General features: G+C 73.2%; 56 protein-coding genes. 26 read left to right on the forward strand and 30 right to left on the reverse strand.

Annotated elements, in window-relative coordinates; translation table 11 throughout:
• Positions 1-594: 594 nt before the first annotated feature.
• Entirely contained in the window at positions 595-2,220 is a 1,626-nt protein-coding gene (locus AB0M28_RS21560) for a cation acetate symporter (RefSeq protein WP_365407131.1), read from the reverse strand.
• Positions 2,217-2,540 (reverse strand): DUF485 domain-containing protein, encoded by a 324-nt coding sequence (locus AB0M28_RS21565; RefSeq protein ID WP_365407271.1) that lies wholly within the window; start codon positions 2,538-2,540, stop codon positions 2,217-2,219. The genes AB0M28_RS21560 and AB0M28_RS21565 overlap by 4 nt, the downstream gene beginning before the upstream one ends.
• A 327-nt stretch (positions 2,541-2,867) precedes the next feature.
• On the opposite strand from AB0M28_RS21565, the gene AB0M28_RS21570 reads away from it, so the two are divergent.
• Positions 2,868-4,391, forward strand: a complete 1,524-nt coding sequence (locus tag AB0M28_RS21570; RefSeq protein WP_365407134.1) for a S8 family serine peptidase — start codon at positions 2,868-2,870, stop codon at positions 4,389-4,391.
• 18 nt (positions 4,392-4,409) lie between these two features.
• On the opposite strand, the gene AB0M28_RS21575 is transcribed toward AB0M28_RS21570, so the two are convergent.
• Both AB0M28_RS21575 and AB0M28_RS21580 read right to left on the reverse strand, forming a co-directional pair.
• A complete protein-coding gene (locus AB0M28_RS21575) occupies positions 4,410-5,051 on the reverse strand; it encodes a lysoplasmalogenase (RefSeq protein WP_365407274.1) in 642 nt (213 codons plus the stop codon).
• A gap of 164 nt (positions 5,052-5,215) precedes the next feature.
• Positions 5,216-6,106, reverse strand: a complete 891-nt coding sequence (locus AB0M28_RS21580; RefSeq protein WP_365407137.1) for a sterol desaturase family protein — start codon at positions 6,104-6,106, stop codon at positions 5,216-5,218.
• Positions 6,107-6,245: 139 nt separating this feature from the next.
• On the opposite strand from AB0M28_RS21580, the gene AB0M28_RS21585 reads away from it, so the two are divergent.
• Positions 6,246-7,241, forward strand: coding sequence for a helix-turn-helix domain-containing protein (locus AB0M28_RS21585; protein WP_365407140.1), 996 nt, complete (start codon positions 6,246-6,248; stop codon positions 7,239-7,241).
• A gap of 81 nt (positions 7,242-7,322) precedes the next feature.
• A complete protein-coding gene (locus AB0M28_RS21590; protein ID WP_365407143.1) occupies positions 7,323-7,928 on the forward strand; it encodes an isochorismatase family protein in 606 nt (201 codons plus the stop codon).
• 48 nt (positions 7,929-7,976) lie between these two features.
• Here the strand turns inward: AB0M28_RS21590 and AB0M28_RS21595 are convergent, their stop codons facing one another.
• Entirely contained in the window at positions 7,977-9,659 is a 1,683-nt protein-coding gene (locus tag AB0M28_RS21595; protein WP_365407145.1) for a hydrogenase maturation protein, read from the reverse strand.
• A 336-nt stretch (positions 9,660-9,995) separates the two neighbouring features.
• On the opposite strand from AB0M28_RS21595, the gene AB0M28_RS21600 reads away from it, so the two are divergent.
• Positions 9,996-12,047, forward strand: a complete 2,052-nt coding sequence (locus tag AB0M28_RS21600) for a phosphocholine-specific phospholipase C (protein WP_365407148.1) — start codon at positions 9,996-9,998, stop codon at positions 12,045-12,047.
• Between the two features lie 52 nt (positions 12,048-12,099).
• Here the strand turns inward: AB0M28_RS21600 and AB0M28_RS21605 are convergent, their stop codons facing one another.
• From AB0M28_RS21605 to AB0M28_RS21620, 4 genes are read right to left on the reverse strand one after another with little or no spacing between them, the layout of a single operon-like run.
• A complete protein-coding gene (locus AB0M28_RS21605) occupies positions 12,100-13,338 on the reverse strand; it encodes an amidohydrolase family protein (protein WP_365407151.1) in 1,239 nt (412 codons plus the stop codon).
• On the reverse strand, positions 13,335-14,612 hold the full coding sequence (locus AB0M28_RS21610; RefSeq protein WP_365407154.1) for an amidohydrolase family protein: 1,278 nt from the start codon (positions 14,610-14,612) through the stop codon (positions 13,335-13,337). The genes AB0M28_RS21605 and AB0M28_RS21610 overlap by 4 nt, the downstream gene beginning before the upstream one ends.
• 13 nt (positions 14,613-14,625) lie before the next feature.
• Positions 14,626-15,510 (reverse strand): SDR family NAD(P)-dependent oxidoreductase, encoded by an 885-nt coding sequence (locus AB0M28_RS21615; protein ID WP_365407157.1) that lies wholly within the window; start codon positions 15,508-15,510, stop codon positions 14,626-14,628.
• Positions 15,510-16,316 carry an acetoacetate decarboxylase family protein gene (locus AB0M28_RS21620; protein WP_365407160.1) on the reverse strand — a complete coding sequence of 269 codons (807 nt, stop codon included), beginning with the start codon at positions 16,314-16,316 and terminating at the stop codon, positions 15,510-15,512. Before AB0M28_RS21620 ends, AB0M28_RS21615 begins: the two co-directional genes overlap by 1 nt.
• Positions 16,317-16,408: 92 nt before the next feature.
• On the opposite strand from AB0M28_RS21620, the gene AB0M28_RS21625 reads away from it, so the two are divergent.
• Complete coding sequence (locus AB0M28_RS21625; RefSeq protein WP_365407163.1) at positions 16,409-17,011, forward strand: TetR family transcriptional regulator; 603 nt, start codon at positions 16,409-16,411, stop codon at positions 17,009-17,011.
• A gap of 74 nt (positions 17,012-17,085) precedes the next feature.
• Complete coding sequence (locus tag AB0M28_RS21630; RefSeq protein WP_365407166.1) at positions 17,086-17,460, forward strand: hypothetical protein; 375 nt, start codon at positions 17,086-17,088, stop codon at positions 17,458-17,460.
• 12 nt (positions 17,461-17,472) lie between these two features.
• Here the strand turns inward: AB0M28_RS21630 and AB0M28_RS21635 are convergent, their stop codons facing one another.
• Positions 17,473-18,126, reverse strand: a complete 654-nt coding sequence (locus tag AB0M28_RS21635) for a class I SAM-dependent methyltransferase (protein ID WP_365407169.1) — start codon at positions 18,124-18,126, stop codon at positions 17,473-17,475.
• 193 nt (positions 18,127-18,319) lie between these two features.
• Between AB0M28_RS21635 and AB0M28_RS21640 the strand changes: the two genes are divergently transcribed.
• From AB0M28_RS21640 to AB0M28_RS21665, 6 genes are all read left to right on the forward strand, one after another.
• Positions 18,320-19,510, forward strand: coding sequence for a sensor histidine kinase (locus AB0M28_RS21640; RefSeq protein WP_365407172.1), 1,191 nt, complete (start codon positions 18,320-18,322; stop codon positions 19,508-19,510).
• Positions 19,507-20,178: a response regulator transcription factor gene (locus tag AB0M28_RS21645; RefSeq protein WP_365407175.1), complete on the forward strand. Its 672-nt coding sequence runs from the start codon at positions 19,507-19,509 to the stop codon at positions 20,176-20,178. The genes AB0M28_RS21640 and AB0M28_RS21645 overlap by 4 nt, the downstream gene beginning before the upstream one ends.
• A gap of 45 nt (positions 20,179-20,223) precedes the next feature.
• Positions 20,224-21,186, forward strand: coding sequence for a DEDDh family exonuclease (locus AB0M28_RS21650; RefSeq protein WP_365407178.1), 963 nt, complete (start codon positions 20,224-20,226; stop codon positions 21,184-21,186).
• A gap of 118 nt (positions 21,187-21,304) precedes the next feature.
• A complete protein-coding gene (locus AB0M28_RS21655; RefSeq protein ID WP_365407181.1) occupies positions 21,305-21,538 on the forward strand; it encodes a hypothetical protein in 234 nt (77 codons plus the stop codon).
• 105 nt (positions 21,539-21,643) lie between these two features.
• Positions 21,644-22,519 (forward strand): SURF1 family protein, encoded by an 876-nt coding sequence (locus AB0M28_RS21660; RefSeq protein WP_365407183.1) that lies wholly within the window; start codon positions 21,644-21,646, stop codon positions 22,517-22,519.
• 51 nt (positions 22,520-22,570) lie between these two features.
• Entirely contained in the window at positions 22,571-23,326 is a 756-nt protein-coding gene (locus AB0M28_RS21665; RefSeq protein ID WP_365407186.1) for an SDR family oxidoreductase, read from the forward strand.
• Positions 23,327-23,380: 54 nt separating this feature from the next.
• Here the strand turns inward: AB0M28_RS21665 and AB0M28_RS21670 are convergent, their stop codons facing one another.
• Positions 23,381-23,818, reverse strand: a complete 438-nt coding sequence (locus AB0M28_RS21670) for a MarR family transcriptional regulator (RefSeq protein ID WP_365407189.1) — start codon at positions 23,816-23,818, stop codon at positions 23,381-23,383.
• Positions 23,819-23,917: 99 nt separating this feature from the next.
• On the opposite strand from AB0M28_RS21670, the gene AB0M28_RS21675 reads away from it, so the two are divergent.
• Positions 23,918-24,502: a class I SAM-dependent methyltransferase gene (locus AB0M28_RS21675; RefSeq protein ID WP_365407192.1), complete on the forward strand. Its 585-nt coding sequence runs from the start codon at positions 23,918-23,920 to the stop codon at positions 24,500-24,502.
• 7 nt (positions 24,503-24,509) lie between these two features.
• Here the strand turns inward: AB0M28_RS21675 and amaP are convergent, their stop codons facing one another.
• The 5 genes from amaP to AB0M28_RS21700 are packed head-to-tail and all read right to left on the reverse strand — an operon-like array spanning position 24,510 to position 26,784.
• The gene (amaP, locus tag AB0M28_RS21680; protein WP_365407195.1) at positions 24,510-25,088 is read right to left on the reverse strand and encodes an alkaline shock response membrane anchor protein AmaP; all 579 of its coding nucleotides are present in this window, start codon (positions 25,086-25,088) and stop codon (positions 24,510-24,512) included.
• 16 nt (positions 25,089-25,104) lie between these two features.
• A complete protein-coding gene (locus AB0M28_RS21685) occupies positions 25,105-25,725 on the reverse strand; it encodes a DUF6286 domain-containing protein (protein ID WP_365407198.1) in 621 nt (206 codons plus the stop codon).
• Complete coding sequence (locus AB0M28_RS21690; protein ID WP_365407201.1) at positions 25,722-26,069, reverse strand: hypothetical protein; 348 nt, start codon at positions 26,067-26,069, stop codon at positions 25,722-25,724. Before AB0M28_RS21690 ends, AB0M28_RS21685 begins: the two co-directional genes overlap by 4 nt.
• Positions 26,070-26,075: 6 nt before the next feature.
• Complete coding sequence (locus AB0M28_RS21695) at positions 26,076-26,270, reverse strand: hypothetical protein (protein ID WP_365407203.1); 195 nt, start codon at positions 26,268-26,270, stop codon at positions 26,076-26,078.
• A gap of 49 nt (positions 26,271-26,319) precedes the next feature.
• Entirely contained in the window at positions 26,320-26,784 is a 465-nt protein-coding gene (locus tag AB0M28_RS21700) for an Asp23/Gls24 family envelope stress response protein (RefSeq protein WP_365407277.1), read from the reverse strand.
• Positions 26,785-26,880: 96 nt separating this feature from the next.
• Here AB0M28_RS21700 and AB0M28_RS21705 point away from each other — a divergent pair, with 96 nt between their 5' ends.
• Entirely contained in the window at positions 26,881-27,471 is a 591-nt protein-coding gene (locus AB0M28_RS21705; RefSeq protein ID WP_365407206.1) for a hypothetical protein, read from the forward strand.
• 148 nt (positions 27,472-27,619) lie between these two features.
• On the opposite strand, the gene AB0M28_RS21710 is transcribed toward AB0M28_RS21705, so the two are convergent.
• The 3 genes from AB0M28_RS21710 to AB0M28_RS21720 all read right to left on the reverse strand — a co-directional run bounded on the left by AB0M28_RS21710 (position 27,620) and on the right by AB0M28_RS21720 (position 30,721).
• Positions 27,620-28,411: an enoyl-CoA hydratase/isomerase family protein gene (locus tag AB0M28_RS21710; RefSeq protein WP_365407208.1), complete on the reverse strand. Its 792-nt coding sequence runs from the start codon at positions 28,409-28,411 to the stop codon at positions 27,620-27,622.
• A gap of 83 nt (positions 28,412-28,494) precedes the next feature.
• Positions 28,495-28,716 (reverse strand): helix-turn-helix domain-containing protein, encoded by a 222-nt coding sequence (locus AB0M28_RS21715; protein ID WP_323377788.1) that lies wholly within the window; start codon positions 28,714-28,716, stop codon positions 28,495-28,497.
• 406 nt (positions 28,717-29,122) lie between these two features.
• A complete protein-coding gene (locus AB0M28_RS21720; protein WP_365407210.1) occupies positions 29,123-30,721 on the reverse strand; it encodes an ABC-F family ATP-binding cassette domain-containing protein in 1,599 nt (532 codons plus the stop codon).
• A gap of 209 nt (positions 30,722-30,930) precedes the next feature.
• Between AB0M28_RS21720 and AB0M28_RS21725 the strand changes: the two genes are divergently transcribed.
• A complete protein-coding gene (locus AB0M28_RS21725; protein ID WP_365407213.1) occupies positions 30,931-31,821 on the forward strand; it encodes a neutral zinc metallopeptidase in 891 nt (296 codons plus the stop codon).
• 27 nt (positions 31,822-31,848) lie between these two features.
• Here the strand turns inward: AB0M28_RS21725 and AB0M28_RS21730 are convergent, their stop codons facing one another.
• From AB0M28_RS21730 to AB0M28_RS21745, 4 genes are all read right to left on the reverse strand, one after another.
• Positions 31,849-32,241, reverse strand: coding sequence for a VOC family protein (locus tag AB0M28_RS21730; RefSeq protein WP_365407216.1), 393 nt, complete (start codon positions 32,239-32,241; stop codon positions 31,849-31,851).
• Positions 32,242-32,338: 97 nt separating this feature from the next.
• On the reverse strand, positions 32,339-33,724 hold the full coding sequence (locus tag AB0M28_RS21735; protein ID WP_365407219.1) for a hypothetical protein: 1,386 nt from the start codon (positions 33,722-33,724) through the stop codon (positions 32,339-32,341).
• Positions 33,725-33,889: 165 nt separating this feature from the next.
• Positions 33,890-35,041, reverse strand: coding sequence for a hypothetical protein (locus tag AB0M28_RS21740; RefSeq protein WP_365407222.1), 1,152 nt, complete (start codon positions 35,039-35,041; stop codon positions 33,890-33,892).
• Positions 35,042-35,127: 86 nt separating this feature from the next.
• Entirely contained in the window at positions 35,128-35,802 is a 675-nt protein-coding gene (locus AB0M28_RS21745) for a class II aldolase/adducin family protein (RefSeq protein WP_365407224.1), read from the reverse strand.
• A gap of 303 nt (positions 35,803-36,105) precedes the next feature.
• Here AB0M28_RS21745 and AB0M28_RS21750 point away from each other — a divergent pair, with 303 nt between their 5' ends.
• The gene (locus tag AB0M28_RS21750; RefSeq protein WP_365407227.1) at positions 36,106-37,290 is read left to right on the forward strand and encodes an inorganic phosphate transporter; all 1,185 of its coding nucleotides are present in this window, start codon (positions 36,106-36,108) and stop codon (positions 37,288-37,290) included.
• A gap of 19 nt (positions 37,291-37,309) precedes the next feature.
• The gene (locus tag AB0M28_RS21755; protein ID WP_365407230.1) at positions 37,310-37,585 is read left to right on the forward strand and encodes a hypothetical protein; all 276 of its coding nucleotides are present in this window, start codon (positions 37,310-37,312) and stop codon (positions 37,583-37,585) included.
• A 107-nt stretch (positions 37,586-37,692) separates the two neighbouring features.
• Here AB0M28_RS21755 and AB0M28_RS21760 read toward each other — a convergent pair whose 3' ends face one another.
• Together AB0M28_RS21760 and AB0M28_RS21765 are read right to left on the reverse strand one after the other, a co-directional pair.
• Entirely contained in the window at positions 37,693-38,631 is a 939-nt protein-coding gene (locus AB0M28_RS21760; protein WP_365407233.1) for an SCO1860 family LAETG-anchored protein, read from the reverse strand.
• Positions 38,632-38,774: 143 nt separating this feature from the next.
• Positions 38,775-39,866: an amidohydrolase family protein gene (locus AB0M28_RS21765; protein ID WP_365407236.1), complete on the reverse strand. Its 1,092-nt coding sequence runs from the start codon at positions 39,864-39,866 to the stop codon at positions 38,775-38,777.
• A gap of 405 nt (positions 39,867-40,271) precedes the next feature.
• Here AB0M28_RS21765 and ectA point away from each other — a divergent pair, with 405 nt between their 5' ends.
• From ectA to thpD, 4 genes are all read left to right on the forward strand, one after another.
• A complete protein-coding gene (gene ectA, locus AB0M28_RS21770; RefSeq protein ID WP_365407280.1) occupies positions 40,272-40,784 on the forward strand; it encodes a diaminobutyrate acetyltransferase in 513 nt (170 codons plus the stop codon).
• Entirely contained in the window at positions 40,781-42,058 is a 1,278-nt protein-coding gene (ectB, locus tag AB0M28_RS21775) for a diaminobutyrate--2-oxoglutarate transaminase (protein WP_365407239.1), read from the forward strand. Before ectA ends, ectB begins: the two co-directional genes overlap by 4 nt.
• Positions 42,059-42,634: 576 nt before the next feature.
• Positions 42,635-43,033, forward strand: coding sequence for an ectoine synthase (locus AB0M28_RS21780; RefSeq protein WP_365407241.1), 399 nt, complete (start codon positions 42,635-42,637; stop codon positions 43,031-43,033).
• 6 nt (positions 43,034-43,039) lie between these two features.
• Positions 43,040-43,945: an ectoine hydroxylase gene (gene thpD, locus AB0M28_RS21785; protein WP_365407244.1), complete on the forward strand. Its 906-nt coding sequence runs from the start codon at positions 43,040-43,042 to the stop codon at positions 43,943-43,945.
• Here thpD and AB0M28_RS21790 read toward each other — a convergent pair.
• A complete protein-coding gene (locus AB0M28_RS21790; protein ID WP_365407247.1) occupies positions 43,929-44,978 on the reverse strand; it encodes an aminotransferase class V-fold PLP-dependent enzyme in 1,050 nt (349 codons plus the stop codon). The genes thpD and AB0M28_RS21790 overlap by 17 nt on opposite strands.
• 2 nt (positions 44,979-44,980) lie before the next feature.
• Complete coding sequence (locus tag AB0M28_RS21795) at positions 44,981-46,039, reverse strand: aminotransferase class V-fold PLP-dependent enzyme (RefSeq protein ID WP_365407249.1); 1,059 nt, start codon at positions 46,037-46,039, stop codon at positions 44,981-44,983.
• A gap of 109 nt (positions 46,040-46,148) precedes the next feature.
• On the opposite strand from AB0M28_RS21795, the gene AB0M28_RS21800 reads away from it, so the two are divergent.
• A complete protein-coding gene (locus AB0M28_RS21800) occupies positions 46,149-47,186 on the forward strand; it encodes a hypothetical protein (RefSeq protein ID WP_365407252.1) in 1,038 nt (345 codons plus the stop codon).
• Positions 47,187-47,220: 34 nt separating this feature from the next.
• On the opposite strand, the gene AB0M28_RS21805 is transcribed toward AB0M28_RS21800, so the two are convergent.
• Positions 47,221-47,940 carry a DsbA family oxidoreductase gene (locus AB0M28_RS21805; protein ID WP_365407283.1) on the reverse strand — a complete coding sequence of 240 codons (720 nt, stop codon included), beginning with the start codon at positions 47,938-47,940 and terminating at the stop codon, positions 47,221-47,223.
• A gap of 377 nt (positions 47,941-48,317) precedes the next feature.
• The gene (locus AB0M28_RS21810; protein WP_365407255.1) at positions 48,318-48,809 is read right to left on the reverse strand and encodes a GNAT family N-acetyltransferase; all 492 of its coding nucleotides are present in this window, start codon (positions 48,807-48,809) and stop codon (positions 48,318-48,320) included.
• Positions 48,810-48,934: 125 nt separating this feature from the next.
• On the opposite strand from AB0M28_RS21810, the gene AB0M28_RS21815 reads away from it, so the two are divergent.
• Positions 48,935-50,257, forward strand: coding sequence for an alpha/beta fold hydrolase (locus AB0M28_RS21815; RefSeq protein ID WP_365407257.1), 1,323 nt, complete (start codon positions 48,935-48,937; stop codon positions 50,255-50,257).
• 32 nt (positions 50,258-50,289) lie between these two features.
• On the opposite strand, the gene AB0M28_RS21820 is transcribed toward AB0M28_RS21815, so the two are convergent.
• Entirely contained in the window at positions 50,290-50,856 is a 567-nt protein-coding gene (locus AB0M28_RS21820; protein ID WP_365407260.1) for a histidine phosphatase family protein, read from the reverse strand.
• Positions 50,857-50,982: 126 nt separating this feature from the next.
• On the opposite strand from AB0M28_RS21820, the gene AB0M28_RS21825 reads away from it, so the two are divergent.
• The 3 genes from AB0M28_RS21825 to AB0M28_RS21835 all read left to right on the forward strand — a co-directional run.
• Positions 50,983-51,687, forward strand: coding sequence for an XRE family transcriptional regulator (locus AB0M28_RS21825; protein ID WP_365407263.1), 705 nt, complete (start codon positions 50,983-50,985; stop codon positions 51,685-51,687).
• Between the two features lie 118 nt (positions 51,688-51,805).
• On the forward strand, positions 51,806-53,191 hold the full coding sequence (locus AB0M28_RS21830) for a Xaa-Pro peptidase family protein (RefSeq protein WP_365407266.1): 1,386 nt from the start codon (positions 51,806-51,808) through the stop codon (positions 53,189-53,191).
• A partial coding sequence (locus AB0M28_RS21835; RefSeq protein ID WP_365407268.1) for a thiamine pyrophosphate-dependent enzyme occupies positions 53,184-53,815 on the forward strand: 632 nt, incomplete at its 3' end. The genes AB0M28_RS21830 and AB0M28_RS21835, both read left to right, overlap by 8 nt.

Here is a 53,815-nt window from a genome sequence, read left to right on the forward strand (position 1 = left end):
CCCCGCCGACGTTCGACCCGGGGCCTGGGAGGGCCGCCGTCTGCGGGGCCTGCTCCCGCCCCAGCCGCCGGCAGCGGTGCGGCCGCACCGCCTCGCAGCGATGCGCGTCCTGCACCATCCAGGGGACACGAGCACACCCCTCGCCCCGCCGACGTTCGACCCGGGGCCTGGGAGGGCCGCCGTCTGCGGGGCCTGCTCCCGCCCCAGCCGCCGGCAGCGGTGCGGCCGCACCGCCTCGTAGCGATGCGCGTCCTGCACCATCCAGGGGACACGAGCACACCCCTCGCCCCGCCGACGTTCGACTGGGGCCCGGGGGCGCTGTCGTCTGCGGGGCCGCTGCCCCCGCCCGTGCCGCCCCCTGGGCGGCCCAGCCGCCCGCAGCGGTGCAGCCTCGCCGTCGCGCGGCGTTGCGCGGGACGCCGCGCAGCGTTGCGGCTGCATCGCCGCACGGTGCTGTACGGGACGCCGCGCGGCGTTGTGGCTGCGCCCGTCGCGCGGCGTCGCGTGGGGCGCCGTGCGGCGTTGTGGCACGGGCGGGGCGGAGCCCCCGCCCCGTGGGTGGGGGCTCCGCCCCGTGGGTGGGGGCTTGGGGCGTCAGTGGGCGCCGGCGCCTGAGAGGGAGCGGACTTCTAGTTCTGCGTACTTTTCGCCGTCCGGGTCCTCCGGGGGCGACAGTCGCGAGCCGAGCCAGCCGAGGGCGAAGCCCGCCGGGATCGATACCAGGCCCGGGTTCTCCAGCGGGAACCAGTGGAAGTCCAGACCGGGGAACATCGACGTGGGCCGCCCCGAGACCACCGGCGAGAACAGCACCAGCAGGACCGACACCGCCAGCCCGCCGTAGATCGCGCACAGCGCGCCCCGCGTCGTGAAACCGGGCCAGAAGAGGCTGTACAGGATCGCCGGCAGGTTCGCGGAGGCCGCGACCGCGAAGGCGAGCGCGACGAGCCCCGCGACGTTGAGCTTCCCGGCGAAGATGCCGAGGAAGACGGCGACCGCCCCGATGCACACCGCCGACAGCCGCGCCGCGGCGACCTCCTGCCGCTCCGTGGCCCGCCCGCGCTTGATCACGTTGGCGTAGATGTCGTGCGCGAAGGACGACGACGAGGCGAGCGTGAGACCCGCGACGACCGCGAGGATCGTCGCGAAGGCGACCGCGGAGATCACCGCGAGCAGGATCGCCCCGCCGGAGGACCCCGCTCCCCCACCCAGATGCCACGCGAGCAGCGGCGCCGCGGTGTTGCCGGCCGGGTTGGAGGCGGTGATCTCCGCCTTGGAGATGAGCGCCGCGGCGCCGAAGCCCAGCGCGATGGTCATCAGGTAGAAGCCGCCGATGATGCCGATCGCCCAGTTCACCGACGTACGGGCGGCCTTGGCCGAGGGCACGGTGTAGAAGCGGATGAGGATGTGCGGCAGACCGGCCGTGCCGAGGACGAGGGCGAGCCCCAGGGAGATGAAGTCGACCTTCGACAGGGCCGTGGCGCCGTACTTCTGCCCCGGCTCCAGGAACGCCGCCCCCTGGCCGCTGTTGGCCGCGGCGGCGTCGAGCAGCGCGGTGACGCTCCACCCGAAACGGTTGAAGACCAGCACGGTCAGCAGCAGCGCCCCGGCGATCAGCAGCCCCGCCTTGACGATCTGCACCCAGGTGGTGCCCTTCATCCCGCCGACCGTGACGTAAAGGATCATGATGAGCCCGACCAGGACGACGATCAGGTTCTTCCCGGTGTCGCTGGTGATGCCGAGCAGCAGCGCGACGAGCGCGCCCGCACCGACCATCTGGGCGAGCAGGTAGAAGATCGAGACGACGATGGTCGAGACACCGGCCGCGGTGCGGACCGGCCGCTGGCGCATCCGGTACGCCAGGACGTCGCCCATCGTGAACCGCCCCGAGTTGCGCAGCGGTTCGGCGACCAGCAGCAGCGCCACCAGCCACGCCACCAGGAACCCGATCGAGTACAGGAAGCCGTCGTAGCCGTACAGCGCGATCGCGCCCGCGATGCCCAGGAAGGACGCGGCCGACATGTAGTCGCCGGAGATCGCCAGCCCGTTCTGGAAACCGGTGAACGACCGCCCGCCCGCGTAGAAGTCCGTCGCGTCCTTCGTGCTGCGCCCCGCCCACACGGTGATGGCCAGCGTCGCCAGCACGAAGAGGCCGAACAGTCCGATGATCAGTGGACGGTGCTCCTGCGCCTGTACGGCGAGGGGTACGCCGGGGCGGCTCACGCGTCTGCCTCCAGCCGGCTCCTGAGCGCCTCGGCCCGCGGGTCGATCTGCGCGGCGGCGTGCCGGGAGTACCACCAGGCGATGAGGAAGGTCGTCGCGAACTGGGCGACGCCCAGCACGAACGCGACGTTGAGGCCGCCGGGGACCTGGCGGCCCATCAGGCCGCCCGCGTAGCACGACAGCAGGACGTACAGCAGGTACCAGGTGACGAAGGCGACCGTCACGGGGAACGCGAACGAGCGGTGCGCGCGCCGCAGTCCGGCGAACTCGGCGCTCCTCTGCACATTCGTGAAGCGACCCGCCCGCTGCTGCCGGGGGATCCCGGCGGCGCCGGGAGCGGTGCTCTCGTGCGGTGACGGCGGTGGTGGTGCGGTGGCCACGATGACTCCTGGTGCGTGGGCGTGTGGAGCGGGAGGAGGTATCCGGCTTATTGCGACCTGGGTCACATGTGCCGTTTGGCGCATGGTACAAATGCGCCGCCTGTGGCTGCTGGTCCTGACACGGTGAATACGGCGCCAAGTGGCGTATTGATCGGGGGCGATGATCGGGATAGCTTCCGTTGCCATGTCCCCGACCGCGACCTCGCCACATCCGACAGCGGGCTCCGCCCGCGGGCCGGTCGGACTCAACGATGAGCTGGAGACCCTATGACTCATCCCGGTTCCAGACAGAAGCGTCTGCTCGCCGCCTCCATCGGGCTGGCGCTCACGGCGACGGTCGGGTTCCTGCCCGGCGTCGCCGCGGCCACCGAGACAGCCAGCACCAACCCCGCAGGCAGCTCCAACGGGCAGACACTCACCTATGTGGTGAACACCGGAACGGACGCGGCGACCCTGGACCGGGTCCGGGCGGCGATAGCCGCGGCGTCCGGATCCGTCGTCATCACGTACGACAAGATCGGCGTGATCGTCGCCCATTCGGCGAATCCCAGCTTCGGCGCGCAGCTACGGCGTGTCCCCGGTGTCGACTCGGCCGGTGCCACCCGCACCGCGCCGCTGCGCCCGCAGACGACCACCCAGGTCGGCGCGCCGCAGCGGGTCGAGCCCGCCGCCGGCGCCGCGTCCACCGCGGCCGACGGGGCGGAGCCGCTCGAGGCCGAGCAGTGGGATCTGCGGGCCATCAAGGCCGACCAGGCGCACAAGATATCCACCGGCAGCCAGAGCGTCACCGTGGCGGTCGTGGACACCGGCGTGGACGACACCCACCCGGACCTGGCGGCCAACTTCTCCGCGTCCCAGTCGGCGAACTGCGTCGGCGGCGTCGCCGACACCAGCTTCGGCGCCTGGCGTCCGGACAGCGCCAAGAACGACTACCACGGCACCCATGTGGCCGGTGAGATCGCCGCCGCCCGCAACGGCATCGGCGTCGCCGGTGTCGCCCCGGGGGTGAAGGTCGCCGGCATCCGCGTCAGCGAGAAGAAGACCGCGCTGTTCTTCCCGGAGGCCGTGGTCTGTGCCTACGTCTTCGCGGCCGACCACGGCGTGGAGATCACCAACAACAGCTACTACATCGACCCGTGGCTCTACAACTGCATGGACGACCCCGACCAGCGGGCCATCGTCGACGCGGTCGACCGGGCCTCCAGGTACGCACAGGGCAAGGGCGTGCTGCATCTGGCGTCGGCGGGCAACTCCAACGACGACCTGGACTCGGACGCGCTGCTGGACGAGTCCAGCCCGGACGACTCCACGGCGTACCCGCGGACCGTCAACCCGCACGAGTGCTTCGACATCCCGACGCAGCTGCCCGGTGTCGTGACGGTCAGCGCGACCGGGGTGAAGAACCTCAAGTCGTACTACTCCAGCTACGGTCTCGGGGTCATCGACGTCGCCGCGCCCGGCGGCGACCGCTACCAGATCCCCGACACCCCGTCGGCCAACGGCCGGATCCTGTCGACGATGCCCGGCGGCGGCTACGCCTACCTGCAGGGCACCTCGATGGCCAGCCCGCACGCGGCGGGCGTCGCGGCCCTGATCAAGAGCAAGCACCCGGAGCTGACACCCGAGCAGCTCCAGGCGGCGCTCAAGGCGCAGGCCGACAACGAGGCGTGCCCGGCGTTCTACGACCCGGACGGCAACGGCGTCGAGGACTCGACGTGCGTCGGTCCGGCCGCGGACAACGGCTTCTACGGCGACGGCATCGTGGACGCCCTCGACGCGGTCACCAAGTAGCGGCCCCGGGGCCCGTCCTCAGGAACCTGTGGCCGGGCCCTCGGTCTCACGGATGGTGTGCTGCCGCTGCAGCACACCATCCGTGAGCAGGTACTGGGCGGCGAGATAGGTGAGCATCACCCAGAACGACGCCGCCGGCAGCTGCGGCCAGTCCGCGAGGTCGGTGGCGATCAGGGTGTCGGACAGCAGGAACAGCGCGCCGCCCACGGCGGTGTTGCGGTTGACGCCGGTGGCGCAGCAGGCCATGGCGGCGAGCAGCAGGCTGTAGACGGCGACCGGGACGCGGAGTCCGGCGTCCAGCCCGCCCCACAGGGCGGCGATCAGGGCGGCCCACACGGCGGCGTACACGAGGACGGCGCGAAGCGCGGGGCGGACCCGGAACAGCAGCAGGTAGCAGACGTGTCCGGCGGCGAAGAAGCCCATGCCGACGAGGAACTGCACGGTGGAGCCGAACTGCAGCAGCACGTCGCCGCCCCAGCCGCAGAGCAGCGCGACCGTCAGCAGGCGCGGCGCCTTGCGGGCCGCCGCGTACGCCGCGAGGAGGGGCATCAGCAGCGGCTTGGTGAGGTTGTCGAGCCAGCCGACGCCTATGAGTACGGCGACGAGGTGGACGGCGGCCACGGCGGCGAACGTCCGCAGCAGAGGCCGGGGCCGGGGCATGATGTCCGCCCATGCCGGACCGCGGCTGATGGTGCTCATCGTGCGCCTTCCCCTCTCGCACCCCGCGCCTCGGACGGCTCGGCGTGCACCGAACAATAGCTTCCGCTACGGGGGCCCGGCGGCGGGGTGCGGAGAAACCCTCCGAGGCCGCCGAAGCCCCCGGCTCACGCCCGGATCCCGGCCGCCGCCCCAGCCGCCTCCCCAGGTACCGGCACCGGCCGCTCCGGCTCCCATCCCGGGCCGCGGAGGACGCGCCCCGCCCGCTCCCGCCAGCCGCGCGCCGCGCGCACGTCGCGGGCGATCGCGGCGTACTCGTGGGTGGCGACCCGCAGCGGGTTGTACGTCGCGATGTTCTTCGTCAGCCCGTACGCGCAACGCTCGGTCTCCGGCGCGAACGAGCCGAAGAGCCGGTCCCAGACGATGAGGATGCCGCCGAAGTTGCGGTCCAGGTAGCCGCCCTGGGAGGCGTGGTGGACGCGGTGGTGCGAGGGGGTGTTGAAGACGAACTCGTACGGCCGGGGCAGCTTCCCGATCCGCTCGGTGTGGATCCAGAACTGGTAGACGAGGTTGACCGAGGAGCAGAAGGCCAGCGCCGCCGGATGCACGCCGCAGACGATGAGCGGCAGGTAGAACGGCCAGGAGGTGGCGCTCGTCCACGGCTGGCGCAGGGCGGTGGAGAGGTTGAACTTCCGGCTGGAGTGGTGGACCACGTGGGAGGCCCACAGCAGCCGGATCACATGGTGCCCCCGGTGGGACCAGTAGTAGAAGAAGTCCTGGCCGAGCAGCATCAGCAGCACGGACCACCAGGTGACGTCGATCCGCAGCGGGGTCGCCTCGTAGAGGGCCGAGTAGACGGCGATCGCGGGGATCTTCCACAGCAGGTCGGTGAAGAGGCTGCCGAGCCCCATGGTGATGCTGGCGGCGGCGTCCCTGGTCTCGTACCCGGCGGCGTCGTCGTCGGGATGCAGCCGGTAGCTGACGACCTCGACGATCGTCAGCAGGATGAAGGCCGGTATGGACCACAGGACCACGTCGGGCAGATCAGGCACGGGCATGGGCCGCACAGTAAGGCCGACGCGGCGGCTCCGGCTAGAGGGCTGACCTCCGGTTTTACGCAGCCAGGGCCGACCGCGTGTCCGGATGTGACGCAAGCCCGTCATTGCGGTCACCGGTGCCGGGCCGGAGGATGGACGCATGCCCCAGAACCCCGTCCGCCGGATCGTGATCGCGGTCTTCCCCGACGTCGACCTGCTCGACGTCACGGGGCCGGCCGAGGTCTTCGCACTGGCCAACCGGGAGACCGGCGGTAGCGCCGGCTACCGGGTGGAGCTGGCCGGACCCGGTCCGGCGGGCGGGGCCGTCACCACCTCAGCGGGCGTGCGTGTGGTCACCGACCTGGCCTTCGCCGAGGTCGGTACCGGCGTGGACACGCTGCTGGTGCCCGGCGCCGTCGACCTGGAGCCGGCCGGCCCGCGGGCCCGCGTCGACGCCGGGGTCGTGGACTGGGTACGGGCCACCGCGCCCGGCGCGCGGCGGATCGCGTCGGTGTGCGTGGGCGCGCATCTGCTGGCCGCCGCCGGGCTGCTCGACGGGCGGACGGCGACCACGCACTGGTCGACGGCCGGGCAACTGGCCGCCGACCATCCGCGGGTCACGGTCGACCCGGACCCGATCTTCGTCCGCTCGGGGCGGGTGTGGACCGGGGCGGGGATCAGCGCCTGTCTGGATCTGGCGCTCGCCCTGGTGGCCGACGATCTGGGCGAGGAGACGGCGCTGGCGGTGGCCCGGCAGCTCGTCGTCTATCTGCGCCGGCAGGGCGGGCAGAGCCAGTTCAGCGTCCCGCTGAGCCGGCCGGCGTCCGCGCGCCGGGACATCGACGAGGTGCGGCTGTACGTCGGCGAGCATCTCGCGGCGGACCTGTCGGCGGCGGCGCTCGCGCAGCGGATGTCCCTGAGCGAGCGGCACTTCACCCGGGTCTTCAAACAGGAGACGGGCAGCACCCCGGCCGCCTATGTGGAGGCCCTGCGGGTGGAGGCGGCACGCCGGCTGCTGGAGACCACGGACCGCCCGCTGGAGGCCGTGGCCGAGGAGACGGGGCTGCGGTCGCTGGAGACGCTGCAGCGGGCGTTCCGGCGCCAGCTGGGCACCAGTCCGGCCGCGTACCGCCGCCGCTTCCGTACGGCGGTCTGACGGCCTGTCTTGTTCACGAAAGGGCGTGCCCTCGCGCCCCGTCGTGCCCTTTTTGTTCACTTATGGAAAGGAAACAGCACCATGACCACCCCTTCGCAGACCCTGCGTGACGTGTTCGGCCTCGACAACCGGCTGCCGGAGCTGGCCGGTTCGACGCTCGTCATGATCGACTTCCAGAACACCTACCGGCGGGGCGTGATGGCCCTGGACGGCGCCGAGCAGGCCCTGGCGGCCGGCGCCCGGCTGCTGGCCGCCGCCCGCGCCGCGGGCGCCGGGGTCGTACATGTCCTCAACGACAGCGGCGAGGGCACCCCGTACGACATCCGGGCCGAGATCGGCGCCATCAGCCCCGAGGTCGCGCCGGCGGCCGGTGAGCCGGTCGTGGTCAAGGAGTTCCCCGACTCCTTCGCCGGGACGGATCTGGAGAAGGTCCTGCGGGAGCTGGGCGCGGGCGAGGATCTGGTGCTGGCCGGGTTCATGACGCACATGTGCGTGGTCTTCACCGCCCACGGCGCCGTCACGCGCGGCTACCGCCCCACGGTCGTCGCCGAGGCCACCGCCACCCGCGCCCTGCCCGGACCGGACGGCACCACAGTCTCCGCCGCCGCGCTGCGGGACGCGGCGCTGGCCACCGTCGCCGACCGCTTCGGCCCGGTCGCGTCCCGGGTGGCGGACCTGACGGCGTGAAGACGTGCCGGGATCTGACGGCGTGAAGACCTGACGGCGCGATCCCGGTCACGCCACCCGTACCGCCGCCGGCTGTTTGCGTATGAACGCCGAGCGCAGCCGGTGGTACGGCTTGCCCGGGGTCCAGAAGTCGCGGCGCATCCGGGCCAGTTCACCCGACCGGTACCAGGCGAGCGGTTTGGTCTCCTCGTCCAGGGCGCGGCGGCGGCGCTTCTCGCGCAGCCGCGCGGGCAGATGCGGTGACCCGGCGACGGTGGCGGCGAGGGCGAGCACCTCGGCCGTGAACCCGGACGGGGTGGTGGGCAGCACGCAGTCCACCAGGCCGAGATGGCGGGCGCGGGCGGCGCTGACCGGGAGGGCCTCCTCGGTGAGCCGCCGCGCCTGCTCGCGGCCCACACGGCGGGGCAGGGTGTACGTCCAGTACTCGGAGCCGTACAGCCCCATCCGCCGGTAGTGCGGGTTGAGTACGGCGCCGCGCCGGCACCACACCTCGTCGGCGGCCAGCGCCAGCATCACGCCGCCGGCCGCGGCGTTGCCGCCGAGGGCGGCGACGGTGAGCCGGTCGCCGGTCGTCAGGACCGCCTCGACGAGGTCGTTCATGGCGTTGATGTTCTCCCAGGACTCCTGCGCCGGATCGGCGGCGGCCTCGATGACGCCGAGATGGATGCCGTTGGAGAAGAAGTCCCGGGCGCCGCCGAGCACGACGACCTTCGTCGGCCGCGCAAGCGCGTGCCGGTACGCCGCGAGCAGCCGCCTGCACTGGCCGGTGGACATCGCCCCGGCCGGGAAGGAGAAGCGGACGAGGCCGACGTCGCCCTCCTCCTGGTAGCGGATGTCGGTCCAGGTGCGGCGGCCGGCCGCGAGGTCGAGCCGGACGGGCACGGTGGGCAGCAGCCGGGCGCGGTCGCCCAGCGCGACGGTGGCCGGCTGCTTGAACGTCGGTTCGCCGCCGGCGCGTCGGCGCGGCCGCAGCTGCGTGACCCACACGGCGCCGTCCGCGGTGGCCCGGCAGACGGCGCCCGCCCGGCGGGCGACGAGCCGGCCGGGGCGGCCGGTGAGCTCGTCCTCCTCGTGGCCGCCGTAGAGGAAGTACTCGCGGCCGTCGATCTCGTCGAGCACGCCGGGCTGCGAGTCGGCCGCGCGCAGCTTGCGCAGCACCGTCGCGGTGGCGTCGTGGGCCCAGTCGATCCGGCGCAGCTCCTGCCGGAAGCGGGGGCGGGCCTCGCCGGTGACGTCGGGGCGGGAGTAGTCGAGGGGCTCGGGCGCGTACCCCCCGGAGGCGAAGCGGTCGACCGCCAGATGGACGGCCTCCATCGCCGCGTCGGCGACCTCGCCCCGGTACAGGTCGCTCTTGGACGCCTCCGCGGGCAGCGTGCACGCGGCGTTCGCCCAGACGTCCCCCGCGTCGAACTCCTCGGCCGCCTGCAGCACGGTCACCCCCCAGCGGTGCTCACCCCGTTCGATCGCCCAGTCCAGCGCCGACGGCCCCCGGTCGCCCATCGGCCCGGGGTGCACCACCAGGCACACCCGGCGCGCCCACAGCTCCTTCGGGATCGCCGTCCGGAGCATCGGTGCGACGATCAGGTGCGGGTCGAAGGTGCGCGCGGCGGCGCACAGCTCCTCGTCGGTGCCCGCCGGCTGGAGCCGTACGACGTGCCCGCGGTCGTGGAGTTCGGCGTCCACGCGCTGGGTGAGGCTGTTGTTGGCGCTGGCGATGAGCAGGATCCGCATCTGTCCTCCGGGCGGGTGTGAGCGCTCACCATTGGTGCACGGGTCGCCACATGGGGTGAGGGGAATTCCGGTTTCCGACCGGTCGGGCAAGTGTTTCCGCTATATGCGTTCGGGAGGCGGCAGGTGGATGCGTTCGGGAGCCGGCGGGCGCGGGTGCGCGAGCATGCTCGCGGCGGCCCGGAAATCTAACGGTTCCCCCAAGTCACTGATCAAAGCTGTGCGCTTCAGGGGGAGTTTCGCGCAGGTTCTTGCTAGCGTCACCGCCGCTTCGTACAAGCACTGGACCGTGAAGCGCCCCTCCCCCTACCCGTACAGGCAGCCTGGAGGCTCACCCTCATGTCCACTCTCGACCGCCGCCGCTTTCTCCAGCTGGCGGGCGGCACCGCCGCCTTCACCGCCCTCTCGGGCAGCATCGCCCGCGCGGCGTCCATCCCCGCGACCCGCAGCGCCGGCACCATCCAGGACGTCGAGCACATCGTCGTCCTGATGCAGGAGAACGAGTCCTTCGACCACTACCTCGGCACCCTGCGCGGCGTCCGCGGCTTCGGCGACCCGCGTCCCGTGGTGCTGTCGTCGACCGGCAAGACCGTCTTCCACCAGCCGGACGGCTCGAAGGAGGTGCTGCCGTTCCGGCCCGACGACACGGACCTCGGCAGCAAGTTCCTGCAGGGCCTGAACCACGACTGGTCCGGCGGCCAGGCCGCGTACAACGACGGCAAGTACGACCGCTGGATCCCGGCGAAGTCGGCCGCCACCATGTCGTACCTGAACCGCTCGGACATCCCCTTCCACCACGCCCTCGCCGACGCGTTCACCGTCTGCGACGCGTACCACTGCTCCTTCATCGGGGCGACGGACCCGAACCGCTACCACCTGTTCGCCGGCGGCATCGGCAACGACGGCTCCGGCGGCGGGCCCGTCCTCGGCAACGAGGAGCGCGGCTACGGCTGGCGGACCTACCCGGAGCGGCTGGAGGCCGCCGGGGTCTCCTGGAAGGTCTACCAGGACGTCGGCGACGGACTGGACGCCGCCGGCTCCTGGGGCTGGATCAGCGACGCGTACCGCGGCAACTACGGCGACAACTCGCTGCTGTACTTCAACAACTACCGGGGCGCCGCGCCCGGCGACCCGCTGTACGACAAGGCCCGCACCGGCACCGACGCCCGCAAGGGCGAGGGCTTCTTCGAGCAGCTGCGCGCGGACGTGCAGGCTGACCGGCTGCCGAAGGTGTCGTACGTCGTCTCCCCCGAGGCGTTCTCCGAGCACGCCAACTTCCCGCCGAACTACGGCGCCTGGTACATCGCGGGCGTGCTGGACGCGCTGACCTCCAACCCGGCCGTGTGGAGCAAGACGGCGCTGTTCATCACGTACGACGAGAACGACGGCTTCTTCGACCACGTCGTACCGCCGCTGCCGCCCGTCACGGCGGCGCACGGCGCCTCGACGGCGGACGCGTCGCTGGAGATCTACAACGGCGGCGTCGCCGGCTACACCAGGACCGGTCCGTACGGCTTCGGGCCGCGGGTGCCGATGTTCGTCGTCTCGCCCTGGTCGACGGGCGGCTACGTCTGCTCCGAGGTCTTCGACCACACCTCGGTCATCCGCTTCATGGAGCAGCGCTTCGGGGTGCACGAGCCGAACATCACCCCGTGGCGGCGGGCGGTGGCGGGCGACCTCACCTCGGCGTTCGACTTCTCGCTGCCGGACACCTCCGTCACCCCGCTGCCGGACACCTCCGGCTACGAGCCGCCGGACAACGACCGCCACCCCAGCTACCTCTTCGCCCAGCCGGCCGACCCGGCGATGCCCAAGCAGGAGCCGGGTTCGCGTCCGGCGCGCCCGCTGGCGTACGCGCCGGTGACGGACGGCCGACGGGCCTCGGGCGCGTTCACGGTGAGCTTCTCGGGCGGCGAGCGGGCCGGCGCCTGCTTCTACGTCACGTCCACGGGCCGCAAGCAGAACCCCCGCTCGTACACGGCGGAGGCCGGGAAGAGCATCTCGGGTTCCTGGGCGACGAAGGGCGCGTACGACATCTCCGCCTGGGGGCCGAACGGGTCGCTGGCCCGCTTCCGCGGCGGCTCGCTGGCGGCCGGGCCGGAGGTCACCGCCCGGCACGACGCGGCGACCGGCAACCTGACGCTGCACCTGGCGAACGACGGCTCCGCCGACCGCCACCTGACCCTCACCAACGCCTACGGCGGCGCCTCGCAGACGTTCACGGTGCGCGGCGGGGAGACGGTCACGCACGTGGTGGACCTGCGGGCCAGCGCGCGGTGGTTCGACGTGTCGGTGACGGACGAGGACGACGCGGCGTTCCTGCGGCGGTTCGCGGGCCACGTGGAGACGGGCGCGGCGGGCGTGAGCGACCCGGCGCTGATCACCGGGTGACTCCGGGCCCGGGCGGGAGGCGTACGCCACCTGCCGCCCGGGCTCCGCTCGTTCACCACACCCGTACACGCCCGCCCGGCGCGAAGACGGGCGACGTCGCGTCGGCCGGTGCCTTCTCCAGCGGCTCCGCGATCTCCGCCACCGTCGGCCCGACCCGCGCCGCGAGGGGCGCGAGCGCGTCGAGGTCGAAGCCGTACACCCGCGCCGCGTTGCCCCCGACCAGCGCCGCGACCTCCTCCCGGGGCAGCCCCGCGAAGGCGGTCCGCAGCCCCTCGCGCGTGTACGGGTACGTCCCCTCGTCGTGCGGGTAGTCGCTCCCCCACATGATCTTGTCGAGGCCGATCCGGTCGCGGAGCGGCACCTCATGCGGGCGCATGAAGCTCGCGCCGACGAAGCAGTTGTCCGCCCAGACCTCCGAGGGCCCCTTGCCCATCGCCTTCGCCAGGCCCGCGCCGAACTTCGACTCCGCGGTCGCCGCCCGGGAGGCCGCCGCGACGAGCCGCGAGTGGTAGTAGTCGAGCATGTCCAGGACCCCGGGGATCCACCCCGAGCCCTGCTCCGTCAGCACCAGCTTCAGCCCGGGATGGCGGCGGAAGGCGCCGCCGAAGATCAGGTGCCACAGGGCGCGGTGGGAGAACCACGTCGTCTCCACCATGAACACCGCCCGCGCCGCCGGCTCCTCCCCCAGCGGCGGCGAGGCCGACCCCGCGTGATGGTTGACGGGGACGCCGAGCTCCGCGCAGACCGCCCAGAGCGGGTCGTACGCCTGGGAGTACAGCTCGGGGAGGCCCGAGCCGGGCGGGGTGCCGGGGATGAGGACGCCGCCGGTGAGGCCGGCCGACACCGACCGGCGGACCTCCGCGACGGCCGCGTCCACGTCGTTGAGCAGGACCTGGAAGACGCCCGCCCGCCGCCCGGGCGCCGCCGCGCAGAAGTCGGCGAGCCAGCGGTTGTGGGCCCGCAGGCCCGCCCAGCGGCGGTCGAACTCCTCCGTCGTCGGCGCCGGGGCCATCAGGTTCCCGCTGGGGAAGAACGGCGGGATCGTGTTGGGGAACACGACCTCCGCGACGATGCCGTCCGCCTCCAGCTCCGCCAGCCGCCGCCCGGAGTCCCAGCTCCGGTCCGCCTCGGGCGCCATGAGGTCCTCGTACGGATTGACGTAGGCGGCCGCCCAGGCGTCGAAGTCGTCGTGGTGCGCGCGCTCCAGATACGGCTTGTAGTCCAGCAGGTCCGCGCCCGCGTGGCAGTCCGCGGAGATCACCGTGTAGCGGTCGGTTCCGGCGCTGCTCATGAGCTCACCCCCGTGAACGGGAAGTCGTGTCCGGTCAGCCAGTGCCGTCCGGTGTCGCGGGCGCGCCGCCAGGACTCCTCGACGGCGCTCTGGTCGTCGGGCTGGCCGAGGTCCGCCGGAGTGGGCCCGACGCGCGCGGCGACCGGTGCGAGGACCGCAGTGTCGAAGCCGAAGACCGCGGCCGCCGCCTCGCCCAGCATCCGGCGCGTCTCCGCCACCGGGATGTCGTGGAACGTGTCGCGCAGCCAGGTTCGCGTGTTGGGCCAGGTGCCCTCGGGGTGCGGGAAGTCGCTGCCCCACAGGATGTTGTCGACGCCGATCTCGTAGCGCTGCGCCAGCTCGCGGCGTTTGGTGTTGGTGGCGCAGATGAAGACGTTCCGGTCGAGGTACTCGTGCGGGGGCCGCTTCAGCTCGGAGAACGGTGAGAGCTTCTTGCCGCCGTGCGCGCCGAGGTAGAGGCGGTCCATGAACCACAGCAGGTTCGGCAGCCACCAGCAGCCCGACTCGGCGATCCCGAAGCGCAGCCCGGGGTGGCGTTCGAAGACGCCGGACCAGAGCAGGAACCACAGTGGGCGGGCCGGCCACCAGGTCACCTCGGAGACGTAGATGCCGAGGTGGTCGCCGTACTCGTGGCGGGGCGCGGCGCCGGAGTGGGTGATGACGGGCATCCCCGTCTCGGCGGCGGCCGCCCAGACGGGGTCGTAACGGCGGTCGTGATAAGGCGCTTTGTCGACCCACATCGCCGGGATCATCAGGGCGCCGAGCCCCTCGGACTTCGCCCGGTGGATCTCGGCGACGACGCGCGACGGCTCCGCCGTGATCGGCAGCAGCGCCACCCCGCAGTGGCGTTCGGGGGCGTGCGAGACGAACTCCGCCAGCCAGCGGTTGTGGGCCTGCGCGCCCGCCATGCCCAGCTCGGGGTCCTGGTCGCCGGACAGGCCGAGGCCCACCCCGAAGGGCGCCGCCGTCCGGCTGTCCACCGCGTCGGCGTCCGGGAAGACGACCTCGGCCGCCACCCCGTCGCCGTCGAGCTCCTTCAGCCGCTGGGCGGCGTCCCAGCCGCCGCGCAGGCCCTCCTCGTTGTCGGCGAACCACTTCTGCGCGAACGCCTCGTTGCGGATGCCGAGGCGGGTCATCTCCTCGCGCCGCTTCTCGCGCTGGCCGAGGAAGTCGTCGAACTGGCGGTGGAACCGGCTGTCGAGGTACGGCCGGTAGTCCTCGGTGGGCAGGCCGGCGTGGCAGTCCGAGGAGATGATCAGGTACGGGTCGGGCATGGGGACTCCCCTGTCAGTCCAGAATGAAGCTCTCGAGATACGCCGGGTTCTCCCGGCCGAGCATCGACCGGGCCCGCGCGCGGATCTGCGCGTCGCTGCGCTCGCTCGCCGGGAGCAGCCAGAAGCGGTCGGCGCGGATGCCGTCGACGACCTCCGCCGCGACGTCCTCCACGGGCGTGAAGACCACCTCCTGCCCCGCGTCCCGCATGGCCGCCTCCCAGGCGTCGAGGGTGCGGTACGGAGTGCGGCGGGGGCGGGACTTGGCGTAGCGCTCCGGGCGGTTGCGGTGGGACTCCCACAGGCCGGTGCGGAGCATGTGCGGGCCGGGGAAGAGGACGGAGGCGCCGACGGGCGCCCCTTCGGCGCGCAGATGGGCGTACAGCGACTCCGTCATCGTCACCACGGCCGCCTTCGTCACCGCGTAGACGGACGCCGTGGGCAGCGGGGCGATACCGCCGTCCCCCGACGAGGTGTTGACGACGTGGCCGGGCCCGCCGTCCGCGAGCATGCGCGGCAGGAAGCACTGGATGCCGTGGAAGACGCCCCAGACGTTGACGGCGAAGGCCCACTCCCAGTCCTTCGGGTCGTGCTGCCACATCCGCCCCTCGGCGCCGGAGCCGACGCCCGCGTTGTTGCACAGCACGTGGACCGCGCCGTAGGCGTCGTACGCGGCGTCCGCCAGGGCCTCGACGGAGGCGCGGTCGCTGACGTCCGTCTGCCGCGCCGTGACGTCGGCGCCCGCGGCCCGCAGTTCGTCGGCGGCCTTGCGCAGCGCGCCCTCCTCGACGTCCGCCAGCACGACCCGCAGCCCCTCGGCGGCGAAGCGCCGGGCGAGTGCGAGGCCGATGCCGCTCGCGGCGCCGGTGACGACGGCGGTCTGTCCGGCTGCCAGCTCCATCAGGCGTCACCGCCCACGGCCGGCGGCGCGTCGTGCACCTGCTGCGGGTCGTCGTAGCGCTGGTGGACGTACGGCAGCAGCGCCTGCGCGCTCACCCGCTCCACGACGCGGCCGCGCTGCTCGGTGGTCTTCTCGCCGACGGTGATCTCGAGCAGCCGGCGTACGGGCAGGTCGGCCACGGGGTCGTACATCGACTCGCGCAGGACGACGTCGCCGGTGACCGCCTCCAGCTTGCGGTACCGCTCGCGCCGTACGCAGTGCACGAGGAGCGGGTCGCCGTCGAAGCCGTCGCCGTCCACGGCGGGCAGGAACTTGAAGTAGAAGTCCGTCTTCTCCGTCTCCTCCGGCAGCGGCAGCTCCCCGTTGACCGCGCCGCGCACCTCGGTGAACGCGATGCCGTGCCGTCCCAGGCTCGCCCGTACGACGAGACCGTCCCGCTCCACCGCGACCTCGCCCAGCTTCTTCGGCTCGCCGAAGACCTCCCGCCCGCCGGTCAGAGCGCGCTCCGTGGTCATCGGCATGACCAGCGGATACCAGCCGGCCACCCCGCCGTGCTCGGCGGCCACGGCGAACGAGCCGGCGCCCAGGAGATGGCCGCCGGGCAGGTCGACCCGGCTGATGTTCACGCGGACCAGCGGCCGCTCGCCGGGTTTGAGGGGCGGCGGGAGCACCGCCGCGACGGCGTCCGGATCGCTCTCCCAGACGGCGACGACGCCCGTCGACCAGATGTCGGGCAGGGAGCTCGCGCGTCGGCGCGCCGTCCTGATCTCGCCCTCGTCGCGCGGGCCGTACCGTACGCGTGCCATGCCGCACCGCCTTCCTCGCGTCGTTGCGTTCTGTCTGTAACACCGTTACAACGGAACGCGTGAAAGGTGAAGACACACGTACGGTCCGTCCGTTGACCGCCGACGCCGTGCTAGACGTGGCGGCGGAGCTCGTCAAGCGGCAGGGGACGGCGGCCCTGACGATGCGGGGGCTGGCGGCGGAGCTGGGCACGGCGGTGACGTCGATCTACTGGCACGTCGGCAACCGGGACGAGCTGCTGGACGCGCTCGCGGAGCGCACGGTGCGGGAGCTGTCCGTGGTACGGGCCGAGGGCGCGACCCCGGCCGCGCGCGTCGTCCACCTGCTGCAGGGCCTGCGCCGTGAGCTCCGCTCGCATCCGCACCTGATCGCCCTCGCGCACGAACGGGGGCTCACGGAGCGGATGTTCCACCCGGCGCAGCGGGCGCTCGTGCACGAGGTGCACGCGGCGGGGCTGCGGGGGCGGCGGGCGGCCCGGGCGGTGCGGGTGCTGACGTTCCACGCGGTGGGGTTCGTGCTGGTGGAGCGCAACCGCGAGCGGGCGCCGGCTCCGCATCCCGCGGAGGCGGAGCTGTGGGACGTGCCGGCGGCCCAGAACGACGCGGTGCTGGCCCGGGAGATGGCGGGACCGGTCGATACGGAACGGCTGTACGCGGCCTCGCTGGAGGCGCTGGTGGCCGGGCTGTTCGGGGCGTGAGCCGTGCCCTTCGGCGAGCGAGCCCGCGCAGAACCCGGATGACGGGCCGCCGCCCGCCCTGCGATGCTGGGCGCATGCGCCGCCGTTCCCGCTACCGCCGTCTCGCCGTCGGACCGGACACCTACCGCTGGAGCGTCACGCACCGGCACAAGACGCCCACCCCCGACGTGTGCGCGGAGGTGCTGACCCTGCGCCGGGACGGCTCCCCCGGCCGCGTCACGCTGGTGTTCACGAGCGGGGAGGACTACGGCGTCCAGGACGGCTGGCTGCACGACGGCGCGGTGATGCGGTACGCCGACGGCGCGTACCTCAACCTGCACCGCCCCGGCACGGCACGGGCCTTCCTGGACGCCGTGCTGGCGCAGGGTCTCGGCTTCGACGAGCACACGGAGACCGAGGGCTGGCCGTGGCTCGACGCGGCGCTGTCCCGGCTCACGCCGGCAAGCTGACCGGGGCCTCCCCTACGCCCCCTTGACCGCCGTCACGTACCGCGTCCAGGGCGCGAGATCGGTGAACCGCAGGTCGGTGAACCCCGCCGTCTGGAGGGCGTCCGCGTACCGGCGCAGATCGGTGTCCGTCTCCGCGTCCGGAGCCGAGTGCCGGTGCATGCGGCCCATGGCCGCGACCACCTTGGGCGCCACCCGCCCGCTCGGGAACGCGTCGGCGAGCAGCAGGCGCCCGCCGGGCCGCAGCACCCGGTGCATCTCACGCAGCGCCACCTCCCGCACCGGCGCGGGGATGTGGTGCATCGCGAACGTGCTGGTGACCAGGTCGCGGCTGGCGGCCGGCAGGTCGAGGGACTGCGCCTCGCCCTGCTGGAAGCGGCAGTTGGAGAGCCCGCCGGCGCGGCGGCGGGCGTAGCGCAGCATGCCCGGCGACGGATCGATGCCCAGCACGTCGCCGCCGGGGGCCACCCGGGCCGCGAGGCGGCGGGCGAGATGGCCGGGGCCGCAGCCGATGTCCAGGACGCGCTCCCCCGGCGCCGCCCCGGCCGCCTGCGCGAGGCGGCGGTCGAGGTGGGCGCGACGGCCGCCGAAGAGGAGGACGACGAGGGCGTTGTACTGGCGGGCCCGGGTGATGAGGATCCCTTCCTCGTGGGTCTCGGTGAACGGCATGGGTACCTCCCGGCGGTAGGGGCTTCGTTACGCCGATGGTGGGCGCCCGGCGTACGCGGCGTCGTCGGCCGCGGGGACGGACCGGGGCTGCCGCGGCGGGGTCCCCCGCGCCGCCGTCTGCTGCGGAAGGCGCAGACCGTTCCTGCTACCCGGGGACGACGCGCGACGGCGGGCGGCGGGATAACGTCGGCCCATGGCGGTGGGGTTGTCAGGACGAGAGCTGCTGGGCGTGCCGGAACTGTCCGGCGGTGAGAGCCGCCGGAGCCCGGCGCCGCGCAGCCGGGAATCAGTCTTCGTGGGCGTCGTCACAGCCGTCTCCCTCGCGGCGGTCCCCCTCGCGCCGGACGGCCGCGTCCCGGCCGACGCCGGGGCGTATCTGCTGGCCGCCGTCCCGTCGTTGGCGCTGTTCGCCCGCCGGCGGTCACCGGTCGCCGTGCTGCTGCTGGCGGTCGGCTGCGTCTTCGCTTACCAGCTGCGCGGCTATCCGGACGGCAGCCCCGTGGTGCCCGTCCTGATCGCCGTCTACACCGCCGTCCGGCTCGGCCACCGGCGGGCGACGGCCGTCGTCATCGGTGCGGGACTGGTGGCGGGCGCGGTGAGCCTGCCGTTCATCCTGGGCCCGTCGGACGAGCTGGCGTCTGCCCTGGAGCGGCGCTTCCTGGTGGTCGGCTGGCTGGTGGCGGGGGCGGTGACCGCGGAGATGCGGCGTACCTATCTGGCGTACGTGGAGCAGGCACGCCGCCGCGTCGAGGAGGCGGAGCGCACCCGGGAGGAGACCGCGCGCCGGCGGGCGGGTGAGGAGCGGCTGCGGATCGCGCGCGAGTTGCACGACTCGCTCACCCACTCCATCTCCGTCATCACCCTGCAGGCCGGCGTCGCCGTCCATCTGCACCGCAAGCGGGGTGAGGAGGTCCCGGCGGCGCTCCTGGCGATCCAGGAGGCCAGCGCCGACGCCGCCCGCGAGCTGCGCGCCACGCTGGACGTGCTGCGCGAGAAGGAGGGCAGCGGACTGGCGCGGCTGCCCGCGCTGGTGGACCGCGCCCGGGGCGCGGGGGTGCCGGCCGCCGTGACGGTGGAGGGCGAACCCGGGCCGCTGCCCGAGGCGGTGGACCGGGCGGCGTACCGGATCGTGCAGGAGGCGCTGACGAACATCGCCCGGCACGCGGGTCCGGGCGCCGCGGCCACCGTCCTCATCCGCCACGCCGCCGACGCCCTTCGCATCGACGTGGAGGACGACGGGAAGGCGTCCGGGGAGGACGAGCCGGGGGTGGGGCTGACCGGCATGCGCGAGCGCGTCACCGCTCTCGGCGGCGAACTGAGCACCGGTCCGCGCCCCGAAGGGGGCTTCGCGGTACGGGCCGTCCTCCCGCTGGAGCAGGCGTGATCCGGGTACTGCTGGTCGACGACCAGCAGCTCATCCGCGCGGGCCTGCGCGCGCTGCTGGAGGCGGAGGACGACATCGAGGTGACCGGCGAGGCGGCCGACGGCGCCGCCGGGGCCGAACTCGCCGCGCTGCACCGGCCGGACGTCGCCCTGTTCGACATCCAGATGCCCGGTACGGACGGCATCGAGGCGACCCGCCGGATCGCCGCCGACCCGGCGCTCGCGGACGTCCACGTCGTCATGCTCACCAACTACGGACTGGACGAGTACGTGTTCGACGCCCTGCGCGCCGGCGCCTGCGGCTTCCTGCTCAAGGACATGCCGCCGGAGGACCTGCTGCACGGCGTGCGGGTGGCGGCGCGGGGTGACGCGCTGCTCTCCCCCGAGGTGACCCGGAAGCTGATCCTGGAGTACGTCACGGGCCCGCGCCCCGCCGCCGCCGACGACCGGCTCGGGACGCTGACCCAGCGGGAGCGCGAGGTGACGGCCCTCGTCGGACGCGGCCTGACGAACGGGGAGATCGCCGCCCGGCTGCACATCAGCCCGGTCACCGCCAAGACGCACGCGGGCCGGGCGATGGCGAAGCTGGGCGCGCGGGACCGGGCGCAGCTCGTGGTCTTCGCGTACGAATCCGGACTTGTCACCCCGCGCGGGTCGTCAACATCGTGATCCTGCGCGCGGAAGTGTCAGTGCCGCCCCTTATGCTCCTGGACCATGCTCGAAGACCGCACGGCGCCGCCCCTCTGGCCCGACGAATACCCGCAGGGCTACGCCGTCGTCGACGTGGAGACCACGGGTCTGGCCAAGGACGACCGGATAATCTCCGCGGCGGTCTACCGGCTGGACGCGCGCGGTGAGGTCGAGGACCACTGGTACACCCTGGTCAATCCGGAGCGTGGCCCCGGGCCGGTGTGGATCCACGGGCTGACGGCCGAGATGCTCGCGGACGCGCCGCTGTTCCCGGAGGTCGCCGAGGAGTTCGCCGACCGGCTGCGCGGCCGGGTGCTGGTCGCGCACAACGCCAACTTCGACTGGGGCATGATCGCCCGGGAGTACGCGCGCGCCGGGCTCCGGCCGCCGGTTCGCCAGCGGTTGTGCACGATCGCGCTGGCCAAGACCCTGCGGCTGGAGCTGCCGAGCCTGCGGCTGCAGGCGCTGGCCGCGCACTTCGGCGTCGTACAGCAGCGCGCGCACCACGCGCTGGACGACGCCCGGGTGCTGACGGAGATCTTCCGGCCGAGTCTGCGCCAGGCCGCCGCCGCGCGCCTGCCGCTGCCGCTGCTGGCGTGCCAGCCGCTGACGGAGTGGTCGGACCCGGTGGACACCCCGGGGGTGCCGGCGCAGCAGCCGTGGCGGAGCTGGCGCCCGGCGCGCAGGCTGCCGCCGAGCCCGTACCCGAACCCGGGCCGCTTCGAGCCGGGCGGCCGGCTGGCGCAGGGTATGCGGGTCGCCTTCTCGGGTGACACGTCGGTCGACCGCGAGCTGCTGGAGGACCGGGCGGTGGCCGCCGGTCTGCATGTGGCCGGGAGCGTGTCGCGGCTGACGAGCCTGCTGGTGACGAACGACCCGCAGGCCCCGACGGGCAAGGTCGGCAAGGCCCGGCTGTACGGGACGCCGGTGGTCGACGAGACGTCGTTCATCCAGCTGCTGCAGCACGTCGCGCCGGCGGAGGACTGACCGCCGCGCCACCGGCGCCCCGGCGCCCCCGCGAGGCCGCCCCTGCAATCAGGTGAACCCGTACGGCACACCCGCAGGGCGGCTGGCCGACCGGCGCGGACGGTCGCACTCTTTCCGCATGGCTAGATGTGAAGTCTGCGGCAACGACTACGGCATGTCCTTCGAGGTGCACGCGCAGGGCCAGGTGCACGTCTTCGACTGCTTCGCCTGCGCGATCCACCGGATGGCACCGATCTGCGAGCACTGCAGCTGCCAGGTGATCGGGCAGGGCGTGGAGTCCGAGGGCCACTGGTACTGCGGCGCGCACTGCGCCCGCGCCGAGGGCGTCAAGGGAATCGTCACCCACGTCTGACCGGCGGCGGGACTCCGACTCCCACGTCGGACCCGGCGGCGCGCTTCGTCACCCACGTAACGACCCGGCCGCGGGGCGCCGCCGGCCGGGTTGTACCGTCGTGGTGTGTACCGCTTTCTCCTGACCCGGCAATGGGTGGTCCTCACCCTGGTCGCCATCCTCCTCATCCCGGTGATGATCAAGCTGGGTTTCTGGCAGTACCACCGGCACGAGGCCCGCGTCGCGCGCAACGAGCTCGTCGCGGGGAACCTCGGCGCCGCCCCCGTACCCGTACGGGAGCTCTCCGGCCCGGGCCGTGACATCCCGCGCGCCGACACCTGGCGCCGCGTCTCCGGCACCGGCACCTACGACGCCGCCCACGAGGTCGTCGTACGCCAGCGCACCGACGAGGACGGGCAGCAGGGGTACTTCGTCGTCACCCCGCTGCGGCTGGCCGACGGCTCCGGCACGGTCCTGGTGAACCGGGGCTGGATCCCGGCCGGCAACGACCTCACCACCTTCCCCGACGTCCCGAAGGCCCCCGCCGGCGAGCTCACGGTCACCGGCTATCTGCGCGCCGACGAGACCACGTCGGCCAGCGGTATCCGCGACCGCCAGGGCCTCCCCGACCGCCAGGTCATGCTGATCAACAGCGAGCAGCAGGCGGCGGACGGCCTGACCGGCGACGTCCTGGGCGGCTACATCCAGCTCACCGCCACCGCGCCGAAGCCGGGCGGCAAGCAGCCGCAGCCGGTCGCCGAGCCGGACCACAGCAGCATCGGCGTGCACCTGGCGTACGCGATCCAGTGGTGGATCTTCGCCGCGGCGGTGCCCTTCGGCTGGTGGGTGCTGGTACGCCGGGAGCGCCGCGACCGCGCCGAGCGCGCCGCCGCCCCCGCACCGGAGGAGACGGACGCACCGGAGCAGACGGACGCGGCGGACACGGCGGACGCGGCGGACACCACTGCGGCCGCCGCGGCGCAGCACGCGGCCGCGGACTGACCCTCGCCCCGTCCCTGGCGCGGGCCGAGCCGGTCACGGCAGACTGACCCCATGGATCTTGAACTCGAAGGCCGTGTCTACATCGTCACCGGCGCCACCCGGGGGCTGGGTCGCGCCGCCGCGGAGCAGCTGCTCGCCGACGGCGCGAAGGTGATCGTCTCCGGGCGCGAGGAGAAGAAGGCCGTGGAGGCCGCGGCGGAGCTGGGCGAGGGCGCCGTCGGCGTCGGCGCGGACAACGCCGATCCGGCGAGCCCTGGACGGCTCATCGGCGCGGCGCGGGAGCACTTCGGACGGCTGGACGGCGTGCTGATCAGCGTTGGCGGCCCGCCGGCGGGTCCCGCGGCCCAGCTGACCGACGGGCAGTGGGAGAGCGCCTTCGCCTCGGTCTTCCTCGGCGCGGTGCGGCTCGCCCGCGCCGCCGCGGGCGAGCTGGGCGAGGGCGGCGTGATCGGCTTCGTGCTGTCGTCGTCGGTGCACGAGCCGGTGCCGGGGCTGACCATCTCCAACGGACTGCGCCCGGGACTGGCCGGTTTCGCGAAGTCCCTGGCGAACGAGCTCGGGCCGAAGGGCGTCCGCGTCGTCGGCCTGCTGCCCGCCCGGATCGACACCGACCGCGTGCGCGAACTCGACTCACTCTCCGGAGACGCGGACGCGGCGCGGCAGCGCCAGTCGGCGACGATCCCGCTGGGCCGGTACGGCCGCCCCGAGGAGTTCGGCAAGGCGGCCGCGTTCCTGCTGTCGCCCGCGGCGTCGTATCTCACCGGCGTGATGCTGCCGGTGGACGGCGGGGCGATGAAGGGGTTCTGACGCCGTCGGGCGTCAGGTCTTCAGCTCGGCGGACGCGCGGCGGGCCCGTCGTGCTCACGGTGCGGGCCGGTGCCCTTCGTGCTCGTGGTGCACCGCCGCCATCTGGCGTGCCAGTGCGCCCAGTCCGAGCAGGAGCCCGTCCCGCTCCGCCGGGGTCATCGCCGCCAGGATCCGCGCGTGCCGCTCCCGCCAGGCCCGCCGCAGCCGTGTGGCCTCCGCCCTGCCCGCGGGGCTGAGACGGAGGCTGAGGTTGCGCCGGTTGGACTCGTCACGGACGCGGACGAGCAGCTCCTTGCGCTCCAGCGACGTGCACAGACGGCTGATCCGGCTCTTGTCCAGCCCGAGCCGGTCCGCGATCTGCTGCTGGGTGACCTCACCGGCGGCGAGCAGCTCCACGAGAAGGTGCTCCTCGCTCGACTCGGCGTGCCGTGCCGTCATCGCCAGCAGGGTCGCTAGCAGCCTCTCCAACTGCTGGGCCTGGGCTTCCGGCACTGCGCACTCCCTTGCGAGCATCAACGGTTGATAGCGACAACGGTTGCGACTAGCATCGATGAACAACGGTTGCCGCTGTCAACCATCATAGGAGGAGCCATGCACGGGACACGGCGCAAGCAGCTTCACCACTTCGCGGACGGACAGGCCTACGACCGGCACGCGGCCCGCGTGTTCCGCGCCTTCCACCGGCGGGTGGCGCAGGACGTCGCCGCCGCCGCGCCGCGGAGCGGCACGGTGCTGGACGCCGGCTGCGGGACGGGGCGGGTCGCCGTCCAGCTCGCCGAGCTGCGCCCGGACCTGCGCGTGACGGGGATGGACCTCTCCCCCGGCATGGTGAAGACCGCCACCGCCCTGGCGGACCGTCACGGGCTCACGGACCGGGTGACCTTCACGGTCGCGGACCTGTCCGCCCTCGACCACCCCGCCGACTCGGTGGACGTGGTCGTCTCGACCGCGAGCATGCACCACTGGGCGGACCCGGCGGCCGTGATCGCCTCGCTGGACCGGGTGCTGCGCCCGGACGGCACACTCTGGATCTACGACATGCGCTGGATCTCCGCCGCCCCGGCCCGGGCTGCGGCCGCCGCCCACGACCGCACCACGACCCGCACACTCGTCCGCGCGGGCGCGCTGCCCCTCGCGCTCTACCAGCGGCTGGCGCTGGACGACACGTCCCGCTGAGCCGCCGTCAGGTCACCCGCTCCGGCCGGTGCTTCACCGCGCGCAGGCGGACCTCCGACGGGAGGCCGGACAGGCCCGTGGAGTCGGCGGCCGCCTTCAGGGCGCCGGAGCGCAGGTCCGTGACCGCCGAGGCCGGCTGCGCCCGGGGGCCCAGCAGCAGACCGATGCGGGCGCGCGGGGACGTACGGCGGCCCGAGAGGAAGACGTGGGCCCGTTCGACGCCGTCGATCTGCTGCGCCCGCTCGGCCAGCACGTCCTCCAGCGCCCGCCCCCGCAGCAGGATCAGCGGGGCGGAGCCGGACTCGCCCTGCTCGATGAGCACCTCGTCCAGCCGGCGCCGCCGCAGCTGGGCGAACAGCCACCACAGCGCGAGCAGGATCAGCACCGACAGCGAGCCGATGACGACCGGCCACCACCAGTCGTGGGCCGACAGCCGCTCCCGCGTCCCCCGACTCAGCAGCACGTCGTCCGGTCCGTCGTACGGCGTCCACGGCACGCCCGCGGCCGAGGCCAGCACACCCGCGGCGCCCACGACGAGCACCGCTCCGCCCAGGCCCAGCAGCACCCGGTTGACGATCGCCAGCATCCCCCTCACCCGTCCCTCAGCCCTTGGCCGCCGGCCGCCGCACCGACACGCTCAGCGCCGGCCGCCGGACCAGTCCCAGTTCCCGGATCCCCTCGCCGAGCACGGCCTCCAGATCGACCCGTACGTCGTCCAGCGACCGGAAGTGCGCGTCCGCGCGCGCCACGACGGACCGGCGCCCCACCTCGACCCGCACCGACTGCACGCCGGAGATCTGCATCGCCCGGTCCCGCAGCACCACGGCCGCCGCGGCCCGCTCGAGTCCCGCCCGCAGATCGCCGGACGCACCGCTCATGGGCAGCAGCCCGCGCAGCCCCGGCGTGGCCGCCAGCACGATCAGCACGGCGCCGAGCAGCAGCACCACCACCGCGACCAGCAGCACCCAGGGGTCGTCCAGGGGGCGCGTCGCCAGCTCGTCCGCGAGGCGCCGACGCCAGGCCATGGCCGGCTGCTCGGCCCGTACGGACACGATGTCGTACAGGAACATCCCGCCGACCAGCACCACCGCGCCCGCGGCGAGCGCGGCGGGCACCCGGCGCGACGACCAGAAGCGCCACTCGTCCTCGGGCTGCTCCCCCTCCGCGAAACCGGAGGCCGCCTCGCGCTGCTCGCCGAGCAGCGTGCCGCTCTCGTCGCTCATCGCACCCTCCCCTTCCGGGGCCGCTCCACGTCCAGCGCGTGCAGCCGCTCCACCTCGACCGCCACCTCCTCCGCCGTCAGCCCGGCCAGCTCCAGCACCCGTTCGGCGACCGCGCCGCGCACCACGGTGCACTGCGCGCGGATGTCGGACGGGAAGCCCAGCTCCACGCCCACCCGGATCCGGGCGGTCGCCCCCCGCCGTACGACGGCGGCGTGGCGGGACTCGGTTCCCGGAGCGCCGCGCAGGGCCTCACGCGCCGCCTGCGAGGCGATCTTGGCGATCACCCGGTCCTCTATCCGGGTGGAGCCCCGCTCGTGCGGGGGAATCGTCTCGGCCGCGGTCAACGCCCCTCACCTGCGCCGGTCTTCGCGCTCGCTCGGGCGGCGGAAGAAGTCGCCCGGCTCCAGATCGCCGTCGAGCACCCGCCCGACGACGAAACCGATCCCCCCGAGCGCGGCCACGAGCAGGAACGCCCCGAACCCGCCGAAGTAACCGGCGAAGCCGAGCGCCATGCCGGCGATCAGGCCGACCACTGCCATGCTCATCGTGTGCGCTCCCCTTGTCCGCTGCGTATCGGTGTCCGCGGGCCGGCTGCTACTGCAGCCGGGGCTGCTCCGCCTCGTCGTCCTCTTCGTCCTCGGGCAGCTTCACATCGCTGACGGCGATGTTGACCTCGACCACCTCGAGGCCCGTCATCCGCTCCACCGCGGCGATCACGTTCTCCCGTACGGAACGGGCGACCTCGGCGATCGCCACCCCGTAGTCGACCACGATCTCCAGGTCGAGGGCCGTCTGCAGCTCGCCCACCTCGGCCTTGACCCCGGCCAGGGTGCGGCTGCCGCCCCCGCCGGGCACCCGTTCGCGTACGGCCCCGATCGTGCGGGAGAGCCCGCTGCCCATGGCGTGCACGCCGACCACGTCGCGCGCCGCCAGCCCGGCGATCTTCGCGACCACTCCGTCGGCGATGGTGGTACGCCCCCGGGTGGCCGGATCACCGGTCCCGCGCCGTGTCGCCGGCTGCCGTACGGGTGTCGGGTCTGCCGTGGCGGACTCCTGGATGGTCGTCTCGCTGTTCACCGTCCCAAGCCTTTCGCCGACCGACTCATCGCGTAGGGCCACACTATCCGGCGGCGCCTGATACGGCAGGATGGCCGCATGGCGGTTGAGCACTGGGCACAGGCCGTACGGGCGCAGCTGGCGCTGGGCCGGCTCCTGCCGCTCGGCGACGCGGCGGAGGGCACGTGGATCGCGGAGTCCGCGGCGGCGTCGGTGCTGATGCGCTGCGCGGCCCCCGGCCTGCGCCCGACGTCGGTACGGCTCGCGCTGGCGGACCCCGAGACGGCCGGCGAACCCGCCGTCCCGCCCCCGGCCAGCGCGCTGCCGCCGGGTCCGCTCCGTATCGAGTGCCAGTGCGAGGCAGGGCACGGGGTACCCCTGCGGGAGGCGGCGACGGCGCTGCGGCTGGCTCTCCTGCGCACGGCGGAGGACGAACTCGGGCTGCTCGTGGACACGGTGGACGTCCACATCGCGGCGCTGGTGAACGAGGTACCACCGCCGGCCTCCCCCGAGCCCCCGCGGGCTGCGGGCTCCCCCCTCGCGGACATGCGGATCGCCCGCGAAACCCCGGACCACGCCGAGGCACACATCCGGGCGGCAACGGGCCACCCCCCGTTGGATGCAGCCCACGAAGCCCGCACCCAACTGGCCCCAAAACGAGTGACGGTACTGGTGACGGGGTTCGGGTGACCAGCGTCAGGGCGAGAGTCGCACCACCAGCCCGGCCGGCGTTTGAGGCCGAGCGCCGTCCAGGCGCGAAAAGCGGGCGCAGCCCGCGAAAGGGGACCGAGGGCGAAGCCCCCGCAGCGCGAACGCGAGCAGCGGGGGCCCGTGACACCTACTCGCCGACCCCCGCGAGGTCACGCAGCCTGCGACCCTGAGCCGCCCGCTCCGCCGCCCGCTGCTCGTCGTACGACCGCGAAAGCGCCCCACGCAGCAGCGCCTTGGTCTCGACGACCGCATCCCGCGGAGCGGCAAGCAGCGCACCGGTCAGATCGGACACCGCGTCGTCGAGCGCCGCACGCGGGACGACGAGATTCGCGAGACCCACCCGCTCGGCCTCCTCGGCCCGCACAAACCGCCCCGTGGCACAGATCTCCAACGCGCGTGCGTAACCCACGAGTTCGACGAGGGGCCGGGTACCACCGAGGTCCGGGACCAGCCCCAGACCGGTCTCCCGCATCGCGAACTGGACATCATCCGCACATACCCGCAGATCGCATGCCAGAGCCAGCTGAAAGCCCGCTCCAATCGCATGTCCGTGAACGGCGGCAAGGGAAACGATGTCATTACGCCGCCACCAGGTGAATGCCTCCTGGTATTCGGCGATGGCGCCGTCGAGCCGGTCTTCCGGATAGCGCGCCAGCTCGTGAAACGAGGGCATACCCGGAATACCTTCGGGCGAGATGACCCCGAGGTCGAGGCCGGCCGAGAAGGATTTACCTTCTGCGCGCAGCACGGCCACCCGCACCGATCCGGGCAACAGCCGTCCGGCCTCGGCGAGGGCACGCCAGGTGGCGGCCGTCTGCGCATTGCGTTTGGCGGGATTGTCGAGGGTCACCGTGGCGACGGAGTCTCCGTCACCGCCGAGGACGACCCGGACCCCGTCCTTGTTCAGCAGCTCAGTCATATACCGAACAGTAACCACCCGGCCGACCGAGGGGACGGCCGGGTGACACTGCTACTGCCGCTGTGCGGGAAAGAACCACGGCCTCAGGAGGAGGCCGCCTTCTTGCCCCGCGTCGCGCCGCCGCGACCGCGCAGGGTCACGCCGGATTCACTCAGCATCCGGTGCACGAATCCATAGGAGCGGCCTGTCTCTTCGGCCAGCGCCCGGATACTCGCACCGGAGTCGTACTTCTTCTTCAGGTCTGCCGCGAGCTTTTCGCGCGCGGCGCCGGTAACCCGGCTGCCCTTCTTCAGAGTCTCGGCCACCCGTGCCTCCTCATACGGAAGTGCGCTCTGCGACTCTCATGATCACCCCTTTATCCCGTGATGGCCACCCATTCGGCAAGGTCCGCGTCAACAGGTTTTTCCGGCGGGCGCCCGCGAGTGGATCCGGAGCGTCGAATTCCGGCACCGCGGGGCGGTGACCGAAAGCGGTTCCCTTCACAAAAGGGCTGGTCAGAAGCGTGCCGCGGAAGCCGGGAGCGCACCCCCGCGGCGATGCGCCCCCGGCCGGAGAGGCGCGCCGGGGGATGAGGGGGACTCACTCAGATGATGGATCACCCATGGGCCGAATGATCCAGAACTAGTGGATCAGTGGCCGGAGGGACCGCAAACGGGGGCCTCAGCGAGGCAGGGCTCGGGCAGTCGGGGCCTGCCTGAGCCCGCCCCGGGCTCAGGCGAGCGCGACCAGGTCGGCGTAGTCCTCGCCCCACAGGTCCTCGACGCCGTCCGGGAGCAGGATGATGCGCTCCGGCTGCAGCGCCTCGACCGCGCCCTCGTCGTGGGTCACCAGGACCACCGCGCCCGAGTACGTGTGCAGCGCGCCGAGGATCTCCTCGCGGCTGGCGGGGTCGAGGTTGTTGGTGGGCTCGTCGAGCAGCAGCACGTTCGCCGAGGAGACGACGAGCGTGGCGAGCGCCAGACGGGTCTTCTCACCGCCGGAGAGGACCCCGGCGGGCTTGTCGACGTCGTCGCCCGAGAAGAGGAACGAGCCGAGGATCTTGCGGACCTCCACCAGATCCATGTCCGGCGCGGAGGAGCGCATGTTCTCCAGCACCGTACGGTCCGGGTCGAGGGTCTCGTGCTCCTGGGCGTAGTAGCCGAGCTTGAGGCCGTGGCCGGGCTGGACGGAGCCGGTGTCGGGAGTCTCGATCCCGGCGAGCAGGCGCAGCAGGGTGGTCTTGCCGGCGCCGTTGAGGCCGAGGATGACGACGCGGGAGCCCTTGTCGATCGCCAGGTCGACGTCGGTGAAGATCTCAAGCGAGCCGTACGACTTCGACAGGCCGTCGGCCATCAGCGGCGTCTTGCCGCAGGGCGCGGGCTCGGGGAAGCGCAGCTTGGCGACCTTGTCGGACTGGCGCACCTCGTCCAGACCGGACAGCAGCTTCTCCGCGCGGCGGGCCATGTTCTGGGCGGCGACGGTCTTCGTGGCCTTCGCGCGCATCTTGTCGGCCTGGGCGTTGAGGGCGGCGGCCTTCTTCTCGGCGTTCTGCCGCTCGCGGCGGCGGCGCTTCTCGTCGGCCTCGCGCTGGGCCAGGTACAGCTTCCAGCCCATGTTGTAGACGTCGATGACGGACCGGTTGGCGTCGAGGTAGAAGACCTTGTTCACGACGGTCTCGACCAGGTCGACGTCGTGGGAGATGACGATGAAGCCGCCGTGGTACGTCTTCAGATAGTCGCGCAGCCAGGTGATGGAGTCGGCGTCGAGGTGGTTCGTCGGCTCGTCGAGCAGCAGGATGTCGGAGTCCGAGAAGAGGATCCGGGCCAGCTCGATACGGCGGCGCTGACCGCCGGAGAGGGTGTGCAGGGGCTGGCCCAGCACCCGGTCCGGCAGGCCCAGGCTGGCGGCGATGGTGGCGGCCTCGGCCTCGGCGGCGTAACCGCCGCGGGTGAGGAACTCCGTCTCCATCCGCTCGTAGCGCTTCATGGCCTTCTCGCGGGTGGCGCCCTTCCCGGTGCCCATCCGCTCCTCGTCCTCGCGCATCTTGCGGATCATCACGTCGAGGCCGCGGGCGGACAGGACGCGGTCGCGGGCCATCACGTCGAGGTCGCCGGTGCGCGGGTCCTGCGGGAGGTAGCCCACCTGGCCGCTGCGGGCGACGGCTCCGGCGGCCGGCTGCCCTTCGCCGGCCAGCACCTTGGTGAGGGTGGTCTTGCCCGCGCCGTTGCGGCCGACCAGGCCGATGCGGTCGCCCTTGGCGACACGGAAGGTGGCGGACTCGATGAGGACGCGGGCGCCGGCGCGCAGCTCCAGGCCGGTGGCGGTGATCACGGACTACTCCAGGGCAGGGGGAAAACGGACGGACGTCTGAACGGGGGCTTCGCGGTCGTGCGACGTCGGTCTAGTGCACGAGGAGATGGGCCATGGGCCCAGTGTATCCGGGGGCGGCAAGCGCTTTTCGCGGCCGGTCTCGGGCGCCGATGCCTGGCGTAATGCCCTGGAAAGGGCGGGTATGGCTTATTTGAACCATACTCGGCTGCATGCAGTTCGATGACAAGGCCGACCTGGACACCTCGCAGGTCCAGGACGTCCGGGGCAGAGGGCGGCTGGGCACGCCGGCGGTCAAGGCGGGCGGGCTGATCGGGCTCATCGTGGCGCTGGTCGGGCTGTTCTTCGGGGTGGGGACGGACCGCCTCGGCCTCACGGACGAGGGCGAGCCGGAACCGGCCACCACGACGGCGGCGGACCTGGCGCGGCAGTGCCGGACGGGCGCGGACGCGAACGCGAGCACGGACTGCCGGGTGGTGGGCGTGGTCAACAGCGTGCAGTCGTTCTGGTCACAGGAGTTCCGGCGCCGCGGCGGTACGTACCGGGACGCGGACACGGTCGTCTACTCCGGCGGGGTGCGCACCGCGTGCGGCAGCGCGTCCTCCGCGGTCGGGCCGTTCTACTGCCCCGGCGACAACCAGGTCTACCTCGACCTGACCTTCTTCGACGAGCTCCAGAGCCGCTTCGGGGCCAGCGGCGGCCCGTTCGCGCAGGCGTACGTCATCGCCCACGAGTACGGGCACCATGTGCAGTACCTCACGGGCGTCATGGACCGGATCGGACCGGACAGCGGCCAGGGCACGGCGAGCAACTCGGTGCGCCTGGAGCTCCAGGCGGACTGCTACGCCGGAGTGTGGGCGCACCACGCGCAGTCGACGCCCCAGCCGGGTACGGGGCGGCCGCTGATCACGTCGATCACGGCCGAGGACGTCCGGGACGGCCTCGACGCGGCGGCGGCGGTGGGCGACGACCGCATCCAGGAACGATTCACGGGGCGGATCACGCCCGAGACGTGGACACACGGCTCGGCGGCGCAGCGGCAGCAGTGGTTCGCGCGGGGGCTGCGGGAGGGCGATATGGGGATGTGTGACACGTTTCGGTGACGTCGGCCCACCGCGTGGGAGGAGCCGCTAACCCCGCCCCCCAGGGGCGTACGTGCCGAAGCTCCAGATGTTGCCCTCCAGGTCGCGGGCCATGTAGTCGCGCGCGCCGTACGCCTGGTCGGTCGGAGGCATGACGATCTCCACCCCCGCCGCCGCCGCACGGGCGTGGTGGGCGTCGACGTCGGACACCACCACGTAGACGCCGCAGGGGCCCGCGTTCTTCATCGCCTGGTCGAAGACGCCGCCGTTGCCCTTCGTGCCGAGCATGACCGCGCCGCCCGCGTAGCCGAGTTCCGCGTGGGCGACCGTGCCGTCGTCGTCCTCGAACACCGCGATGCGCTCCAGGCCGAACGCCTCCGTCAGCTGGTCGAGGGCCGCCTTCGCGTCGGCGTACAGCAGGGTCGGGTAGATGCCGGACATGTGCCAGTCCTTCCACGCGGGGAATGTGATCCAGGTCTCATCACACAGCATCCCACCGGGGTCTGACACTCGCCCTCCGGTCACCGGCGGGGTTGGCCTACGCCCCGCCCTTGTGCACCTCGAACGCCGCCCGCCGGACCGCCTTCGCCAGCGCGGGGTCCGGGTGCGCCGCCGCCAGCGCCACCAGGACCTGGACCGTGCGCGGGTGGCCCGCCGCGCGCACCTCCGCGAGCAGTTCGGGGACCGTCGCCTGGACGGCCGACTCGAGATGGCGCACGAGCAGGCGCTCCTCGCCGTGGTCGACCACGGCCGCGGCCGTGTCCACCCACAGCCACGTGGCCTCCGTACGGCTGAGCACCGACGGGGCGTCCTCGGGGTCCGCCCCCTCCTGCTCGGCCAGCCACAGCAGCGCGTACGGCCGCAGAACCGTCTCTCCGAGCACCGCCCGCACCGCGGGCTCCGCCGCCGCGCCGACGACCCGCAGCGCCTCGAAGGCGAGCCCGCGCAGCAGCGCGTCGTCGCCGCGCGCCGCGTCGAGCAGTTCGGCGACCGCCGTCGACGTGGGCCGGGCGGCGAACCACGCCCGGTACTCGGCCCGGGCCGGGCCCGGGGTGAGCCCGGCGCAGCCGCGGAGCATCGCGGCGGCCGGCTGTTCGATGTTCCCGCCCACGGGGCTCTGCGCGGCCACGCAGATCTGCTCGATCTTCGTCCACACCGCCCAGTGCCCCAGCGGCGTGAGCGTGACCTCGTCCCGCTCCTCGTCGCGCGTGAGCGCTCCCACGGACGCGTATCCGGCCAGCGCCCAGTCGAGCAGCCGGGGCAGCACGCCGTCGTCGGAGGCGGTGACGGCCCGTACCGGCCCCGCGGGCGCGGGTGCGGCCTCGTCCGTGCCGCCGGGCAGCGGCAGGCCCTCCTCGTCGTACGGGACCTCGCAGCGCTCCGTGCGGATCTCGGCGACCCGCTGCTGGAGGATGTCGAGCAGCGTGGGGACGCGTACCGGTCCGCCCGTGAGGTGCAGCAGGGCGAGCGGCTGCGGCATCGCCTCGACGACCTCGGCGACCGCCTCCGCGGACTCCTGCTCGGCGGCCGGATGGGCGAACGACCACGCGTCGAAGAGGGCGACCCAGCCGCGCAGCACCGCGCCGTCGTCGCTGTTCCAGGCGCGCAGCCGCCAGCCGGGGCGGGCGGTCTCGCCGTGCAGTTCGATCAGGCCGGCCAGCCGGGCCCGGGCCCAGTCGGCGACGACCTCGGCGGGCGTGGTGCCGAGCTGCTCGGCGGCCTCCGCCGCGGCGATCCGGCTGGGGGTGCCGACGGCCTCCGCCCAGTGCGCGACGCGGGCGGCACCCGCGAGGGTGCGGCGGGCCTGCGCGGCGAGCGTACGCGCGGGGGCGATGCCCTCCGGCGGCTTGGGGGCCGGGCGCACGGCCCGGTCGGTGACCGCCCGGCGGGCAGTCGCGGCCGCCTGCTGGGGATGCTTGCGCACGAGTCGGAGCGGAACGCTTCCTCGCGTGTTTCGGGCCGTCACGGGACACCAGTGTTCCTGTTCACGGCCGGAAAGCCCAATCCGGGGTCCCTCCCGGTGCTCGGCCTCGCCCGGCGGCGATGGTCCGATCGTCTCACCGCAGGTTCCGCTTCGTGTCCGTGGTGTTCACAACAACGGAGTGAGGAAGCGGCGCAGAGCCTCCTCGTACCCCACCGGGTCCGCGTTCCACATCGCCGCGTGGCGGGCGTACGGCACGGGGTAGAGGTGGATGCGGTCCGGATGGGCGGCGGCGAGGGCACGGGAGGCCTCCCAGGGGGCGACGGTGTCGTCGGGCCCGTGGACGAGGAGCGTCTGCGGGGCCCCGGGGCCCGGCCACAGGTCGTTCCCGTCCGGTGTGGAGCCCAGGCCCGTACGCTCCTCGGCGGCCAGCACGGCGAGGCGGCGCAGGGGCGCGGGGAGGCCGCGGGCGACGGCCAGCGCGGCGACGGTGGCCCGCCAGTCGAGGACGGGCGAGTCCAGGACGAGGCCGCTGATACGGGCCTTCAGCGGGGACGCGGCCGCCGTCCGCAGTGCCATGACGGCACCGCTCGACCAGCCGTACAGCACGACGCGGCGGGCGCCGTGGCCGACGGCGTGGCGGAGGGCGGCGTCCAGGTCGACCCACTCGGCGCGGCCCAGCCGTCCGGAGCCGTCGGCGGTGCGCGGGGCTCCGGGGTCCCCGCGGTGGGTGAGGACCAGGACGGGGAGGTCCAGCTTCCGCAGGAACGGCAGGACGCACAGGGCCTGCTCGCGGGTCGCGCCCAGGCCGTGGGCGGTGAGCACCCAGGTGTCCCTCGCTCCGGGGACGTACCACGCAGGGAGCGGCCCCAGCTCGCCCAGGACGGTGAGGTCCTCGTACGCGAGGCCGAGGGCGGTACCGGGGGTGCCCACGTGGATCTGCGGGGTGACGCGGAGCTTCCGGCCGGGGCGGAGAGGGGCCCCGGTGACCTGGGCGAGCTGGCGTTCCACCGTCCGCGCGCCCGCGGGGCTGTCCGCGGTCTCCGGGCCGATGACGGCGTGGACGTCGCCGTCGGTCAGGCCGTAGCAGCCGGGGAGCGTGGATTCGGCGGTGCGGGTGAGGCCGACGGTGGCGTCGTCCACGCGGCGGACGGTGACCGGTGGGCCGGTGAAGCCGGCCGGGTACTTCAGGCTCAGGGCAGCCGACGCCCCGATGCGGCCGGCGGCGAGCGCCGCCGCGGTCGCCGCCGCTGCGGCGGCCACGCCGGCCAGGGCGGTGGTTCTGCGCGAGGTCGCCGCGCGGGGCGGTTGTCGGGCCACGGTCCCATTGTCGGGGCGGGGTGCGAGGGCAACCAGTCGGCCGACGCGTCCTCTCCCGGACGCCCGCCCCTTCCCGGCCCGCCCCCTCAGCCTCCCTGGCCGTACCCCCGGAGTTGCTCCGCCACCCCCGCCAGCTCCTCCTCGGACAGCAGTGACGGCGTCAGGCCCGGGACCGACGCGGCGGTGAGCCAGACGCGGCACATCCACTCCAGCTGCGCCGTGCGGTCGTACGCCTGGGCCAGGGACGCGCCGTACGCCATCGTGCCGTGGTTGCGCAGGAGGCAGGCCGAGCGGCCTTCGAGGGCGCGCGCCATGTGGTCGGCCAGCGCCGGGCTGCCGTAGCGGGCGTAGGGGGCGACGCGGACGGGGCCGCCGAGGGCCGCCGTCATGTAGTGGATGGGCGGGAGTTCGGTGACCAGCGTCGAGACGGCCGTGGCGTGCACGGCGTGCGTGTGGACCACCGCGCGGGCGTCCGGGGCGTGCGCGTAGACCGCCAGGTGCATCGGGAGTTCGCTGGTGGGGCGGAGGGTGCCGGCCATGCGGCGGCCGGCCAGGTCGACGGCGGTGAGGTCGTCGGGGCCGAGGCGGTCGTACGGCACCCCGGTCGGGGTGACGAGGACCTCGTCGCCGACCCGTACCGAGACGTTTCCGGAGGTGCCGACGACCAGTCCCTCCGCCGCCGTACGCTGTGCGGTGGCGACCAGTTCCGCCCACGCCGACTGCCGCGCCGGTTCATCCGGCTGCGAGTGGGACGAGTTCACTGCTGGCTCGGTTTCCTTTCGTGATCGAGGGTTCGTATCCGATGGGTGCTTGTCCGGGTACGTACGGTTCCGCACCGAATGCTCGGTCGTGGGTGACACGGAGGTGAATCGTCCGTGACATGCGTCACCTTGGATCGGGATGGTTTTGTGGCGGAAAGCCCCGGATAGCAAGGCTCTCGACGCTTGATCGTCGACATTCGTTCACTGACGTCATCGATACGACCGGCTCAGTTCACCTTCCGTTCACCCGGGCTACCTACGTTCCTCAAGCCCCCAGACGTTCGAGTGGATTGTTGGGTCTCCATGGAACACCTCACTCTCATCATCGGAGTCGTGATCGTCACGGCTCTGGTGTTCGACTTCACGAACGGGTTCCACGACACGGCCAATGCCATGGCCACCACAATCTCCACCGGGGCTCTGAAGCCCAAGACCGCGGTGGCGATGTCCGCAGTGCTCAACCTGGTCGGCGCGTTCCTCTCCGTCGAGGTCGCCGCGACCATCTCCAAAGGCATCATCGACGAAGGCTCCGGTATCCGGCCCGAAGTGATCTTCGCCGGTCTCGTCGGCGCGATCGTCTGGAATCTCCTGACGTGGCTGGCCGGTCTGCCGTCCAGCTCCTCCCACGCCCTGTTCGGCGGTCTGATCGGCGCGACGCTGGTCTCCGTGGGCTTCGACGGCGTGCACTTCGACGCCGTGGTCATGAAGATCCTGATCCCGGCCGTGGCCGCCCCGATCGTCGCGGGCGTCGCCGCGCTGCTCGCCACCCGGCTGACGTACAAGCTGGCCCAGGGCCGCGACCCGCAGGACACCACCAAGGGCTACCGGGCCGGGCAGATCGCCTCCGGCGCGCTGGTCTCCCTCGCGCACGGCACCAACGACGCGCAGAAGACGATGGGCGTCATCACCCTCGCGCTGGTCACCGGCGGCGTCATCGCCCCGAAGTCGGACCCGCCGCTGTGGGTCATCGTCTCCGCGGCCCTCGCGATCGCGCTCGGCACCTACCTCGGCGGCTGGCGGATCATCCGCACCATGGGCAAGGGCCTGACGGACATCCAGCCCCCGCAGGGCTTCGCCGCGCAGACCTCCTCCGCGGCGGTCATCCTCGCCTCCTCCCACCTCGGCTACGCGCTGTCCACCACCCAGGTCTGCTCCGGCTCGATCATGGGTGCGGGCAAGGGCCGCAGGGGCGCCGTGGTGCGCTGGGGGACGGCCGGGCGGATGGTCGCCGCCTGGGGTCTGACCCTGCCGGCCGCGGGTCTGGTGGCGGGCCTGGCCGCGCTCCTCGCGGACCGCGGCGACTGGGGGGTCGCGACGGTGGCCGTCCTCGGTCTCGCCGCCTGCACGGCGATCTGGGTGGCCTCGCGCCGCAAGCCCGTCGACCACACCAACGTCAACGACGTCGACCCGGCGACCCCGATCGAGCCGGTGATCATCCCCTCCCCCGCGGCCGCCGCCGCGACGCCTGCGCCGCAGGCCACGGTCTGAGACAGGCAGGAGCGTTCACATGCACATCGACTGGTCCGCCCTCGGGCAGGTCTTCGGCGTCAGCGTCGTCGTGACGGTGGCAGTCGTCGGCCTCTTCACCCTGGGCATCGTCGGTACGGCGCGGCGGCCCCAGGCCGTGGAGGCGGGAAGCGACGGTACGACGGCGGCTGCGGGCTCCGTCTCCACCTCGACCTCGACCTCGCCGACCGTCGGCGCCCGCGCCGGTGCGTACGCCTGCTTCGCGCTGTGCGCGGCGGCCGTGGCGTACGGCATCTGGATCATCGTCGCCGGCTGACGGCGACCCGGCGACCCTTCCGGGGGCCGGTGCGGCAGCTGCCGACGCTTGGAGATCCCCCGTGCGCGCCCCTGCCGGCGCGCGGAGCCCCCGCGCGCTCTACGGCCTCACCGCTCGCCGCGCCTGCGGGCCAGCACCACGCCGCCGGCGCCCGCGCCCAGCAGGACGACCGCGGCGCCCGCGATCACCGGCGTGGCGGAGCTGCCGCCCGTCTCGGCCAGGTTCTCCCGGTCGGACGTCTGCGGTTTGACGTCGGCCGCCGGGTCGTCCGGCGTCCCGGTGCCGCCGGAGGACCCCCCGTGCCCTCCGCCGGCCGGCGCGGCCGGCGACTCGCAGGCCGCCTCGACCAGGGACACGCGGCCCTCCACCTCGGCCACGTTCAGGTGGAGCGGGTCGACCGACACCTTCAGCTCCAGGGCGGCGGCCGTCGCCGACTTCTCCGTGGTCCTCGTCTGCGAGAAGCCGAGCGACACCTGACCCACGGCGGGCACATTGACCGTGGTCGGCGGCCCGCCCACCGTGACCTTCAGGCTCTTGCCGAGGATCCGGACCGGGCCCGCGATGACGGACTCCGCCCTCGGCCGCTTCCCCGCCTCGCAGACCGCCGTGGAGGTCACCGCCTCCACCTCGATCAGCGAGAGCGCGGGCAGCCCCGGTACGTACACCTTGGCGTGCGCCAGCTGGGACTTGGCGCGGGCCACGCGCTTGTCGGCGTGCGCCTCGGCCTTGGCGACCTCCGCGCCGAGCATGGTGACGGGCTGCCCCTGGTCGACACCGTCGAGGGTGACGGTGAGGGCGGTCTTCTCCGCGCTGGCGGGGGCGTTGACCTCGTTGAGGGAGGTGTGCAGCGGGACCTGGATGCTCTTGTTCAACAGGGACACGTCCAGGCCGGCGCGCAGGACGGCCGCCGAGGCACGGCCGTCACCACCCGTCGCGTGTGCGCTCGGGGCGCCGATGAGGGCGACGGGGACGGTCGCCAGTGCGGTGGCCGCGAATGCGCCGGCAACGCGGCGGCCGAACACCGCTGCCGGGGTTGGGCTGTTCAAGATGGGACCTCTTGTGTGGTTTGCCGTCAACAACACGCCCAGCCTTACGCACTGAGGGTGATCGCACGGCAACTCTGTGCTCGTTCACCCCATCGGGTGAGTTTCAACCCGTGGGCCCCATACGGAACATCAGCCCCCGCTTGTCACCCCACCACCCGTCCGCGCAGGACGATCCGCCGCGGCGCGGACAGCACCCGGGGGTCGGCGCGCGGGTCCGCCTCGTAGACGACGAGGTCCGCCGGCTCGCCCTCCTCCAGCCCGGGCCGGCCCAGCCACTCCCGCGCGCCCCAACTCGCCGCGGACAGCGCCGCGGTGACGGGCAGACCCGCCGCCACCAGCTCCTGGACCTCCTGGGCGACCAGACCGTGCGCGAGCGAGCCGCCGGCGTCCGTTCCGGCGTACACCGGGATGCCGGCGTCGTAGGCGGAGCGGACGGTGTCGTAGCGGCGCTCGTGCAGCCGGCGCATGTGGTCCGCCCAGCGCGGGAACTTCGCCTCGCCGCCGTCGGCGAGCGCGGGGAAGGTGGCGATGTTGACCAGGGTGGGCACGATCGCGACACCGCGCTCGGCGAACAGCGGGATGGTCGCCTCGGTCAGCCCGGTCGCGTGCTCGACGCAATCGATGCCCGCGCGCACGAGGTCCTCCAGGGAGTCCTCGGCGAAGCAGTGGGCCGTCACGCGCGCCCCGAGCCGGTGCGCCTCCTCGATCGCCGCCTGGACCTCCGCACGGGGCCAGCAGGCGCCCAGATCGCCGGTGCCGCGGTCCAGCCAGTCCCCCACCAGCTTGACCCAGCCGTCGCCGCGGCGGGCCTCCCGGGCAACGTATTCGACGAGGTCCGCCGGCTCGATCTCGTGGGCGTAGTTGCGGATGTAGCGGCGGGTACGGGCGATGTGCCGGCCGGCGCGGATGATCCGCGGCAGGTCCTCGCGCCCGTCGATCCACCGGGTGTCCGCGGGCGACCCGGCGTCGCGGATGAGCAGGGTGCCGGCCTCGCGGTCGGTGAGCGCCTGCTTCTCGCTGGTCTCCTCGTCCACGGCGCCGTGCGCGTCCAGCCCCACGTGGCAGTGCGCGTCGACGAGTCCGGGCAGCGCCCAGCCCTCCACCACGGTGACGTCGCGGACCCCCGTGGGCCGGTCGTAGCTGATCCGGCCGCCGAGGACCCAGAGCCCGTCCCTGACGTCCTGCGGTCCGGCGAGGACGGGCCCCTTGATGTGCAGCGCTGCGCGTTCACTCATAGCCCGCAGGGTAGAGCGCCGCCGGGCGCATCCCGCGCTCCCGCCCCGCGGCGGGCCGGGCGGGCGGCCTTCGGGTGAATACGCGGTGTCGTCGACGAATACCGGAGCGGAATTCGTGAGGCGACATTTCACGCGCATTTCCTTCGACTCTCCTGCCCCGAAAGGCAACGGCCAAACATAAGGGTTTCGCCAACACTTTCGAGAATGTGACCCACCCCACAACGCGCCCGTTTTCACCGGTAATTACCGGACAGATCGGCCCAGCATCGGGCGGCTTCTATAACACGAACCCGGCCGGTCCGTAAGACCTCAGGGGCATGCGATCCGCATTTCTGCTCGGTAAATTGCCGGAACATGACTGCCGCACAAGCAGACCTGGCCCAACCGACCGGGAATTCCCCGGAGATGACGGAGGAGGAGCCCGAGCTCGGACCGCCGCGGGTCGCGGACGGCGCGGAACTGTGGCGCATCGCCCGTGACTCGAGGACGCTCGACCTCAACTCCTCCTACAGCTACCTGCTCTGGTGCCGCGACTTCGCCGAGACCTCGATCGTGGCCCGCGGACCGGGCGGCCGCCCGGTCGCGTTCGTCACCGGCTATCTGCGCCCCGACGCGCCCGGCACCCTGCTCGTCTGGCAGGTGGCCGTGGACGCCGCGTACCGCGGGCGCGGCCTCGCCGGGCGGATGCTCGACGCGCTCGGCGCCCGGGTGCGCGCCGCGTCCGGCGCGCACCGGCTCGAGACCACGATCACCCCCGACAACACCGCCTCCGACCGGCTGTTCACGGCGTACGCCCGCCGCCACGGGGTGCCGCTCGTCCGTGAGGTGCTGTTCGAGGACCGGCACTTCCCGGACGGCCACCAGGCCGAACTCCTCTACCGCATCGGACCCCTGACCTCCACAGGAGAGAAGCTGTGACCATCACCCCGCCCGCACTCAGCGTCTTCGAGACCCTGGAGTCGGAGGTGCGCAGCTACTGCCGCGGCTGGCCGGCCGTCTTCGACCGCGCCCAGGGCAGCCATCTGTACGACGAGGACGGCCACACCTACCTCGATTTCTTCGCCGGTGCCGGAGCGCTCAACTACGGGCACAACAATCCCGTTCTGAAGCGTGCCCTGCTCGACTATCTGGAGCGCGACGGGATCACCCACGGGCTCGACATGGGAACGACCGCCAAACGGGCATTTCTGGAGACCTTCCAGAATGTCGTCCTGCGGCCGCGCGATCTGCCGTACAAGGTGATGTTCCCCGGCCCCACGGGTACGAATGCGGTCGAGGCGGCGCTGAAGCTGGCGCGGAAGGTGAAGGGGCGCGAGTCGATCGTGTCGTTCACCAACGCGTTCCACGGTATGTCGCTGGGCTCGCTGGCCGTCACCGGGAACGCGTTCAAGCGGGCCGGTGCGGGGATTCCGCTGGTGCACGGGACGCCGATGCCGTTCGACAACTATCTGGACGGGCAGGTGCCGGATTTCCTCTGGTTCGAGCGGCTGCTCCAGGATTCCGGGTCCGGGCTCAACCATCCGGCGGCCGTCATCGTCGAGACCGTGCAGGGTGAGGGCGGCATCAACGTCGCGCGGGTGGAGTGGCTGCGGGCGCTCGCGGATGTGTGCAGGCGGCACGACATGCTGCTCATCGTCGACGACATCCAGATGGGGTGCGGGCGGACGGGGCCGTTCTTCTCCTTCGAGGAGGCGGGCATCGTGCCGGACATCGTGACCCTGTCGAAGTCGATCAGCGGGTACGGGCTGCCGATGTCGCTCACACTCTTCAAGCCCGAGCTGGACGTCTGGGAGCCGGGCGAGCACAACGGGACGTTCCGGGGGAACAACCCGGCGTTCGTCACGGCCACGGCGGCGCTCGACGCGTACTGGGCCGACGGGCAGATGGAGAAGCAGACGCTCGCGCGGGGGGAGCAGATCGAGTCGGCTCTCGTGGCGCTGTGTGCGGAGCCTTCGGCTTCGGGGGCGGTGTATCGCGGGCGGGGGGTGGCGTGGGGGGTCGAGTTTCCGGATGCGGGGCGGGCGGCAGCGGTGTGCCGGCGGGCGTTCGCGCTGGGGCTCCTCGTCGAGACGTCCGGGCCGGAGGGGGCTGTGGTCAAGCTGCTGCCCGCCCTCACGATCAGCCCTGACGGGCTGGAGGAGGGGTTGCGGATTCTGGCGCGGGCCGTCCGCGAGACGGCTCACGCCGGGTGACCGTGGCCTCGTCCTGCGTCGCGCTGCGGGGGCTCCGCCCCCGGTCCCCCGTCGCGGCCTGCGGCCGCATCGCGCCTGCGGCGCTCGTCCTCAAACGCCGGACGGGCTGGGAGTGGGACCTCCGCCGTGCCGCCTGGCGGCGGGCGTTTCGGCGCTGCGCGCCTCGTTCTCAGACGCCGGACGGGCTGGGGGTGCGATCTGCATCGCTGTGCCCCGAACCGGTCAGTCGGCGCTGCGCACCTCGTCCTCAAGCGCCGGACGGGCTGGGGGTGGGACCTCCACCCCCATGCCCCGAACCGGTCGGTCGGCGCTTCGCGCCTCGTCCTCAAGCGCCGGACGGGCTGGGGTGGGACCTCCACCCCCGTAACCCGAACCGGTCAGTCGGCGCTGTGTGTGCCGGCCTCCGACGTCGGGTGGGGTGGAGACCCAGGCGCCGGGGGTGACCAGGCGGGACCGTAACGGGTGGTGTGCGGGTGGGGGCAAACCCCGCGCCGTAGGCGCGGGCCGGCGCCGGCGCCGGGTGCGCACCGCCCGGCCACGACGTAGAGCAATCCGAACGAAAGGCATCGAACCAAAGTGATCGTCCGCTCCTTCAAAGAAGTCGAAGGCACCGACCGCCACGTCAGGTCCCACTCCGGCACCTGGGAGAGCAAGCGCATCGTCCTGGCCCAGGAGGGCGTCGGGTTCTCCCTGCACGAGACCGTGCTCTACGCCGGGACCGAGACCCGCATGTGGTACGCGAACCACATCGAGGCCGTCGTCTGCACCGAGGGCGAGGCCGAGCTGACCGACGAGGAGACCGGTGAGACGCACCTGATCTCGCCGGGCGTGATGTACCTGCTGGACGGACACGAGCGGCACACGCTGCGGCCGACGTCCGACTTCCGCTGTCTGTGCGTCTTCAACCCGCCGGTCACCGGCCGCGAGGACCACGACGAGAACGGCACCTACCCCCTGCTGACCGAGGAGGCCTGAGACACCGTGACCACCACCGTGACCCCCACCGTGGAGACCGACCCGTACCCGACCCGCGGCGCGAGCGAGGTGCTCACCGCGCGCAAGGACCCGGTCGTGTGGTCCGGCCCGGACGCCGAGGGGCCGGTCACGCCGTGGGAGCTGGAGGCGTACGAGCGCAACGGCTTCATGGCCATGGAGCAGTTGATCACCCCGGAGGAGGTCGAGGTCTACCGGGCCGAGCTGGACCGGCTGGTCGACGACCCCGCGGTGCGCGCCGACGAGCGCTCCATCGTGGAGCCGAGGTCGCAGAAGGTGCGGTCCGTCTTCGAGGTGCACCGGATCAGCGAGGTGTTCGCCGGGCTGGTCCGCGACCCGCGGGTGCTGGACCGGGCGCGGCAGATCCTCGGCTCGGACGTGTACGTCCACCAGTCCCGTATCAACGTCAAGCCCGGCTTCGGCGCCTCCGGCTTCTACTGGCACTCGGACTTCGAGACCTGGCACGCCGAGGACGGCATGCCGGACATGCGGGCCGTGTCCGTCTCGATCGCGCTGACCGAGAACCTCGAGACCAACGGCGGGCTCATGATCATGCCGGGCTCGCACCGCACGTTCCTGGGCTGCGCGGGCGAGACGCCGGCGGACAACTACAAGCAGTCGCTGCAGATGCAGGACGCGGGCACGCCGTCCGACGAGGCGCTGACGCAGCTGGCGGACGCGCACGGCGTCAAGCTGTTCACCGGCGCGGCCGGGTCGGCGACCTGGTTCGACTGCAACTGCATGCACGGCTCCGGTGACAACATCACGCCGTATCCGCGCAGCAACGTGTTCATCGTGTTCAACAGCGTGGAGAACGCGGCCGTGGAGCCGTTCGCGGCTCCGGTGCGGCGCCCGGAGTTCATCGGGGCGCGGGATTTCACGCCCCTGCGCTGAGCACCTCCAGCGCGCGGTCCACGTTCGCCTCCGTGTTGTAGACGTGGAAACCGCACCGCAGCCCGCCCCGGTCGGAGGCCGTGATCCCGGCCGCCGCCAGGGCGGGCACGGCGTGCGCCAGCGCCGGGGTGGTGACGATCGCCGAACCGGGCGCGGGGAGCGGTTCGTGGCCGAGGGCCACCAGCCCCGCGCGGAAGCGGTCGGCGAGCGCCGTGTTGTGCGCGCCGACGCGCTCGTGGCCCAGGTCCGCGAGCATCGCCAGGGAGTGCTGTCCGGCGATGTACGGCAGGAACGGCGCGCTCTGGTCGTAGCGGCGCGCGGTGTCCGCGAGGCGGACCACGCCGACGGTGCTCTGCCCGGGCACCTCGCCGCCCATCCACCCCGCGTTGGCGGCCGTCAGCCACTCCTGGGCCTCCTGCGACACCGTCAGGAACGACGCCCCTCGCGGGCACAGCAGCCACTTGTACGCGCCGCAGACGGTGACGTCGAAGTCCGCGGCGGCGGGCGGCCGCCAGCCGGTGCCCTGGGTCGTGTCGACGAGCGTCCGCGCGCCGTGGGCCCTGGCCGCCTTCCCGATCGCGTCGAGGTCGGTGAGACGGCCGTCGGTGAACTGCACGGAGCTGACCGCGACCAGCGCGGTCCCTTCCCGCACCTCTTCCGCCATCCGTTCCAGCGGCACACTGCGCATCCGCAGATCGCGGCGTACGGCGAACGGGTTGACCAGCGAGCTGAAGTCCCCGTCCGCCACCAGCACCTCGGCCCCGGCCGGCAGCGAACCGGCGACCAGTGCCACGTGCACGGACACCGAACTGCCGACGGCGACCCGGTCGGCGGGCACGCCCTCGATCCGGGCGAACGCCTCGCGGGCGGCGGCCACCGCTTCGTGCTGCGAGGCGCCGATCGCCCGCCGGCCGGTGAGCCCGTCGAGGGCCTCGCGGACGGCGGCGGCCGCGCGGGCCGGGATGAGTCCGGTGGCGGCGTTGTCGAGGTGGATGAGCTCGGTGTCGTACTCCGCGGCGATGATCGGGTCCATGGTCACGACCCTACGTGGACGGCCAGCAGTTCGAGGAGACGGTCCACGTCCTGTGCGGAGTTGTACAGGTGGAAGGACGCGCGCAGGCCGCCGTTGGCCCGGTTGGCCGCCCGGACGCCCTCGGCGGCGAGGACCTCGGCGTACTTGCCGAGGCCGGGCAGCGAGACGATGGCCGACCCCGGGGCGGAGGCCGCGGTCAGGCCCAGCCCCGCCGCGCCCGCCCGGAAGCGGTCGGCGAGGGCGGCGTTGTGGGCGCCGATCGCCCGCGGCCCCAGCTCCTCGACGAGGGCGAGGGACGACACGGCGGCGGCGTAGGGCAGATAGGCGGGCGACTCGTCGTAGCGGCGGGCGGAGGCGGCGAAGTCGCGGACCGGTCCGTAGCAGTCGCCGTAGGGCTCGCGGGCGGAGGCCCAGCCGGCGTGGACGGGAGGCAGGGTGTCCTCGCGTACGACGAGGAACGACACGCCGCGCGGGCACATCAGCCACTTGAAGGCCCCGTTGACGACGTAGTCGTACCGCCCGGCGTCGAAGGGCAGCCACCCCACCGCCTGCGTCCCGTCGATGAGCGTGCGCGCGCCGTGCGCGGCGGCGGCCGCCACGAGTTCGTCGAGCGGCGCGATCCGTCCGTCGGCGGACTGCACGGCGCTGACGGCGACCAGCGCGGTGGCCGGGCCGACGGCGTCGGCGATCCGCTCCAGGGGGACGCTGCGTACGACGAGGTCGCCGCGGACGGCGAAGGGCGTCACGAGGGAGACGAAATCGCCGTCCGCGATCACCACTTCCGCCCCGGCGGGCAGCGAGGCCGCGACCAGCGCGGCATGGGTGGCCACGGTGCTCCCGACCGCGACCCGCCCGGCGTCGACGCCCACGATGCGCGCGTACGCGGCGCGGGCGGCGTCGGCGACGTCGTAGTAATCGCCGCCCATGGTGCCGCCGGTGGCCATGGCCTCGGCGGTGGCACGGAGGGCCTCGACGGTACGCAGCGGGGTCCGGCCGCTGCCGGCGGTGTTGAGGTAGACGGTGTCGGTGGGCGCGAACTCTGCGGGGGTGAGGGATTCCATCCCCCGACTATGCCTCCGCGGCCGACGGCCGGGACCCCGGGGGTAAAGCAGTTGGCCGCTGTGCGTCGGTCCGGGAGAATCCGTCCGCTGGGACGGCTTGGGGGGCTCGATGGCGGTGTTCGCGTGCGCGCGGTGCGGGGCGGTGCTCACGGCGGAGGTGTCGGAGGTCGCGCTGCCGGCGCAGGCGCACGACAGGTACGGGCATGATCTGCTGCCGCCGCTGATGCCACCGGGGACGTATGCCGTCGACCCGGAGCCCTCAGGTCCGCCCTGGCGGCCTTGGGGCGATGTGGACCCCGACGTGGCCGCGGCCCGGGGTGTGTTCGCGCCGGTGGCGTCGCTGTCCTTCGGCAGACCGGGAGCGGTCGTCATCGCGCCGGGCGAGGTGCGCGGAACCTTCATGATCCCGGGACGGAACGGTGGTTACTGCCTGGGGCTGACTGGCGTCGACGGCCCGAACATGGGCTGCGAGGGGTGCGGGGCGGCCCTGGCCACCCGGGTGGACGACTGCTCGTACTGGCAGGCGGTGTGGTTCGACCCGGACGCTGTTCGCCGTCGTCCCTCCGGCGCGACGGTTTCCCCGGTGGTCGCGTGGGAGGCGCTGGCGGCTGAGTGGCCCAGCACCCCTCCCATCGAGCAGGGCGGATGGTGGAGCCCGGTCTGGCCGGCTGCCGTCGGGGCGGCGCTGGCGCACCTGCTGGCGGCCTCGCGGGGGGTGTCTGTGGCCGTTCCCGGCGGGCTCGTCGCGGAGGTGTTCGGCGGGACGCTGCAGTCCCTGCTCCCGTCCGGGCCACCGGTGCGGAAGGCGGTCCTGGCCGGTCCGGGGCTGCCGTCGGAGTCCGCCGACATCGCCCTCGTACCGCTGCATCCGCAGACGGGGGAGGCGTGGCAGCCGGGCGGCGGCACGGCGGTCGTGCCCGTGGCCGCCGACGTCTGGCTGCACTTGGCCTTCCACCGTGAACCGCTGCCCGTCCCCGCCACCGGCGGACTGCCGCACGGGGTCCTCCGCGACGATCCGCTGCCCCTGCATCCCGCCTTGCCGTTTCAGCCCAGCCGGAGAACTCTCCGGCACACGCTGGCCCGCCTCCCCGCCGTACGGCAGCCGTGGCTGCGCGCGCTCCACGACCGCCTGGGGGAGGGTCCGTGAACGCCCTCCCCGGCGGGCCGATGGCGCGGGCGGCCTACTTGGCGCCCGCCCCCGGTACGTCGCACGCGCCGTCCTCGCACGCCGGGGCGTCCGCCTGGGCCGACACCATCTGCAGCGGGTTCTCCGCCGCTGCCTGGCGCAGGGCCTGGGTGAAGACCTCGGCGGGCTGGCCGCCGGAGATGCCGTACTTGCGGTCGATCACGAAGAACGGGACGCCGGAGATGCCCAGCGCCTGGGCCTCCGCCTCGTCGGCGCGGACGGCGTCGGCGTACGCCGTGGGGTCGGCGAGCACCTTGCGGACCTCGTCGGCGTCCAGGCCGGCCGAGGCCGCGGCCTCGACGACCGCCTCGTCGTCGGCGATCGGCTTGGCCTCGGCGAAGTTCGCGCGGTAGAAGGCGCCGAGCACGGCGTCCTGGAGGCCGCGGTCCTTCGCGAGGTGCACCACGCGGTGCAGGTCGAAGGTGCCGGAGTGGAGGCGGTCGGTGCGGTACGTCAGACCCTCGCCGGCGGCGGCGTCGGCCACCCGGGCCTCCATGGCCTTCGCCTGCTCCAGGGGTACGCCGTACTTGCCGGCCAGCATCTCGGTGACGGGCTTGCCGTCCGGCTCGCGGCGGGCGCTCGCGTCCAGCTCGAAGGAGCGGTGGACGACCTCTACGCCGTCCCGCCCCTCGAAGGCGGCGAGCCCCTGCTCGAAGCGGGCCTTGCCGATGTAACACCACGGACAGACGATGTCGGACCAGATCTCTACACGCATGGCCATGGCAACCGGTCCGGTGGGAGCGCTATTCCCGCTGGTGGGGGTTACGTGGCGAAGCCCACGGCGCGCCTCCGGCGGGGGGCGACCCCGCGCCTCCGGCGGGGGGCGACCGAACAGATCCTGGGGGCTCCGCCCCCAGACCCCCTGGGTAGGGGTGGTCACGGAAGCGACGTGGGTGCGCAACGGGCAGCGGGGCTCCTCCCCCAGCCCCGCGGGGGCTGCAAGAGCAGCGTGTACGCACAACAGCGGCGGCGCAGGCGCAGGGTGGACGCGGCCACTTCAGGGCCTGCCGGCGTCGGCGCCCCCGGGCCCCCGGGCCCCCGGGCGGGGACGCGTTGCTGCGGAGCAGGCGCGGGGATCGGCGGGAGCGCTCGCTAGAGCGCCTTGCGTAGGACCGTGCAGACCGTTTCGTAGCGGTACAGCGTGCCGTCCTCCGTCGCGCGGTCCCAGCTTTCCGGGCGGGTGCCGCACTCCGTGTAGCCCAGGCGTTCGTACAGGGCGCGGGCCCGGGGGTTCGAGGATTCGACGCCCAGTTCCGCCCAGTGCAGGCCCCTGGCACGGATGCGCTGCTCCAGCGCACCGATCAGCAGCGTGCCCAGGCCCAGCGAGCGCAGGGCGGGGAAGACCACCAGCTGCCACAGCGTGCCGGCGTCCGCCCGGACGGCGTAGTCCACGCCGCCCTTCGCCAGCGGCATCCCGGAGGGCGGGACGAGGGCGAGGTAGTCCGCCTCCCCCGCGGCCGCCCGGTCCAGCGCCCGGCCCACGCTCACCAGGTGCAGGGAGCCCATCCAGCCGCACGACGCGAGGTCCTCGTGCCGCAGGTCGCGGATGGCCAGGGGCAGCGGGAGGGTGACGTCGCCGGACATGGCCGCATCGTGCCAGGAACGGCGGCCGGCCGGCACCGGATATCCCCGCCGGGTGCCACCGGATATCGCCCCACCAGGCACTCCGGCCCCCCGGGGAGGTACCGTGAGCTGGCCGAACACTTGTCATGACCGTCCTCAGGGGAGACATGCCGCCCACCGTCATCCGGCAGCCCGGCGTCGTGCTGACCGATCATGTCCTCGACATCCCGCTCGACCACGACGAACCCGCCGGGGAGCGCATCGCGGTCCTCGCCCGGGAGGCGGTGGCCGCCGGACGGGAGAAGGACGAGCTGCCCTGGCTGGTGTATCTGCAGGGCGGCCCCGGTTCCCCGAGCCCCCGCCCGCAGGGGGCGGACGGCTGGCTGGCGCGGGCGCTCAAGGACTACCGCGTGCTGCTGCTCGACCAGCGCGGCACCGGCCGCTCCACCCCCGTCAACCGGCAGACGCTGCCCCTGCGCGGCCCCGCGCAGGCACAGGCGGACTACCTCGCGCACTTCCGGGCGGACGCCATCGTCAGGGACGCGGAGTTCATCCGCCGCAAACTGCTCGGCCCCAGCGGCAGCTGGTCGCTGCTCGGGCAGAGCTTCGGCGGCTTCTGCACGCTGACCTACCTCTCGTACGCCCCGCAGCATCTGCGCGAGTGCTTCGTCACCGGCGGCCTGCCGGGGCTGGCGGCCACCGCCGAGCACGTCTACCGGGCCGCGTATCCGCGCGTGGCGGCGAAGAACGAGGAGCACTACGCGCGCTATCCGCAGGACGAGGAGGCGGCCCGCCGTATCGCCGCCCATCTGCGCGAGCACGACGTGGCGCTGCCGGACGGGCAGCGGCTGACGGTGGAGGCGTTCCAGTCGCTGGGCCTGCTGCTGGGCTCCGGCAGCGGCTCGCACGAGCTGCACTGGCTGCTGGAGGGCGCCTGGGTGGAGGGGGCCCGCGGGCCCGAGCTGTCGGACGGCTTCCTCGCCCAGGTGATGCAGAAGATCACCTTCGCCGCCAACCCGCTGTACGCCGCGCTGCACGAGGCGATCTACGCCCAGCGCTCCGTGAGCCGCGAGCCCACCGCGTGGGCGGCGCAGCGGGTCCGGGCGGAGTTCCCCGAGTTCGACCCGGACGCCGAACGGCTGTTCTTCACCGGCGAGATGATCTACCCCTGGATGTTCGAGCAGGACCCGGTGCTCAGGCCGCTGCGCCAGGCGGCGCACCTGCTCGCGGAGCGGACGGACTGGCCCGACCTGTACGACCCGAAGCGGCTGGCCGCGAACCGGGTCCCGGTGTACGCGGCGGTGTACCACGACGACATGTACGTGGACCGGCGCGACTCCCTGGCGACCGCGGACGCGGTGCCGGGCGTGCGGACATGGGTCACCAACGAGTGGGAGCACGACGCGCTGCGGGTGAGCAGCGGCGCGGTCCTGGACCGGCTGATCCGGATGAGCCGCGGCGAGGTCTGAGCGGCCCCGGCCGGCTGAGCCGGTCCCGCCGCTCAGCCCCGCCGCTTCGTCAGCGGCGTCCCGAGCCGCAGGTTCCACCGGCCGGCCCGCCCCGTGAGCTGCGTCGCGGACAGCGGTACGACGTCGAGGCGCCAGAACGCGGCGGCGGGCAGGCCCAGTGAGCTGACGACGGCCGCGCGTATCACCGCCGGGTCGGCGACGACGACCGTCCGCCCGCCCGGCGCGCCGTCCAGCCAGCCGCCGGCGCGCGCCAGCAGCCCCGTCAGCGGCTCGCCGCCGTGCGGCGCGGCGCCGGGGTCCGCCAGCCACGCCCGGACGTCGTCGGGGTGCTCCGCGGCGACCTCCTCGAGCGTCCGGCCCCGCCAGGTGCCGACGTTCCAGTCGGCGAGTTCGTCGACGACCTCGGCGTTCAGCCGCAGCGCGGCGGCGGTCGCCTGACACCGGACCGCGGGCGCGCACCAGACCCGGTCCGCGTTCGGTGCGCCGGCCTCGCGGGCGGCCTTGCGCCCGGCCTCGTCCAGCGTGCCGTCCGCCCCGAACGCGGCAGCCCGCGTCTCCCCGCTCATCGCCGGCGCCACCAGCGTCACCCTTCGTGTCACGCGGCCACACGCTACAGCGTCGCCAGGTGGGGCCGGCCGGCCCCCCAGTAGGATCCGGACAACTCGCGTACACCGTCGTACTGTTCAATGGTGCTGTACGCGTACCGTCCACCGGAAGGAGCGCTCGTGACCACTGGGGCGGTGCCGCCCGTCGGAGCGCGCATCCGGCAGGCGCGGGTGGAGCGCGGCTGGTCGGTGCGGGGGCTGGCGCGCGAGATCGGGGTGTCGGCGAGCCTGATCTCGCAGATCGAGACCGGCAAGAGCCAGCCGTCGGTGAGCACCCTGTACGCCATCACGACGGCGCTCGGCATCGCGCTGGAGGGCCTGTTCGCTGCTACCCCGCAGGCCGCCCCGCCGGCTCCCGAACCGGCGGCCGTCGCCGAACCGCTGGCCGCCGCCGCGGTGCCCGGCGCCGCGAAGGTCGCCCCCGGCGGCGTACTGCAGGCGCTGGCCGGCTTCGCCGCCGAGCCCGCCCGGCGCATCGGCCCGCTGGTGGGCCCGGGCGCGCGGGAGGTGCTGGAGCTGGACTCCGGGGTGGTGTGGGAGCGGCTCGGCCACGTCCCCGGCACGGAGGTGGACTTCCTGCTCGTCACGTACCGCCCGGGCAGTTCCTCCTCCAGCTCGGGCGGGCTGATGCGGCACCCGGGGACGGAGTACGGCTATCTGACCCGGGGCGAGCTGATCCTGAGCCTCGGCTTCGACGAGTACACGCTGCGCCCCGGCGACTCGGTCTGCTTCGAGTCCTCCACCCCGCACCGCTACCGCAACGAGGGCGACACCCCGGCGGTCGGCGTCTGGTTCGTCGCCGAGCACGGCGAACCGGTCGACTGACACCCGGGATCCCGCACGCTGCCCGGCAACTCCGGGTTGTTCAGTATGACTTGACACTCCCTTCCCGCAGTCGTTCACTGCCATTGGGCGGAACCCAGCGACAGGGATGGTGATCGCCGTGGCGATCCGGACGTACGGCCCGAACGCCGTGGACTGGGAAGAGCGCGTCGAGCCGGAGCGGCTGCGGCGCGAGCGGCTCGCCCGGCTGCGGGCCGCGCTCGACCGCTCGGATCTCGCCGCCGTGCTGAGCTTCGACTTCGCCAACATCCGCTACATGACGGCCACCCACATCGGCACCTGGGCGATGGACAAGCTCATCCGCTTCGCGCTGCTGATCCGCGGCGCCGAGCCCGTGGTCTGGGACTTCGGCTCCGCGGCCCGGCACCACCAGCTGTACAACCCGTGGCTGGACTACGAGACCAAGGACGGCGCCCCGTCCGGCGCCCGCGCGGGCATCTCCACGCTGCGCGGCGCCTTCCATCCCGGCGCCGGCATCGCCGAGGACGTCGCGGCGAAGGTCGCCGAGGAGCTGCGCGAACACGGCGTCGCCGGCGGACCGCTGGGCGTCGACCTGGTCGAGATGCCCGTCCTGACCGCGCTGCGGGCCGAGGGCGTCGACGTCGTGGACGGCCAGCAGGTGTTCCTCGACGCCCGGCGCATCAAGACCCGCGACGAGATCACCCTGCTCGCCCAGGCGTGCGCGATGGTCGACGCCGCCTACGAGGAGCTGTACGGCTTCCTGCGCCCGGGGGTGCGCGAGAACGAGTGCGTGGGCCTGGTCAGCAAGGTGCTGTACGACCTGGGCAGCGAGTACGTCGAGGGCGTCAACGCCATCTCCGGCGAGCGCTGCTCCCCGCACCCGCACGTCTACAGCGACCGGCTGATCCGCCCCGGCGACCCGGCGTTCTTCGACATCCTGCACAGCCATCTCGGCTACCGCACCTGCTACTACCGCACCTTCGCGGTCGGCAGCGCCTCCTCCGCGCAGCGCGACGCCTACACCCGCTGCCGCGCGTACATGGACCAGGCCATCGCCCTGGTCCGCCCTGGCGCGACGACGGCCGACATCGTGGCGGTCTGGCCGCGCGCGCAGGAGTTCGGCTTCCCGGACGAGACGGCCGCGTTCGCCCTGCAGTACGGGCACGGGGTGGGCCTGTCGATCTGGGAGAAGCCCATCTTCAGCCGGCTGGTCTCCCCCGAGCATCCGGAGGTGCTCGAGGAGGGCATGGTCTTCGCCCTGGAGACGTACTGGCCCGCGAGCGACGGCTGGTCGGCCGCACGGATCGAGGAGGAGGTCGTCGTCACCGCGGACGGCTGCGAGGTCATCACCAGGTTCCCGGCGGAGGAGCTGCTGGTGGCGGGCCGCAAGTACTGGACCGTGGGCGGTGCGCTCGACACCCGCCGCGAGTCGCAGTCGCACCTCAACACCGAGGCCGGGAGGGCGGCTTCGAGCGGCGGGCCCGGGAAGGCGGCTCCGAGCGGCGCGGCGGCCTCCGATGACTGAGGGCACGGACGCCGCCGGCCTCCTCGCCCTCTACGAGCAGATGGCCCTCATCCGCCGCACCGAGAAGGCCGCCCACGACCTCTTCCTCTCCGGCCTCGTCAAGGGCACCACCCATCTCGCGGCCGGCCACGAGGCGGTCGCCGTCGGCGCGAGCGCCGCCCTACGCGACGACGACTACGTCTTCGCGACCTACCGCGGCCACCACCACGCCCTGGCCCGCGGGGCCACCCCCGAGGAGTGCCTGGCGGAGCTGATGAGCCGGTCCACCGGCCTGTGCGGGGCCAAGGGCGGCTCGATGCACCTGACGAAGGCGTCGCGCGGCATGCTCGGTTCGTACGCCATCGTGGGCGCCCATCTGCCGATGGCCGTGGGCGCCGCCTGGTCGGCGCGGCTGCGCGGCACGGACCAGGTGGCGGTGGCGTTCTTCGGGGACGGCGCGACGAACATCGGCGCCTTCCACGAGGCGCTGAACCTGGCGGCGGTGTGGCGGCTGCCGGTCCTGTTCGTCTGCGAGAACAACCTCTACATGGAGTACACCCCCATCGCGGAGGTGACCGCCGTGCCCGAGCGTGTCGTGGTCTCGCAGCTCGTCCGGTCCCCGGGTGTCTACTTCGACTCCCAGAT

This window comes from Streptomyces sp. NPDC051940 (genome assembly GCF_040680895.1).
Lineage (GTDB): Bacteria > Actinomycetota > Actinomycetes > Streptomycetales > Streptomycetaceae > Streptomyces.

Excerpts from the sequence above, each read along its gene's own strand:
- AB0M28_RS21585 (WP_365407140.1), top strand. The coding sequence starts at position 6,246 with ATGCCCCAGAACCCCGTCCGCCGGATCGTGATCGCGGTCTTCCCCGAC.
- AB0M28_RS21815 (WP_365407257.1), top strand. The coding sequence starts at position 48,935 with ATGACCGTCCTCAGGGGAGACATGCCGCCCACCGTCATCCGGCAGCCC.
- AB0M28_RS21800 (WP_365407252.1), top strand. The coding sequence starts at position 46,149 with ATGGCGGTGTTCGCGTGCGCGCGGTGCGGGGCGGTGCTCACGGCGGAG.
- AB0M28_RS21810 (WP_365407255.1), bottom strand. The coding sequence starts at position 48,809 with ATGTCCGGCGACGTCACCCTCCCGCTGCCCCTGGCCATCCGCGACCTG.
- ectA (WP_365407280.1), top strand. The coding sequence starts at position 40,272 with ATGACGGAGGAGGAGCCCGAGCTCGGACCGCCGCGGGTCGCGGACGGC.
- AB0M28_RS21675 (WP_365407192.1), top strand. The coding sequence starts at position 23,918 with ATGCACGGGACACGGCGCAAGCAGCTTCACCACTTCGCGGACGGACAG.
- amaP (WP_365407195.1), bottom strand. The coding sequence starts at position 25,088 with ATGCTGGCGATCGTCAACCGGGTGCTGCTGGGCCTGGGCGGAGCGGTG.
- AB0M28_RS21695 (WP_365407203.1), bottom strand. The coding sequence starts at position 26,270 with ATGAGCATGGCAGTGGTCGGCCTGATCGCCGGCATGGCGCTCGGCTTC.
- AB0M28_RS21630 (WP_365407166.1), top strand. The coding sequence starts at position 17,086 with ATGCGCCGCCGTTCCCGCTACCGCCGTCTCGCCGTCGGACCGGACACC.
- AB0M28_RS21725 (WP_365407213.1), top strand. The coding sequence starts at position 30,931 with ATGCAGTTCGATGACAAGGCCGACCTGGACACCTCGCAGGTCCAGGAC.
- AB0M28_RS21730 (WP_365407216.1), bottom strand. The coding sequence starts at position 32,241 with ATGTCCGGCATCTACCCGACCCTGCTGTACGCCGACGCGAAGGCGGCC.
- AB0M28_RS21710 (WP_365407208.1), bottom strand. The coding sequence starts at position 28,411 with ATGACTGAGCTGCTGAACAAGGACGGGGTCCGGGTCGTCCTCGGCGGT.
- AB0M28_RS21665 (WP_365407186.1), top strand. The coding sequence starts at position 22,571 with ATGGATCTTGAACTCGAAGGCCGTGTCTACATCGTCACCGGCGCCACC.
- AB0M28_RS21615 (WP_365407157.1), bottom strand. The coding sequence starts at position 15,510 with ATGGAGCTGGCAGCCGGACAGACCGCCGTCGTCACCGGCGCCGCGAGC.
- AB0M28_RS21755 (WP_365407230.1), top strand. The coding sequence starts at position 37,310 with ATGCACATCGACTGGTCCGCCCTCGGGCAGGTCTTCGGCGTCAGCGTC.
- AB0M28_RS21805 (WP_365407283.1), bottom strand. The coding sequence starts at position 47,940 with ATGCGTGTAGAGATCTGGTCCGACATCGTCTGTCCGTGGTGTTACATC.
- AB0M28_RS21605 (WP_365407151.1), bottom strand. The coding sequence starts at position 13,338 with ATGAGCAGCGCCGGAACCGACCGCTACACGGTGATCTCCGCGGACTGC.
- AB0M28_RS21640 (WP_365407172.1), top strand. The coding sequence starts at position 18,320 with ATGGCGGTGGGGTTGTCAGGACGAGAGCTGCTGGGCGTGCCGGAACTG.
- AB0M28_RS21765 (WP_365407236.1), bottom strand. The coding sequence starts at position 39,866 with ATGAGTGAACGCGCAGCGCTGCACATCAAGGGGCCCGTCCTCGCCGGA.
- AB0M28_RS21750 (WP_365407227.1), top strand. The coding sequence starts at position 36,106 with ATGGAACACCTCACTCTCATCATCGGAGTCGTGATCGTCACGGCTCTG.
- AB0M28_RS21790 (WP_365407247.1), bottom strand. The coding sequence starts at position 44,978 with ATGGACCCGATCATCGCCGCGGAGTACGACACCGAGCTCATCCACCTC.
- AB0M28_RS21595 (WP_365407145.1), bottom strand. The coding sequence starts at position 9,659 with ATGCGGATCCTGCTCATCGCCAGCGCCAACAACAGCCTCACCCAGCGC.
- AB0M28_RS21650 (WP_365407178.1), top strand. The coding sequence starts at position 20,224 with ATGCTCGAAGACCGCACGGCGCCGCCCCTCTGGCCCGACGAATACCCG.
- AB0M28_RS21705 (WP_365407206.1), top strand. The coding sequence starts at position 26,881 with ATGGCGGTTGAGCACTGGGCACAGGCCGTACGGGCGCAGCTGGCGCTG.
- AB0M28_RS21620 (WP_365407160.1), bottom strand. The coding sequence starts at position 16,316 with ATGGCACGCGTACGGTACGGCCCGCGCGACGAGGGCGAGATCAGGACG.
- AB0M28_RS21610 (WP_365407154.1), bottom strand. The coding sequence starts at position 14,612 with ATGCCCGACCCGTACCTGATCATCTCCTCGGACTGCCACGCCGGCCTG.
- AB0M28_RS21655 (WP_365407181.1), top strand. The coding sequence starts at position 21,305 with ATGGCTAGATGTGAAGTCTGCGGCAACGACTACGGCATGTCCTTCGAG.
- AB0M28_RS21685 (WP_365407198.1), bottom strand. The coding sequence starts at position 25,725 with ATGAGCGACGAGAGCGGCACGCTGCTCGGCGAGCAGCGCGAGGCGGCC.
- AB0M28_RS21575 (WP_365407274.1), bottom strand. The coding sequence starts at position 5,051 with ATGCCCCGGCCCCGGCCTCTGCTGCGGACGTTCGCCGCCGTGGCCGCC.
- AB0M28_RS21635 (WP_365407169.1), bottom strand. The coding sequence starts at position 18,126 with ATGCCGTTCACCGAGACCCACGAGGAAGGGATCCTCATCACCCGGGCC.
- AB0M28_RS21795 (WP_365407249.1), bottom strand. The coding sequence starts at position 46,039 with ATGGAATCCCTCACCCCCGCAGAGTTCGCGCCCACCGACACCGTCTAC.
- AB0M28_RS21600 (WP_365407148.1), top strand. The coding sequence starts at position 9,996 with ATGTCCACTCTCGACCGCCGCCGCTTTCTCCAGCTGGCGGGCGGCACC.
- AB0M28_RS21590 (WP_365407143.1), top strand. The coding sequence starts at position 7,323 with ATGACCACCCCTTCGCAGACCCTGCGTGACGTGTTCGGCCTCGACAAC.
- AB0M28_RS21570 (WP_365407134.1), top strand. The coding sequence starts at position 2,868 with ATGACTCATCCCGGTTCCAGACAGAAGCGTCTGCTCGCCGCCTCCATC.
- AB0M28_RS21580 (WP_365407137.1), bottom strand. The coding sequence starts at position 6,106 with ATGCCCGTGCCTGATCTGCCCGACGTGGTCCTGTGGTCCATACCGGCC.